Raw genomic sequence first — 56,405 nt, forward strand, 5'->3', positions numbered from 1 at the left:
CGGTACGGCTGTCCCCGCCGGAGTATCCTGCGAGCGTCGGTACTGAGCCGCCTGCGGATGGCGTTGGTCTAGATGGACCGCAGCACGCTAACGACCCGGCCCATTATGGTGGCGTGATCGCCCATGATCGGCTCGTATCGGGTGTTTTGCGGCAGTAGCCAGGTGTGTCCATCGCGCTGGCGGAACGTCTTGATGGTCGCCTCGTCGTCGAGGAGGGCGGCCACGATGTCGCCATTAATTGCATTCGCCTGTTGCCGGACCACCACCCAGTCTCCGTCGCAGATCGCTGCGTCGACCATTGAGTCGCCGCTGACCTTGAGCATGAACAGCTCGCCGTGGCCTACCAGTTGCCGGGGCAGCGGCATGATGTCCTCAACCACCTGGTCAGCCAGGATCGGGCCACCGGCGGCAATCCGGCCAACCAGCGGCACCAGGGCAGTGTCCGAGGAGCTGCTCAGTTCCGCCATGTTGAGGCCGCTGGCACTGCGAAGCTGATCCGGCGCCGGCACTCCTTCGATTTCTACCTTGCCGTTGTCAAGCGTCAAAGGGATCAGGACTTCCATGGCCCGCGGTCGCTTGGCATCCCGGCGAAGATAACCCTGTTTCTCCAGCTGCGCCAGCTGATGAGTGACGCTGGAAAGACTTGCCAGGCCTACGGCGTCGCCGATCTCCCGCATTGAGGGCGGATAGCCCTTGTCGCTGATCGAACGCTGGATGCATTCGAGGATCTTCTTCTGACGCACGGTCAGGCCTTTGAAGCCGGCGCGGCTGGCGCTGTTCCCGCTGTGGAGAATGAATTCCGGAGCTGACATGACGTGCTGTCCCTTTCATGAACGAACTGCGGGCCCAGTGGGCGATTAATGTCAGTGGGCTCTGATGGACTCTTCCTGTGACCGAATCCTGCTACCAATCTAGGGCAGTTTTACCCGTATTTCAAACATATGTTCTAGCGAGTCTTGTCAGGCATCGTCACTTAGTGCTACAACAGATAAATACAGTTTCGAATACGTGTTCTAGACAGCTTCTCCCACCAGAAACAGCCTTCGTGACCGGCACGGTCGGTACATCGAGGCCTGCCCAGGAAAGCGGCATCAGGGGAGTTGCGCCGCACCGGAACTTCGTACCGTGAAAGGTGAAGACCATGAACGCCACACCAGTATTTGATTTCGCAGCAGCCCGGATAGAGCGCACGGGGGCTGCCGCGCACATAGTTCGTTCGGCTCAGGTGTCCCGGACGCCGCAATCGGACCACACCGCCGGTGCCGTCCACAACGCCGGTGCCGTCCGCCCGGCCGGCCGGGCGCCGCTGCGGCTAACCCGGCGGGGGCGCTTCGTGCTCGTGGGCGTGCCGCTGATGCTGGCCGCCATCGTGGTGCTGGTACTGGCAGGGTTTTTCACCGCACCGGCCCAGGCATCGGTCGGTTCCGGTTCGGTGGGTGTCCATGCAGCTACGGTGACCGTTCTCGCGGGCCAGACCCTGTGGAGCATCGCGTCGACGGCTGATTCGAACCGTGATCCCCGGGACGTCGTGGCGGACCTCGTGGAGCTCAATAACCTCTCCAACTCAGTTCTCCAGCCGGGCCAGCAACTCTTCGTTCCGCTGCCGGGCTGAGCGATTGTGACTGCTGTGGTTCGACCCCGAGTGCGGGGACGCTTAAACTAGGGTTGTGAACCAGATTGAACGTCTTGAACGGCTGCCCCTGCGCGATGACCTTCGCGGACAGCATCCTTATGGCGCTCCGCAGCTGGACGTCCCCATTCTGCTCAACGTCAATGAAAACACCTACGGTGTCCCGCAGGATGCCCGCGACGCCATCCTGAAAGCCGTCGATGACGTACTGGCCGGCCTCAACCGCTATCCCGACCGTGAATTTACCGAGCTCCGACGGGCTCTGGCTGCTTACCTGGGGCATGGGCTCGCCGCTGAGAATATCTGGGCCGCCAACGGTTCCAACGAAGTGCTGCAGCAGATTCTGCAGGCGTTCGGCGGTCCCGGGCGCAGGGTTTTGGGTTTTCCTCCCACCTACTCGATGTATCCGCTGCTGGCCAGCGGTACCGGGACGGAATACGTCAGTGGTGCCCGCGCCGCAGATTTTTCCCTGACCGCTGAGTCCGCGGCGAAGCAAGTCCGCGAACTCGCGCCGAATATTGTTTTCCTTTGCTCGCCGAATAATCCAACCGGCACGGCTCTGGGTAATGACGTCGTCGAGGCAGTGTATGAGGCCGGGAGCGCGTCGCGGACGGTAGTGATAGTTGATGAGGCCTATGCCGAGTTTGCCCACGATGGGACAGCCAGCGCCATCGCCCTGTTGCCCGGCCGGGAACGGCTAATCGTTTCCCGCACTATGAGCAAGGCATTCGCGCTGGCAGGGGCCCGGCTGGGATACCTGGCCGCGGCACCGGAAATTTCCGATGCTCTGCGGCTGGTAAGGCTGCCGTACCACCTATCCGCCATCACCCAGGCAACGGCTGTCGCGGCGCTGCGGAACTCGGATTCGCTGCTGGCCAACGTTGAGCAGATCAAAATCCAACGGGACAGGATTGTCGCAGGGCTCGCCGGGATGGGATTGCAGCCAGCGCCGTCGGATTCGAACTTCGTCTTCTTCGGCGGCCTCGAGGACCCGCAGTCGATCTGGGCGGGACTGCTTGCCTCCGGGGTGTTGATCCGGGATGTCGGCATCGCCGGCCATCTGCGGGTCACGGCCGGCACCGAGGCGGAAACGACGGCTTTCCTGACTCAGCTTGCGGTGCTTTTAGGCCACTGAGACGCAGTAATTCCTGAAGATCCCACCGATACTTTCTGTTCGATCCAGCACCTAAGGACCCGCCATGAGCGAGAACCAAACTTCCTCCGGAACTGCCCGCACCGCCCGGTTGTCCCGGACCACCAGCGAGTCGTCAGTGCTGGTTGAGGTGGATCTGGACGGCACCGGCCAGTCCAGCATCGATTCCTCCGTACCGTTCTTTGATCATATGCTCACTGCGCTGTCGAAGCACTCGCTCATCGACCTGACCGTCAAGGCGACGGGGGATACGCACATTGACGCGCACCACACCGTGGAAGATGTTGCCATCACCCTCGGGGAAGCGTTGGGCCAGGCGCTTGGTACGAAGGCAGGCATCAGACGGTTTGGGGAAGCCACCATTCCGTTGGATGAAGCACTGGCGAACGCAGTTGTCGACGTCTCCGGCCGGCCCTATCTGGTCCACAGCGGAGAGCCTGCAGGGCAGGAATATCACTTGATTGGCGGGCACTTCACCGGGTCCCTGACCCGGCACGTCTTCGAATCGATCGCGTTCCATGCCAGAATTTGCCTCCATATGACTGTCCTGGCCGGACGGGACCCACACCACATCGTTGAAGCACAATTCAAGGCGCTTGCGCGTGCCCTGCGCAGTGCGATCGAACCGGATCCGCGTGTCAGTGGTATCCCGTCAACGAAGGGCAGCCTGTGACGGCGGACCAGGATCCAACCGGGCCCGGTGGCGCCGCTAAACCAACGGTGACGGTGCTGGACTATGGCTCGGGCAACGTCCGCTCAGCCGTCCGCGCGCTGGAACGGGCAGGTGCAGCGGTGACCCTCAGCGCGAAGCCCGAAGACGTCCTCACCGCCGACGGACTCGTCGTGCCCGGAGTGGGGGCCTTCGCTACCGTAATGAAGGAACTCAAAGCCGTTGATGGGCTGCGGATGATCGGCCGCCGGGTGGCCGGTAGCCGACCGGTCCTGGCCATCTGCGTGGGGCTGCAGATTCTTTTTGACGGCGGCGTCGAACATGGAAACAGCGAGCCGGGAATGGGCGAATGGCCCGGAACGGTGGAACTGCTCCCAGCCTCCGTGGTGCCCCATATGGGGTGGAACACCGTTCAGGTCCCGCCCGGTTCTACGCTGTTCCGGGGCGTCGAGGCGGAGCGTTTTTACTTCGTGCATTCGTACGGCGTTCAGGAATGGGACTTCGATGTGGTGCAGCCGCGGATGCAGGCGCCCTTGGTTACCTGGTCCGAGCACGGGTCGCGCTTCATCGCCGCCGTCGAAAACGGACCACTGTGTGCTACCCAGTTCCATCCGGAAAAGTCCGGGGATGCCGGTGCCCGCCTGCTGCGCAACTGGGTAGACTCGCTGCGCAAGGCGGTGGCTTGAATGTGGTCCGTCATTCTGATGGGATTGGCCGGGCTCCTGGTCGGGGGCGCCATCGCCTTTCACCAACAGAAAAAGCCGCGCTGGACCGTGCTCTCTTTTGCGGTCCTGGCCGTTATGGCGCTAGTGGCCGCATTTCTGCTCACCCTACCAGGTAAATAACAGCACCTGGAATCAGCTTGCCCCAAACCATGAACCCAGACCAATGAGGACACGATGAACAGTACTGACACCGCCATCCTGGAACTGCTTCCCGCGGTAGACGTCGCCAATGGTCAGGCGGTGCGCCTGGTCCAAGGTGAGGCCGGCAGCGAGACCGGCTACGGCGCGCCGCTGGACGCCGCCTTAGCGTGGCAAAATGACGGGGCGGAGTGGGTCCATTTGGTGGATCTGGACGCTGCGTTCGGCCGTGGCTCCAATCTGGAAGTCATGCGTGAGGTAGTGCGGGCACTGAACGTGAAGGTGGAGCTCTCCGGTGGAATTCGGGACGACGCCTCGCTGGAAGGCGCCCTCGAGCTCGGTGCCGAGCGGATCAATTTGGGGACCGCGGCACTGGAAAACCCGGCCTGGACCGCTCGGGCCATTGATCGCTTTGGCGACAAGATCGCCGTCGGCCTCGATGTACGCGGCACCACCTTGGCCGCTCGCGGCTGGACCAAAGAGGGCGGAGATCTCTGGGAAGTCCTCGCCAGGCTGGAGGACGCCGGCTGCCCACGGTACGTGGTGACAGATGTGACGAAGGACGGAACGTTGCGCGGCCCGAATGTTGAGCTGCTTCGTGAAGTGCTGCAGCGCACGGGCAAGCCCGTTGTCGCCTCGGGCGGCATCTCCAGCCTGGCGGACCTGAGCGAACTGCGTGCTCTTGTTCCACTGGGGCTCGAAGGCGCGATCGTCGGCAAGGCGCTCTATGCAGGCGCCTTCACCCTTCCGCAGGCACTTGAAATTGCGGGGCGGCGTTGGGGGGCGTGACGGAAGGACCAGCACACCGTCCGCTGCCCGGACACATTACTGCTGCGTTGGCGGCGGCGGGCGGTTCCGCAGACTCCGCCGGCCAGCTCTGGCAGGGACGTTCGCTGAACCCGATGCAGACGTACCACAACTTTGACGACGACGACGGCGGCACTGACGCCGGGTACGCGGCGGCGCTGGCGGCACTGGCGGCAGGGACGGGGGATGAGGCGGCGGTAGTCCAGACCCTGGCCACCGCCCGGGTGTTCGTGCCGATCGTGGCGGAAGTGGCGGAAGTGGCGCAATCACAGGTGGGCGGGAACTCGCTGATGTCGGATAAAGAATCGGATATGGCGCTGGTGACCTTGACGGCGCCGGACGGTCGGCGGGCTCTGCCGGTGTTCAGCTGCACTGCAAACCTTGCCCGCTGGCATCCGCAGGCAAGGCCGGTGGCGGTCTACGCCTCCCGGGCAGCCCTTTCGGCGGTGGCCGAAGACGCGCAGTTGCTGGTGGTGGATCCGGGCGCCGGGCAAACCTTCGTCGCCCGCCGGCCAGGGCTGTGGGCGCTGGCCAGGCAGGAGCGCTGGCAGCCCAGTTACGCTGACCCGCAGATAGCGCAAGTGCTGGCCGCGTCGCTGGCGGCCGTGGCCCATCCGGCGCTGTTGGGAATCACCGCGGAGCCCGGGTCTGGAATCGTCTCTGCCGATAGCACCGGACGTGTCTGCGCCGGCGGCGGCGCGGGACCGGAGCTGCGGGTTGACGTGGCTTTGGCCGACGGTCTTGACCGGGGGGAACTGGACGCCCTGATGACGGACTTACAGCGGCTCTGGTCCAGTGACGAATATTTCGCTGTTGCGGTGGATTCTCTGGAGGTCCGCCTGCAGGCGGTGCGCTGAAAGTGGTGCGCTGAAAGTGGTGCGCTGAAAGCACCGACGGCATCGATGGGCACCGTGCTTAGAATGATGCCATGGCTGAGAAAACACCTGCACGGATTGATGCCGCTGCGTTGACTGTCCGCTTTGAAGCGACAGTGAGAACGATCGGTGGCCGCCTCATACTGAGGTTGCCTGACGATGCAAGCGCCAAGCTGCCGTCCCGGGGCCAGGTCGCGGTCAAGGCAGTAATGAACGGCCACGCTTTTCAAACAGTCATCGAACCCGACGGTATGCGCGGTCACTGGCTCGATGTCGACGAGAAGACGTCGCGGGCCCTGTCGGTCAGTGGCGGCGATACCGTAGCGCTTGGGATTGAACCGACCAAAGACTGGCCGGAGCCCGAGATTCCGGAAGATTTCCAAGCCGCGCTGGCCGGCGCGCCCGATATCTGCAAGGTGTGGCAGGGCATCACTGCGATGTCCCGCTGGGAGTGGGTGCGCTGGATAAATGCCACCAGGAACCCGCAAACCCGCAGCCGGCGCGTCGAGGTCGGTATCTCCAAGCTCCGATCCGGCAAGCGACGGCCATGTTGCTTCGATCTCGCCTCATGCACCGACCCGGACCTGTCCAGGAACGGCAAACTCGCAGCAGCAGTGTGACCAATGTGAGGTCGGCCATGCTGTCGTGGGCGGTGCGGCAGCGTCTGGGATCGTGGCAGGGGCTTCCTGCGCCTAATCAAGATAGGATGCGGGAAGCCTCCGCAGCCGGTCAGCTTGGCTGCGGCACGCACACTTTAGGACGGCGTAGCCGGATTTACCACTGATGACTTTACGACGAATGAGAAGGAATACGCAGGGTGAATTTCGCCGGTTACCGGGAACTGCTCTCGATCGCCCCCGTACGAAGGCTGCTCTTGGTGGCGATGCTGGCACGCATCCCGCATGCGGCGGCAGGTGTCCTGGTGACACTGCATGTCGTCGATACGATGGGTCTGGGCTATGGAGCCGCCGGGGGCGTGGCGGCCGCCGTCACCGTCGGTATTGCCCTCGGCGCGCCGTGGCGGGGGAAACGGGTGGATTTGGTGGGTCTGCGCCGTGCCCTGATTCCGTCGGTGATTTCGGAGGTTGCGGTGTGGTCGGTGGCACCGTTCCTGGGCTACCAGCTGTTGCTCGTGGCGGCCGTCATCGGCGGGCTGTTCTCGGTGCCGATCTTTTCCGTGGTCCGGCAGGCTCTGGGAGTGATGGTCCCTCCGGCGAAGCGGCGGACCGCTTATGCGCTCGATGCCGTGGGCGCGGAACTGACCTTCATGGTGGGCCCGGCGGCGGGCGTCTTGCTCGCCACCACCTTGCATTCGGTGGCGGGCCTGATTTTAATCGGTGCCGCATCGGCCGTGGCCGGTCTGCTGCTGATGTGGTTCAACCCGCCGACCCGCTCTGGCCAACCCGACAGCTACCAGCAGGACGTTAACGACGAGGTTGCTTCGATGGAGGAGCTCTCTCCGGCTGAGGCAGCCGATAGTCAGTCGTTCGCCGGGACCAACGCAGTGGGCAGGTTCTGGGGCCGTACCAGAGGGAATCTGGCCTGGCTCAATGTTGGGGTGATCGCTGTTCTCGGAGCCTCCTTGGGCGCCGGGTTGGTGCTGTCCGGGACCGATGTCGGCATTGTCGCTGTGCTGCGCGATTCCGGGCAGATCTCCGAAATGGGCATCGTACTCGTGTTCTGGTGTGCCGCATCGGTGGTCGGCGGTCTCATTTATGGTGCGTTGAGCAGGCCCGTGAACCCATTGTGGATGCTGGCGGCGATGGCAGTGTTGACGATCCCGATGGGTTTCGCCACGGACACCTGGACCTTAGCCCTTTATTCGATCCCGCCCGGACTGTTATGTGCACCGGTCCTGACCTCCAGCGCGGAACGGATCGCCGAGCTGGTAGCGGAAAAACGCCGCGGCGAGGCGATGGGCTGGTATGGCTCATCGCTGACATTGGGGAGCGCAGTCGGGGCACCTTTCGGCGGAATGATGATCGACGCCGTCGGACCGTGGGGAGGTTTCACCATGATCGGGGTCCTGGCCGCGGTGTTGGCGCTGGCGGGCCTGCTGGCGCAGTCCTTGAGACGGCGCTCGCTCAGATACCCGGCCAGCGTCTAAGCCTTCCTGCTCAGTTGACGGCGCCGGTGAACTTCTCGCCCGGCCCCTTCCCCGGTGCATCCGGGAATTCGGACGCCTCGCGGAAGGCCAGCTGCAGGGACCGCAGGCCATCGCGCAACGGACCGGCGTGCTGGCTGCCGATCTCCGGGGCGGCCGCGGTAACAAAACCTGCCAGCGCTGTGATCAGCTTGCGGGCCTCGTCGAGGTCCTTGAGCTCTTGGGCATCGGCGCCATCGGCAAGTCCGCACTTAACTGCTGCTGCGCTCATCAAGTGCACTGCCGCCGTCGTAATAACCTCGACGGCGGGGACCTCAGCAATGTCGCGCATTTGCCCGTGCGCCCGGTCGTCATCGGTGATTGCGCTGGAGGACTGCGGACCCACAGCGGCGCGCTCCGGCTCGGGACTGAAACTGTGACGGGTGTGCTCTGCCGCTGAATTGTTTTCTGAGGTACTCATGCTGGTAAGCTTGTCACAGACCAACTGATTGTCGTTATTTCGCCCGGATCCCAGACTGCCGGCAACAGCAGATGCGGATGGCGCGCAGAGCACATTCAGTTAGCAAGCGGAGTTCTCTCCCACCCGTCGACCCGGAAAGGTCCTCCCCGATTAATCCGGGCAGGCCCCCGGAGTTACCGGGTAAAGGTCGGCCGGGCTTCGACAGGAGCGCCGTGGATACCCTTTCAGGGACATCCGATTGCCGATCTCCGAGGCCTCTGATTGCGCCAGCAGTCGGAGGCCTTCTCCTGTTTCTGGTGTCAGTTACGTTCGTCAAGACCACAGGAGTTACACATTAGCGAGCCACGAATCAACGATCGGATCCGCGTCCCCGAGGTGCGGTTGGTAGGACCAGCAGGTGAGCAGGTCGGTATCGTTCGCATTGAAGACGCACTGCGTCTTGCCGCTGAGTCGGACCTTGATCTTGTTGAGGTAGCGCCGACTGCGAAGCCGCCGGTGTGCAAACTGATGGACTTCGGCAAGTACAAGTACGAGGCTGCTGTCAAAGCCCGTGAGGCGCGTAAAAACCAGACCAACACGGTCCTGAAGGAAATTCGTTTCCGTCTCAAGATCGACAAGCACGACTACGAAACAAAGACCGGTCATGCGCTGCGCTTCCTAGGAGCCGGGGACAAGGTCAAAGCCATGATCCAGTTCCGCGGCCGCGAACAGCAGCGTCCGGAAATGGGTATCCGTCTGCTCCAGCGCTTTGCCACGGATGTGGGTGAGGTTGGAGCAATCGAGTCCAGCCCGCGCATCGACGGCCGGAATATGGTTATGGTGATCGGGCCGTTGAAGAACAAAGCGGAGGCCAAAGCCGAAGCCCGACGCGCCGCGCAGCGTGCGGATTCCAAGGCACACAACGAAGCGGTGGCTTCCGGCCACGAGCGCGTCGATGTGGACCGCGACAGCCAGGCACCGATGACGCAAAGCCTTGCCGAATTGCTGCCTGAGGGATTGCACCTGAACGAAGACCGCACGCCGGCCCCTGCGGCCGTCGCACCGGCCGCTACCGGAACAGTGGAAACTCCGGCAGCTCAGACGCCGGACTCGGAAAGCACTGTTTCGGCTGCAACGGAGGCCGCCAGGACCGCCGACAAACGCCCGGCGTCAGCTCCTGCCGGCGGCGGGTCACCGTCGATGGGACGTCCGGCTACCTCCACACGTCCGGTCGCATCCGCACGGCCGGCTACCTCTGCACGGCCGGCAACGTCCGCACGGCCGGCTACCTCCACAGGGCCGACGACGGCTAAGGCTCCGTCGGCCACCGCTCCGTCGGCCACCGCTCCGGCGGCTGCACGGCCGGCAACGGCCGCGAAGGCCCCTGCTTCGGCAGGTCCCTTGGCCGCACCCAGCGTTGCCGCACGGCCGGTGACGAAACCGGCGGAAGCGGCGAAGCCAGTGACCGCCAAGCCAGTTCCTGCTCCGAAGCCGGTGCCTATGCCGAAGCCGGTCGCAAAGCCCGCTCCGATCAAGCCTGCATCGGTCAAGCCTGCGTCGGTTAAGCCTGCATCGACGAAGGCAACAGAAGCCAGGCCTGCAGCGAAAGCGGCGCCGCGTGCAGCGGACAGCCAGCCTGCTGCTGCCGAGGGCAGCAAGGAAACCCCAGACTCAGCTGAGTAGGGCAGCCGCCCTATCCGGCCGTGAATTACCCCCCCCAGTGACCTAACCGGTTGCTGCAAAGAGAACCACAGGCAGCGCCGGTGGATACGTAAGGAGATCGGTTCCCATGCCGAAAATGAAGACCCACAGCGGTGCCAAGAAGCGCTTTAAGCTCACCGGAAGCGGAAAGCTCAAGCGGCAGCAGGCAAACCGACGCCACTACCTTGAGCACAAGCCGTCCTCGCTGAAGCGTCGCCTGGCCGGCGACAGGATTGTTGCTCCGGCAGATGCACGCAACATCCGCAAGATGCTGGGCATCTGACCCACAGTCAATCGGCTGCTTACCCGAACCGGGTAGCGGCACCGCAATAAGCCTTCTCAGGCACGTTTGGCTTGGGATCACAGAAATCTAAGGAGTACGCACGTGGCACGTGTGAAGCGGGCGGTTAACGCCCATAAGAAGCGTCGGGTTATTCTTGAGCGCGCCAAAGGCTACCGGGGACAGCGTTCACGGCTGTACCGCAAGGCAAAAGAGCAGCTGCTGCACTCGTTTGTGTACAGCTACGGCGATCGCCGTAAGCGCAAGGGTGACTTCCGCCGCCTCTGGATCCAGCGCATCAACGCGGCATCCAGGGCCAACGGGCTCACCTACAACCGGCTGATCCAGGGCCTGAAGGCCGCTGAAATCGAGGTGGACCGCCGCATGCTGGCTGATCTGGCTGTCAACGACGCCAGGGCGTTCGCCGGCTTGGTTCAGCTGGCCAAGGCCGCACTTCCTGCCGACACCTCGGCACCGGTGGCCCGCTAACGTAGAACGCAGCCATCCGGCCCGGCTTTTTAGGCCGCGGCGGAACACTGCTACAGTCCTAGAATGACTGAATCCGGGCGTCCGCCAGCAGATGCAATGACCAATCCCCGAGCAGATCGGGTGCGGGACGTTGCCAAGCTGGCAGGGCGCCCGGTTCGTTTAAGGCGCGGACAGTTCCTGGCGGAAGGACCGCAGGCCGTAGGCGAAGCGCTCAGGGCACACCGCGACGCTCTCACCGCAGGCGGCAGCGAGTTGGTGACCGAGGTGTATGCCAGTCTCGAGTGCCTGAAGAAACATCCCCAGCTGCTCGAACTTGCCGAAGATCCGGTCTGCCGACTGCACATGCGGGTGGCCAGCGAGCTGGTGCTTGAAGCCATGACGGACACCGTCACGCCGCAGGGGATCCTCGCCGTCTGCAATTTTGTGGATGTCCCACTGGACCAGGTGTTGGCCGGGAAGCCAAAGCTCATCGCGGTGCTATGTCAGGTGCGTGATCCCGGCAATGCGGGAACGGTACTGCGTGCCGCGGATGCTGCGGGCGCTGATGCCGTCGTATTTACTGCCTCCAGCGTTGACATTTATAATCCCAAGGCGGTGCGTTCCACCGTCGGCTCGCTGTTTCATTTGCCCGTGGTCACCGGGGTCGAGGTGGGCGACCTGGTCAGGCAGTGCAAGGCAGCGGGCATGATGGTCCTGGCGGCCGACGGCTATGGGCACCTGAACCTCGATGATCTGCAGGACGAAAGTGCAGCCCGCGGCTTCGATCAGGAAGTGCCGGAATCACAGTGTGAGTTGGAGAAGCCCACCGTGTGGTTGTTCGGCAATGAGGCCCGTGGCCTTTCCGAGGAAGAGCTGATGGAAGCGGATCACCGTGTGGCGGTTCCCGTGTATGGATCCGCGGAAAGCCTCAACCTCGCGACCGCCGCCACCGTCTGTCTTTACGCCACTGCCCGGTCCCAGCAGCGCGACGGCAGACAGTAGACCCGACGCACTGAGGAACGTACTAAGCCGGATCGTGGAACGTTAGAAAGGGCCGGCACCAATGGTGCCGGCCCTTTCCGTGTTTGCTGATTTCAGTTCTGGTCCTGATGTCAGGCGTTGCTTTTGTTCCGCCCCGTGATCATGCCGTAAATACCGGCGACCACGAAACCACCAATGATGGCAAAAATCCAGGTTCCAAGATTGAAGAACCCGCTGATCGCGTCCTGGCCAATGACCAAGCCGGAAATCCAGCCACCGACGATGGCACCGACAACGCCGAGAACGAGGCTGGTTATCCAGCCACCTCCGACTCTGCCTGGCATGACGGCCTTAACAATTGCTCCAACGATCAGTCCAAGAATGATCCATCCAATGAAACCCATGACTCCTCCTTCAGGTCAGCTTACGAATAGAACACTAGCATCCTTGAAGACGCGGTAGAAAGCAGGCTGAGTACGTTTACTCTTCGTGTTGGGTATTTTCTCCACGGAAGGTACGATTTAGCCGGGAATTACCGCCGGAGAGCGGAGAATTTATAGGTGATTGTAATCAACAGGGGAGTGTCATTGTGTCCAGCAGCGGGGGAAGTAAGGCCATCGTCGCGGCGCTGGTGGCCAACGTGTCGATTGCGATACTTAAATTTATTGCGTTTCTCCTGACCGCTTCGTCGTCAATGTTGGCTGAATCGATCCATTCACTGGCAGATTCGGGAAACCAACTGCTCCTGCTGGCTGGCAGAAAACGGTCCAAACGGCAGGCCAGTGCCGAACATCCCTTCGGTTATGGTCGGGAACGCTATATTTATGCCTTTATTGTCTCAATAGTGTTATTCAGCGTCGGCGGTCTTTTTGCGCTCTATGAGGCCTATGGGAAATTCCAGGAGCCCCACGGCATCGATGCCAAGTGGGCGTGGGTCCCTCTGCTGGTCCTGATCGGCTCGATTATTCTGGAAGGATATTCGTTCCGGACAGCCATAAAAGAATCCAATCTCACGCGCGGAAGTAAAAGCTGGATCCAGTTCGTCAGAACCGCAAAAGCTCCGGAACTGCCGGTGGTGCTGCTGGAGGACTCTGCGGCGCTGGTTGGTCTGATCTTTGCCCTGTTCGGCGTATCCATGACGCTTGTGACAGGGGATGGCCTATGGGATGCGGCGGGAACCGCGTTGATCGGGCTGCTGCTGGTGACGGTAGCCGTCATACTGGCGATTGAAACGAAATCGCTGCTGCTGGGCGAATCGGCCACGTTGGCAGACGTGCGGGCCATCGAGGCCGCGTTGGTAGGCGGCGGAGTGAGTCACATCATCCACCTCAAGACCATGCATCTGGGCCCGGAGGAGCTGCTGGTGGCCGCGAAAATTGCGGTGCCTGCCACCGATTCGGCCGTGGGCATTGCCGCCGCCATTGATGCCGCGGAGCAACGCATCCGCACGGCAGTCCCGATTGCCACAGTCATCTACCTGGAACCGGACATTTACGCAGAGAAGTCCGGGATCTGAGGTGGCCGCGTGGGCCGCGAGGGGGCCTTCCGGCGATTCGGCCCCATCGCGGGCACCTCAGCTGCGGCCGGAGCGGGCAACTCTGCCGTCCGGCGCCGGGCGGGACGCATTTGAACTGAGCCGGCGGCGATGGTCCACCCGGCCGCTGATCAGCGCGATCGCGAGCCCGATGACGGCCAGGCCCGCCCCGACCACGGCGGGGGCGACATATCCCCAGCCCCAGGCGATGACGAGCCCGCCGAGGAAGGCGCCGAGGGCGTTGGCTACGTTCAGTGCGGCATGGTTCAGCGAGGAGGCCAGCGACGGCGCATCGGGAGAGACATCCAGCAGCCGGGTCTGCAGCGCGGGGACCAGCATGGCACCGGCCGCGCCGACAACAAAAATCATCACCAGGGCGCTCCACTGGACATGGACGGCCAGGCTGTAGAGCAGCAGCATCATGGCGATGAAGGCCATGACGGCATAAATGCTGCCCAACACCGACCTATCCGCAATCTTCCCGCCGATGACATTCCCGGTGACCATACCCAGCCCGTACAGTGCCACGACCACGGGCAGGAAATCTGCAGGGAATCCCGCTACATCCGTCATGGTCGGGGCGATGTACGTATATACGGCAAAGAAACCGCCGAATCCGACGATACCGATTAACAGAGCGAGCCAGACCTGCAGCCGTTTGAGCGCGCGGAGTTCGGTGCGGATGCTGGCGTCTTTGGCGGCCTTCTGCGCGGGGACGAACCGGAGAATACAGGCCAGCGTCAGCAGGCCGATCAGGGCCACCAGCACGAACATTAGCCGCCAACCGAATTGCTGGCCGATCAGTGTTGCCAGCGGGACGCCGACGACGTTGGCGATCGAGAGCCCGAGCATGACCATGGAGATAGCGTGACCGCGCTTGGTCGGTGCGACCAGTGACGCTGCAATCACGGCCGCCACGCCGAAGTACGCCCCGTGCGGCAGGCCGGCCACGAAGCGGCTGACCAACAGTGAGCCGAAGTCGGGCGCAAAAAACGATGACAGGTTGCCCACAGTGAAAAGCACCATCAATCCCAGCACCAGCTTCTTGCGCGGCAACCGGGCGCCGACGGCGGCCAGCACCGGAGCGCCGACCACCACCCCGAGCGCGTAACTGGAAATCAGATGCCCGGCATCGGGAATGCTCACGTGCACGCCGTTCGCGACATTGGGCAGCAGACCCATCATGGCAAATTCCGTGGTTCCGATGCCGAATCCACCGACAGCGAGCGAAAAGATGGCCAGTGTGACCTGGCGGGGGGACAGTGAGGTCGTAGTCATTCGTCTCTCGGTAGCGTTCGGTGGGGAACAGCCGTTCATGGTCACGGACTACGCTGTCCGGTTCCATCCTAAGTGGCCCTAAACTGGGGCCCGTGACAGTACTCAAGCAGATCGTCGGCGGGGCCATCGTGGATTCGCTGCAGAATCCCCGCCGGCTGCTCGCCGGCCGCCGCACAGCACCCGTTGCCTATGCCGGGATGTGGGAATTTCCCGGCGGTAAAGTGGAAGAGGGCGAAGCCCACGAGGCCGCACTGCACCGGGAACTCCATGAAGAGCTCGGCGTTGGTGTGCGGCTGGGACCGGAACTGCCGGGACCGACGCCGGCGGGCTGGCCGCTGAACGATCGGGCCGCAATGCGCGTCTGGCTTGCCGAACTGGTCCGCGGGACACCGGCCCCGCTGCAGGATCATGATGAGCTGCGCTGGGTTGCGCTCCACGGCGGTGCCGGGGAGCTGCTGGCCATGCCGTGGATCCCGGCAGACCTGCCGATCGTGCACGCGCTCCTGGCCGCCGTCGGCCGGAAAACGGTCTGAATCCGGTTCTGACCGTCGTGGCGGAAACTGTGCCAGACTGGAGCTTTACCAAATCCAGGAGGATCAGATGACGACGTCCGATGACCCTACGGGCTCTGACCCGCAGCAGGGGCAGTCAACCGGCGCGAAGACCGGCCCTAGCGAAGACATGAAAAAGAAGTTCCGTGAAGCCCTGGACCGCAAGAACGGGCAGCATCACGCGACGGTTGAGGCGTCCACCGGGGCGAAGATAAACCACGAACATGGATCCGCCTCGCAGAAGCGGGAATTCCGGCGCAAGAGCGGGTAGGTAGCCGGCGAACCTCCGGTGGCCCGCACATGGTTATCGCCTACGCCTCATGGTGCCACAATGGCACCGTGAGGCGTATGAATTTGCGGGACGAACCAGAGGACGTTTATCTCACCCTAGCCGCCGCTGCCGAGGAGAACAGGCAGTCGCTGAGCGCGTTCGTTGTCGACCGGCTTGCAGAGGCGGCCCGTGTAGTCCGCAGCGCCGACTATGTGCGCACGTATCCGGCACCACAGGGAACGGCTGTCAGCGTCGATGATGCCGTGGCAGCAGTCCGGGAGGTTCGGGAGGCGTCGTGAGCCCGGCGGTCATGGATGCCTCCTCTGTCCTGGTGGCTTTTTATGCCGCAGCCGATCCTCGCCACGCAGCGGTTGCCGAGCGCCTGATGGTTGGTGATGCCCTGTTCGCGCCGGCACACCTCGACGTTGAAGTCGTCTCCGCGCTGCGGGGTCTGGTCCGGAGCAATGCGGTGTTGGAGCAAACCATCCCCGGTGCGCTTGCTCACCTTGCGGGGTTTCCGATCCGTCGCATGCCGCTGCCCCACTACTGGAACGGATCTGGGAGCTGCGGCACAACATCACGGCGTATGACGCCGGCTACGTCGCTTTGGCCGAGCGTCTCGAAGCAGTGCTGATCACCTGTGACGCCCAGCTCGCCGCGGCGACCGGATCGCGCTATGGCCGGGGCGGGGTCCAGACCCAGTCCCGGATCTCCGGCAGATCTTCCAGATGCTCGTGTATGTACTCCTCATGCCGGGTCAGCATCCGCTGGCAATGTTCTACGAGGGTCTGGGCCCCGTCGAAATGTCCGTGTACGCGCCGCAGGGCTTCCATGGCCAGGTGGTAGCGGCTCATTTTGTTCAGCACCACCATATCGAACGGCGTCGTGGTGGTGCCCTGCTCGCTGTAGCCGCGGACATGGAAACGCTCCGGAATACTGCGCCCGTGCAGCAGCTGGTGGAACGCGCGGGCATAGCCGTGCCACCCCACCACCACATCCACATCGGCCGTAAAGAGCTTCTCGAATTCGGCGTCCGAGAGTCCATGCGGGTGGGCGTCGCGCGGTGGAAGCACCAGCAGGTCCATGACGTTGACAACGCGAACGGTCAGCTCCGGCACGTAGCGCTGCAGCAGCCAGGAAGCTGCCAGAATTTCCTCCGTCGGGACGTCGCCGATACAGGCCAGCACAATGTCGGGCCTGGTCTCGGGGGCATCCTCAGCCGCGGTGCTGACGACCGGATGAGGCTCCTGGAGTTCGTTGCCGGCCCAGTTCCAGATGGACGCTCCCGCTGCGGCATGCCGCCGGGCCTGCTCCAGCGTCAGATACTGCGGGTGCGCCTGCTTGTCCACGACCAGCAGATTAACGTAGTTGCGGCTGTGCAGTACGTGTTCGGCCGCGGCCAGCAGAGTATTGGAGTCCGGCGGCAGGTACACGCGCACCACGGAACCGGAGAGCGAGAGAACCGTGTCGATCAGACCGGGGCCTTGGTGGCTGAAGCCGTTATGGTCATTGCGCCAGCAGGTGGAGGTGAGCAAAATGTTCAGGCTCGGGACTGGTTTGCGCCATTCCAGCTCCCTCGCGTGCTGGAGCCATTTAACATGCTGAATGGTCATTGAAGCACTCACCATGGCAAAGGCCTCGTAGGTGGCGAACAGCCCGTGCCGCCCGGTGAGCAGGTAGCCCTCCAGCCAGCCTTGGCACAGATGCTCCGACAGTACTTCCATCACCTGGCCGTCGGCGGAGACGTGCTCGCCGCCGTCGTCGGCCTGTTCGAGCAAACAGCGGTCCGTTACCTCAAAGACGGCACCGAGCCGGTTGCTGTTCGTCTCATCGGGACAGAACAGCCGGAAGCGCGGATCCGCTTGCGAATCGGTGTAGATGTCGCGCAGCATTTCACCCAGCGGACGGGTGGTCTCGTGTTTCGTGGAGCCGGGCACCCCGACCGTGAGCTCGTAGTTCTCCAGCGCCCGCAGGGGCAGGGTCTGCGGATCCGCACCGCCATTGGCGAACGGCGTGGCACCCATCCGCAAGTCGCCCGCCGGCGCCAGGGCGGCCAGCTCCGGCAGTAGCCGGCCGGATTCATCAAAAAGTGTTTCCGGCTGGTAGGAGCGCAACCAGTCCTCCAGCTGCCGTAAATGGTCGGGGTTTTCCCGCACGCCGGACAGCGGCACCTGGTGCGAACGGAAGGTTCCCTCCATCTGGACACCGTCCACTACAGCAGGGCCGGTCCAGCCCTTGGGCGTCCGTAGGATAATCGCCGGCCAGCGCGCCGGACCCTTGACGCCGTTCTCCAGCGCGTCCTGCTGGATTTCGACGATCCGCCGATGTGCCTGGTCCACTGCCGCAGCCATGGCCGGATGGACCTTGGCCGGGTCGTCACCGGAAACCACGACAGGATCCCAGCCGTGGGCAGCCAGCAGGGCGCTGACCTGCGCGTCGGACTGGCGGCCCAACACCGTTGGACCGGAGATCTTATTGCCGTTTAGGTGCAGAATCGGCAGCACGGCACCATCCCGGGCGGGATTGAGGAATGCGGGGGCCTTCCACGACGCGGCCAACGGCCCGGTTTCGGCCTCGCCGTCGCCGATCACGCAGGCCACGATCAGTTCCGGGTTGTCCATCGCCGCACCCGTTGCATGCGCCAAAGAGTAACCCAGCTCGCCACCCTCGTGGATGGAACCGGGAGTCGGCGGACCCACATGGCTGGGAATACCGCCGGGCGTGGAGAACTGGCGGATCAGCCGCCGCAGCCCGGCATCGTCCTCGGTGATCTGGGGATATATCTCGGAGTACGTCCCTTCCAGATACACATTGGCCACCACCGCCGGGCCGCCGTGTCCCGGGCCTGACACGAAGAGGACCTTGGCCCCGGTTTGGCCAATGAGCCGGTTCAGATGGACGTAGACCAGGGACTGTCCCGGGCTGGTGCCCCAGTGACCTAAGAGCCGTGGCTTGATGTGTTCCACGCACAGCGGTTCGCGCAGCAGCGCGTTCTCCTGCAGGTAAATCTGCGCCACCGTGAGGTAATTCGCAGCGCTCCAGTACCGGTTCATGAGGGCGAACTCAGTGGAGGAGCTGGTGGATACGGAGTCTGTTGAGCTGGAGTTCAAGGCCGCCTGCTTACTGTTTGGCCGACGATTATGGTTGCTGAATGCGACCAGCCGGTGTCGGATAGTGGCTGCGGTTCCAGCGTGACACAGGTTCACGGGGATTGTTAGACCCCGGCACCGCGACCGCCGGCGACCAGCCGGGATTAGCGACGCAGCGGGGATGTACGGTTCGGCTGGAACTGACGGTTCAGCCGGGACTGACGGTTCAGCCGGGACTGACGACGGCGGCCGTTGCCTCCGCGATGGCGCGCTCCTCATCGGTGGGCACCACCAACACCGCAATCGCGGAATCCGGGGTACTGATAACCCGGGCCTGTTTGCTGTGGGCGCGGTTAGCGGCCTCGTCGAGGCTGATGCCCAGGGCCGTCAACCGGTCCGCCACCAGCGCGCGGAACCGCCAGGAATTTTCCCCGATACCGGCGGTAAAGACGACGGCCCGGGCTCCGCCCACTGCCACATGGTAGCCGCCGATGTATTTGGCGAGCCGGTAGGACGCAATACTCAGCGCCGTCTGCGCAGCTTCAGCGCCGCCGTCGGCCGCCTCGACCACCGAGCGCATGTCATTATCTCCCGCCAGACCGGCGAGACCGGATTTCCTGTTGAGCAACTCATCGAGGCCGTCGGCGTCCAGGCCCTGACGCAGCAGGAAGATCAGGATGGACGGATCGATGTCGCCGCTCCTGGTGCCCATCACCAACCCTTCCAAGGGGGTGAAGCCCATCGAGGTGTCGATGCTCTTCCCGGCATGGACAGCAGTGACGGAAGCGCCGTTGCCCAAATGTGCAATGACGGCGTTGAAATTCTCCGGCTGGATTTTCAACAGCCGTGCCGCCCGGACCGAGACGTAGCCCACCGACGTGCCGTGGAAACCGTACCGGCGGATGCCATAGCGGCTGTAAAGCTCATCCGGGACGGCGTACCGCCAGGCGTGCTCCGGGAGCGTGCGGTGGAAGGCGGTGTCAAAGACGGCGACCTGGGGAAGCGTGGGCCATTTTGCCGCAATCGCGCGGATGCCCAGGACATTAGCCGGATTGTGCAGCGGCGCCAGCGGGTTCAGCCGCTCAATGGCACGGGTGATCTCGTTGTTGATCAGCACCGGTTCGCTAAAGCGCTCTCCACCATGCACCACGCGGTGTCCGACCGCGTCGAGCTCACGGCCGCCGAGGACGGCGGAAACCGCTGCGTCGATCCGGTCCAGTGCCTCCGCGTGGTCTGCCACGGCGTCTGGTCCCGGATCCGAGCCGCCGATCCTGTCGATCAGGCCCTCCGTCAGGATGCCGCCGTCGTCGTTCCTGCCGTCGTCCCCGCTGACGCCGTCGTCGTTCCTGCTGACGCCGTCGTCGTTCCTGCCAGCGATATCACGGACCTGATACTTGATTGAAGAGGAGCCGGAATTGAGTACCAGAATGAGCATGTCAGTGGACCTTCTTGTGGATGGGGGAGACTCCCGTGTGCGCCTGAACGACGGTAATCGCCACTGTATTGACGATGTCCTCCACCGTGCAGCCGCGCGAGAGATCATTGACGGGCTTGCGTAAACCCTGCAGGATCGGGCCGACGGCGACCGCCCCGGAGGACTGCTGCACCGCCTTGTAAGTGTTGTTGCCGGTGTTCAGATCCGGGAAAATGAAGACCGTCGCCTGCCCGGCCACGGAAGAACCCGGCATTTTTGACGCTGCAATGGACACGTTGACGGCGGCGTCATATTGGATGGGTCCTTCGACAGGAAGATCCGGCCGGAGCCCGCGGACCAGGGCCGTGGCGCGGCGGACGCTTTCGACGGCGCCGCCGGAGCCGGATTCACCGGTCGAGTAGGAAAGCATTGCGATTCGCGGCTGCACGCCGAACTGGGCCGCCGTCTCGGCGGACGCAACGGCAATATCGGCCAGCTGCTCCTCATCCGGGTCCGGATTGACTGCGCAGTCGCCATAAACCAGCACCCGGTCAGCAAGCAGCATCAGGAAGACCGAGGAGACTATCCGCACCCCGTCCCGGGTCTTGACGAATTCCAGGGCCGGGCGAATGGTATTAGCTGTAGTGTGGGCGGCACCGGAGACCATCCCGTCTGCCTTGCCGAGCTGGACCATCATGGTGCCAAAGTAAGAGCCGTCAAGCATTACTTCCCTGGCCGAGGCCAATTCGATGTTCTTGTGCGCCCGCAGCCGCGCGTATTCAACCGCGAATTCCTCCCGCAGCGCACTCTCGGCGGGATCCACGATGGTCAGGCCGGCCAAATCGACGCCGGTGGACGCGGCCAGTTCGCGGATCTGTGCCACGGGTCCCAGCAGCGTCAGATCACACACATCGCGTCGGCGCAGAATCTCCGCCGCCTGCAGGACGCGTACGTCGGTTCCTTCGGGCAGCACAATACGCCGCCGCTGCAGGCGCGCCCGTTCGATCAGCTCGTGCATGAAGCGCAGCGGCGTCATCCGCTCGGGCCGCGGCAGGGTGAGCCGCTCCAGCAATTCGGACTCATCCACGGCCTTGGCCCAGGCTCCCAAGGCTGCGGCGGCCTTCCGGCGCTCTCCGGTGGCAATTTCACCCCGGACTTCGCTGACCCGCCTAGCGCTCTGGTAGGTGTCTTCCGGTACTGCGAAAACGGGAAACGGCGCGTGCTCCAGCAGCGGTCTAATGTGTTCGTCGGGGGCGAGGCCGCCGGTGAGCACCAGCGCCGATGGAACGGGCAGCTTTGGAGAAAGCGCCGATGCCAGCGTGGCTACGATCACATCGGCGCGGTCCCCGGGAGTGATGACCAAGTCGCCGTCGAGCAGTACATGCAGGAAGTTGCCCACGCTCATTGCGGCAACCTTGATGCCCGCGACGTCGCGTTCCAGATTCGCAGTACCTGCGATTCTGGTCCCGTTCAAAGCGGCGGCGACGGCGGCCACGGTAGGGCGGGAGAGCTCCTCCAGCTCCGGAATCACATAAACCGGGCGGTGTGATTTTCCGGGACGTACCGCGGCGAGGATATCCGCAACGCCGGAACCATCAGCGCGGTTAACTATCATGGCCAACAGCGAACAACCCGCGGCATCCAACTCGCGGCGCGCCACATCGACGGCGTCCGCTGCCTGCGCGGCCGTCAGCTCGCGGGCGCTAACCACCGCGACGACGAGGGCGCCGAGGTTGTTTGCCAGCCGGGCATTCAAATCAAATTCGACGGCGGCGTTCTGCCCCACCAAGTCCGTGCCCTCGACGATAATCACGTTGCAGTGCCGGGCCAATTCGGCATAAATTCCAACGCAGGCCGCGTCAATATCTTCGCGCCGCCCTGCTGCCATTAGCCCGCGGGCCTGCGCAGCCGTCAGCCCACCCCGGCACCGGGACGCGTCAAGCCTGAAGTTCCGGCGCATCAGCAATACCATCGGATCCAGTTCGGGATCCGCCACCTGCACGATCGGGCGGAAGAATCCGATTCTGTCCGCGTGCCGGTGCAGCGCATCCGCCAATCCCAAAGTGACCAGTGACTTACCTGATCCCGGCGACGTTGCGCTGACGTAGATTCCCCTGGTCATCGGTTCTCCTGAACTGCTCACTTCATTTCAAGGATGGTCTGCCGCCTACCACGCTACCCGTGACCGGCGCCGATGGGTGCCGCCGCACTCCGCCGCACGCGGTGCCCGGTTTGGGGCAAAAAGGTTCCGGTTTTGCGCGTTCCGCCGGCGCCGGGATCGTCAGCCAGGACAACGCCGGCCTGCGCCGGCTAAATCCGTCAGTTCTCAGTTCTCAGTTCTCAGTGCTCCGCGGGACTGCATGGAGCTGTTAGGTTTGCTCCATGGCTGAATTCATTGAAGATTGTGATGTTTATGCGGCGTCGTCTTACCCGGTTGAGATTTCTGCGGGACATCGCATGCTGGGCAAAGTGAAGTTGAAAGCACGTGTGAATACTGAAACCGGCGAGGTCAGTTTTCACGTTCCTGTTGACGAGATAGCAAAGCTCCGCTGACTAAATAATCAGCAAAGCATCTATGTGGGTGCCATGTAGGGGAATACGTACCGGGACAGCGTGCAGTTCTGTTGGCGACGGCGTTCTTCAGCCAGGATCACGGTGTTGCTCGAGACTTCGCCAAGAGAGCCGGCTGCTGCCTCCCGAGAACGACGCGCCTGGAGCACACTTCCGAAAAATACCGAGCGCGACTGCCCTCGGGGAGACCGCTCAGGTCGTCCCGAGGTTCACCACCCTTCCAGTTCCTCAGGAAAAGCCAACATCCAGAAGTGCGGGAGGGCTGCGCGCAGAGTGATCCACTGGACCTCGTCCAAGGCGGCTGGTTGGGGAATAGCCACCAGCACACACGCGCCATCAGCAGCCAGCCGTTCCAGGCAGACCCCGCAGGGACTAAGTACCCGAAAAGCACCCTCTGGGTCCCTATGTAGGCAGACCGGCGCGACTACCGGTTGACCGTTTTGGAAAACCTCGCAGTAAGGGTCCGCCTCATGGCAGACATCGACACTGGGCTTGATCGCATCCGGAGAGGTGCCGGTCAGCACGGGGGTCCTATGAGCCGAACACCACCGAGCCATAGCTATTACAAGCTCGATCTGAATCAAAGCCGCGCATAGCGAATGCCGAAAGGCATGTGGGACGTGAGTTTGTATGCCGAGTTAACGGCAGCTTCCGCGCCGTCCAGCGCCGAATGCCGCCACAGGATGAGAGCGATGGAGGCGCCTTTGAGTATCGGATTAGGCTCGTTATATGGACGAATTCGACATTTCGATTGATTACGAACTATTCCGTATCAGCGAGAGATACCAGCCGGACGGGAGGCTCAGCTACGACTTTGCCTGGCTTAATGGTCCGGCGGATGGGACCTACGGGTTCACGATCGGCCGTAGCGGGGGTGAGGCAGCGCCTGCCGATTCAGACGGTGCTTCGCGCATGTCCCGGGAAGAACTGGTCGAGCAAGCGCGCTCCTTGTTGGATTCGTTCTATGCGGCGGGAGGCGTAGGAGAAGAAGATTTCCCAGATCATGTTCCACCGCAATTTGGTCTCTGAGTCGTAGTGTGCAGAAGCCACCGGGTTTTCCGCGGACCGCAGCCCGCTGGGGAACCTCCACCAGGACGCCTCAATGCTCCGAAGGTGGATCGCTGGTCCGGCCTTTCCGACAGCAGCGGGGTACAGGTTATTCGTTAATGGCGGTTCCGCCCCCCCCCCCCCCCGCTGACAAACCGTCGGATGAGGACACCGAAACGGCGCATTAAGTCATTGCCAGCTTCTCGGGCTGCCGGTGACACAGTGTCCAAAGTAAGGAATCCATGTACGAGCCCGTCGTGTGGAAGGGGGCGCACATCTACGTCTCGACCCTTTAGCTGACGGGCCAGGGCCTCGCCCAGCCCGACTCTTTCAGTGCGACGCTTGGCTGCGACAGGGTCAGGTCCGTGTTTGGACAGACGAGCAATATAGGACGCAAGCGTGCCCCGGTGGACATCACCTGATTTGTGGCCATAACTGCGATCAAGCCGCCTGTGCTGTCACCGGCGATGGCCGGCGGTCCAAGAATCGAACCGGGCGATTCGGGTCGATGGCTGGCCCAGGTCAGTACCGCGACCACGTCGTCGATAGCGGCAGGCGCAGGACGCGCTGGTAGTCAACGGCCAGCACAGCAGTGCCGGCCTCTCGTGCAAGTCGGCGACATGTCCGGTCGTGGGACTCAAGGTGTTCCCGAGCAGCTCGCAGTCTCGAGACGTCCAACGGAACAACTCTTGCTTCACGAACGTCTGACACCCATGACGTCAGCTCGGCGTCGCGGAGTATTTCACCCACGGCATCATTGTCCACGGCCCACCGGCACAATACCTCACGAAGCTCACGCCGGCGGCTAATCCGTCGAGAATGCGCCGATCAGACAGAAGGAAGCTGTCCCATTAGCCGAACCTCCTACGGGAGGTCTAGCCGGGCTCCGAGGACCGCGCGGATTGTGATAGCCCCGCCATGATCGTCCTTAATGTGCCGCATGCCGATCTTTTCTGCGACACGACGAGAGGCTCCGTTGTCTGGATGGATGATGGCGACGAGCAGTGGAACGTTGAGCTCATCGCGGGCGAAGTCCTTGCACGCTGCTGCTGCTTCGGTGGCGTAACCTTGGCTTTGTTCGCCCACGAGCAGGTGATAGCCGACCTCCAGTTCCATGCGGCCGTTGACGTCTTGCCAGGTGAGGCCGCAGTCTTCGGGAAACTGACCGTCGAGGGTTTCCACGATCCACAGGCCGTAGCCGTGTTCGGCGTAGTTCGCTTCGTTCCAGGCGATCCATTGCGCAGCCTGTCTGCTGAAGTCATCTGACGGAATCGAAGCCGAGGCGTCTGTTGGGGGAGCACTCACAAGCTTACGGACGTCCCGTAACCCGAACTTTGAGCGGACGCGTTCATTCCGATTGAGAGAGTACGCGTTCCCAGGCTGTTTGGTTTCGGGCAACGTATTCTGCGGCGGCACGCCAATGCTCCCGTGCCCCTTCACATACATATCTGCCCACGGCTGGAATCCGCTCTCCCTTGACGAACGTAGAAGTTCGAACATTGCAGCGCCTGTTTCGCCATAGTGGCCGGCAACGCCTCGCGCAACGCGAGGTTGGCCTTATACCCTGCTAAAAAGGTGCGCAATCCCGCAGCAGCGCGTACGGCACGCTTAGCTATTCCGAAATCGGATCCATTTGCGGGACAGCTGGTCGGTGGTTAGTGAAGATCGCCGTTGGCGTGCTGTAAACGGGGGCTAGAAATGACTAACCAGTGCGACACCATCCCGTGGTCAGAGCTGGCCATGCTGTTCACGGATGCGTGATCCTTCAACTCTTGGTCTCGTTGGGATGGCTTGTATGGACCTGCTCAAGAAAGACCACTTGATCTACGACGTAGAACCAGATGCGGGTATCACCCTTGAGCGTGGGCTTGTGCTGCCACCGCTCATGGGAGGCCCCGGCACGCTTCACAAGACCGAGCTCACCGCGTAGAGGGTAGTTGAAGGGTGTTATCTGCTCAGGGGTGTGCGTTAAAAAATCCCAGGCATCCACCAGAGGATTCCTGATCGTGGCTTTCAGATCTCTCCAGCCACGCCGCGCCTGGACGGAGGCAAACTGAAGTTCGTACTCGCTCTTCTTCGTCGGCCGCTCAACCTTTTCGCTCTTCTCACTCTTCGCCATGCTCTACGGACGCTCGACGGCTTCCGAGTCGTCGAGCCACTCCATAGGTTCCTTGCCGAGACCGGCTGCGACGGCCGTGGCACTCTCACGCCATGAGGTCAGTTGCGCAATGGCCAGATGCGGCTGATTGGTGGCAAACGACGCCCTTGCTGCTGCCAGGACATCATCGGCACAAGTCTCTTGGTCAGCGGCGCTCAGAGCAAGCATCCACGGGAAGCGGTCGCTCATACGGGCTGCAAGTGTTCCCTCCATGCTTGTTGAGACTGCAACGAGCTGGGCTGCCAGTTCCAACAGTGAAATACGTGCCGCATCTGCGCTCTCGGACATCAGCACGAGGGACTCGCCGTCACGGCGGGTGACTCGAACAGGATGGTCTGCCGCTGCTGCAAAGACATCGGCAGAGGAGCGGCTCAGTTCAGAAGACTGAAACGACGTCCGGGTCCTGAAGGGCTGGGACGTCGTTGGGGCTTTGGAAGACTGGAAGGTCTTTCGTGATCGTGTTGCTGCGCTCATACAGCAACACTAACTCAGAACGTGTTCTGAAGTCTAAGGGCGCTACGCCAGGAACCAGCGGGCTGGCGTAGGGGCTTCGAATCGGTCGCGTTCCACAAGTGGGCCTTCACCGGGACGCCTCACCGTTTCCGACAGCGGAACCCTCATCGAGTGCAGTCACCGGCAGCCAAGATGTCGGGCCCGTGAGCATGTTGGGTGGGATTTGCGCGGGGCGGCCGTACTGTTCGCGAGTCCCGATTCTGAAGCCTCAGGAGCAGGTCTTGAGGAAGGCCGTTGCGCCTGCCTTGGCGTGGAAGGTGACGGTGTGTCCGTTCTCGTCACGGAAAACTGCTTCCGAGCCGGCCACTGTGATCGAGCCCGCCTGGTAGGGGTTTCCCCAGCCCAAGGGCGGATTGCCAAGTCCGTCGTCCCGTGGTTTGTCGGCGACGAAATAAGTGTCCTGGACCCGGACCTCGTAGATGCCACAGTGCGTATAGAGGTTGATCGCCGTGCCCGGGCCGGCCGCAACGACCAGACTTCTCAAAGGGCCAGCCGGTGCAGCCCCGGGCGATGCGCAGCCACACAGCACTGCTAATGCTGCTACCGCAAACGAGAAGACCTTTCCAGAGATTCGCCAGCCGACCAAACCGCCACCTCCCGTCTTAAAGGATCGGAGAATATGCATGGAGACTACTGGTGCGCAACATCGCGCGCAAGGAGTCTCGGTGATGGATCCCCCACAGGGCTGCATTCGTCTAATTTTGGTCGCTTGTTAGACCGCCGGGGTCCGTCCGGTAGGGGAACGATGTGCGGGATGGGTTGGCGATGCAGGCTTCCTGTTCGAAGAAGGGTGGAGTGTTCCCGGTTTAGCGGACACGGGATCTTCGGTTATGCCTTGGGTTTTGTTTTTCCAGGCTCGTTCCGCTCGAGTTTGAGAGGACGAGCCGCGATTCCAGACCTTCTTGGCGGTGGCGCTGTTCCAAAGAGCGGCCCAAAGTAGTTCCGATGAGAATGAGCGCAATCCCGCAATACCCAGCGATCCCTATTTGGTCGTGGGCAATGCTTACTCCGATGATGGCGGCCCATACTGGTTCTGTGCCAAGCAGGAGGCTAACGCGTGATGGAGAAGTTCGTCTGACGGCCCAGATCTGAACGAAGAACGCGAAAACGGTGCAAATGAGCACCAAGTACAGGAGCATTAGTCCCTGCTGGAGGTTCAGGGTGGAGAGGTAATTCGGGACCGATTCTCCGTAAAAAAACGAACCGGCGGTAAAGAAGAGGGCGCAGGTACCCAACTGCACGGTGGTGAGGTGTAATGAATCCATCGTTTTACCGCCGGTGAGCTTATGCATCGAGACAACGTGCGAGGCCCTCAAGCCTGCGGCGCCCAGCACAAGTAGATCTCCGGCACTGGGTGGGTCGAAGGAGCCGTTTCCGGCAAGCAGGACCACTCCGACTACCGCAACGACAGCGGCAACGAAGAACTTGCCCGGCAGACGCCGGCGCGACACGATGGACTCAAGGACCGGAGTGAACACGATCGTAAGGCTGATGATTAGCCCCGCATTAGTTGCGGAGGTATGCGCGATCCCGAAGGTTTCGAATCCAAAGACGCCTGCTAGCAGCACCCCGATCGGGATACCAGCAAGCAGCTCCGCACGCGTCAGGCGCTTGCACCGAACACCCGCGATTGCAGCTATGACACCGGCTGCAATCAGCATCCGTACAGAAAGAAGGGCCAGCACCGTGCCTGAGGACATCAGCTCCTTCGCCACCAAGTAGGTCGATCCCCAGGACGCAGCCACCAGAAGCAGCAGGAGATCGACTCGGAATCGTGCAGGAAAAATACCCATTAATCCATCGTCCCTGCGAGCATGCATTAGTACCAGAGGATGATTTGCGCGTGTATGCATTAGTTTGGACTAATGGAACTTGGGCAGCTTCGCGCTCTGCGGGAACTGGGAGATAGGGGCAGTATTGCCGCTGTCGCTGCAGCCCTCCACGTCACGCCGTCATCAGTTTCCCAGCAGCTCAGCGCGCTGCAGCGCCGCGCAGCCACTGCGCTGACGTTCAAAGACGGACGACGGACCGCGCTAACGGACGCCGGGCGTGCCCTGGCTCTGGCGGCTGTGGATGTGGAGGTGGCGCTTGAAAGGGCGGAGGAAGCGGTCGCGCAGTTCCGGAACGAACCGCAGGGGGTTGTGAAGGTGGCGGCGTTCCACAGTGCCGCGCTGGCACTCTTTGGCCCGTTACTGGCCAGGATGAGTGCCCGGGACCATCCCAGTGTTGCCCTCAGTGACTTCGACGTGGCCCAAGAACACTTTCCTGCCCTCACCCAAGACCACGACCTGGTCATAGCCCACCGGCTAACGGGCAGTCCACCGTGGCCAGGAGCAGTGCGCGTCGAACCGCTCATGCTTGAACCCCTGGACCTCGTCATCCGCAAGGACCACCGGCTGGCGGCCAAGGAATCCGTCATACCTGAAGACCTCCGGGGAGAAACCTGGGTGGCCGTTCACCAGGGATTCCCCTTGCAGCATGCTCTTGAGCAGATCGCCGGCATTGGAGGTGCCGACGTACGCATCGCTCACCAGATCAATGAGTTCTTCGTTGCGGCTGCTGTGGTCGCTGCCAGTGACTGCGTCGCGCTTATGCCTCGCTACACTACCGACATGCGTCATCACCCCAATCTGGTACTCAAACCGATTTCCAGCCTTGGACCCGGCCGGCACATCGATTGCCTCATCCGCCCTGAAACCCTTGAACGAGCAAACGTGAAAACCGTTCTAACCCAACTGCGAGCCGTAACAACTCACCTCACCTCGCAGGCACCTTCCTCCAAAGACCGTCCCGACGTCCGCTGACATTTCACAAGACGACCTACCAGATATCCGTAGTGTTCTGCACAGGACGTTCCTGTCCGTAGTGGAACCTCCTTCGGGACCCTTCCCTTTTTTAGGGATGGTTGTTGCCGGCTGACACCTTTGGCATGACTATTATTCGACCGGCATACGCGTCGTATGTTGCGAAGCGTAGCGGTCCTGTCGGATATCCATGGCGTGTTGCCGGTTCTTAAAGCTGTGCTGGCGGAACCGGCCGCTGTAAGTGCTGACCTTATTGTCGTGGCTCCAATGACCACGCGTCCGGACCTCAGCGGGTACAGGTATTGGATCGGCTTGCCTCCCTGCGAGACAGAGTTTGGTGCGCGGCAACGCCGACCGCGAGCTGGTGGCCCTGGTACGCGGGGAATCCATCGGGATTTTGTATGAGGTAACGCCCTGGACGGCCGCGCAGCTGACCGCTGGACACGTGGACATGCTCGCGGCCTTGCCGCCAACTTTGACGGTCGATGCTGACGGTTTTGGGCCGGTTCTGTTTGCCATGCGACACCGCGTGATGATGAAGAAGTTGTGCTGGTGGACAGCCGGTTGGAGCGGTGGGCTGATGTTTTCGCTGAACTACCCAAGGGGATCCGCACCGTGGTCTACGGGCATACGTAAATGCCGTTTGTGCGACTGGTTGATTGGCGTCTGGTAATGAACGCTGGCAGCATCGGGATGCCCTATAACCGGCCAAGAGGCCAGTGGGCGCTGCTGTAAGGCTGGTCCGTTACGCTTCATCGAACCCAAGTCGACGTTGACGCCGCAGTGGCACGGGTCGTAATGGAATCGGACTATCCTGACGTCCAGGTATGGGCGGACTATTTCCTCCGAGCCGAAGCCAACGACGCCGAGGCAGCGACCGTCTTCGGCCCTCACGACGGCCGTACCTCTTGAGGAACTACCAGATCCAGGGCCAACAAAATGCTGTGCGGTACGGTGATACCCCGCTAGACTCAGCACGTCCCCTCGTGCCAGCGGCGCGGGCGCGCCTTCGAGCACAGAGGCGGCGGACCCGATCCGAAAGGTTCGCGATGAATATTCTCAAGTTGTCTTGGGTAGGAACCCGCACTGACACCCACGACGAGACGGCGGCCTTCTTTCACGATGTGATGGGGCTGACCGTCAAGCACTCCGGGAAAGACTTCACAGTGCTGGCGCTGCAGGATGGAGCGACAGTAGAAGTCTTTGGCCCTACCAGTAGCTTCAACCGCCATCTAACTCATCCGGTGGTCGGCTTCCTGGTTGCCGATCTGGAGCGCTCGCTCAATGAACTGCATGAGGCCGGTGTTGAGATCGTGCTGCCGATTCAACGCTCCAACGAAGGCAAATGGCTGCACTTCCGGGCACCAGACGGCTTCGTATATGAACTTAGTGAGGACGAACCGATTTCTGAGTAGCACCTTCCGCAAGGAGTGTCCCATATAGACGCCCTGGTCCGTCTCGTATGAGGGTCTGCGGACAAGGGCCATGGAAACCAACCCGTTAGCTTTGAAGCCTCGCATCGGTGGCGTTCCACAAAGGAACGGTCGACGGGTCGATCGCGTGCGGTGGACTTGTCGCTGATTGACAAACTCCTTGGAGGAGAGCCGCTTCAGCGGTGGGTCCGGTGACTTGCTTGCGAGCAAAAGCGAGGACATTCAACCTTTCCATACATTCCCATTGTGGGTATATTAGCGTCCATGACGGAGGTTAGCTTTTGGATCCTCACGGCCCTCGCCGGAGGACGGCAGCACGGATATGCCATCCTGCGTGATGTTGAAAAGCTCACGGCGGCTGAGGTCTCGTTGCGAGTGACGACGCTCTACGCCACGCTTGAACGACTCGAACGGGATGGGCGTGTTCGCCGAGCCGGCGAAGAAACCATCGATGGGCGTGCACGCCGCTACTACGAACTAACGGAAGACGGGCATCAAGCTCTCAAATTGGAGACGGCCAGGCTCGCGGCCAGGCTCCGGGCGGCGGAAAGCCGGCTGGGGGCGCCCCGCCCTGCCACCGGAGGTCCCGCAGCGGCGACGATGTCCTGGGAAATGTAGGATGAGCGATTCTCGACGCCACCGGTATGCTCAGCTGTTGCGCTGGTATCCGCAGCCTTGGCGCGAGGAGCACGGCAGCATCATGCTCGATACCCTCGATCAGCACGCCAGCGACCGAGGTATTGCGCGCCCGTCCGTTCCGGAAGCGTGGTCCCTCAGGGCCCACGGATTAGGGGCGCGGGCAACACCCCGATGGGCAGCAGGTACCGCTGCCACGGCACTGATGGCCTTCATAGCTGCCACTTGGCTCATGTTGAGCAACGCCATAATGTTCCCTGGGGCAGACATGGCGCGGCTCTTACTGGCGGTTTTCATCGGACCGCTGACACTGGCCCTCTCCGCCGTCGTCCTTCTGCATCGGACCGGGCAGCTTTGCGCCCCGGCGGCGTTGTTCACAGCAGCGTTCGTCCCACCGGCCTGTGCTTTCGCGGCATTGACGGCAGCGAGCTGGGCGGTTGGTTTTAATGAAGCTGATGCAGGTCTCGGTCTCAGCTGGTTCGGATCATCGACCCTGTTATTCCTCATAGTCGCCTGGATGGCCGGCACGATGTCCCTCCTTGCCCCGGTGGGCTTAGTACTGAGAAAGAAGCGTCCTGCGCCGATCCGCCTGGCGCAAAGGGGTGCCTTGGCAGCAATAGCGTCCCTCGTACTTGGTGCCTTGATGCTAATGGGACAAATAGTCGGCATTCTTGTTGCCGCCGTGCTGCTCGTCCTGGCGCTCCGGCCAGATCGGGCCACGCGGCCGGCAGCGCTCTTCGAAGATGATCGGGCAGCGGCGCGAGGGTTCCGTCAGGGACAGCCGGCAGTTCTGACCCGCTGGCGGGAGACCGCAGCAGGTGCAGCGGCAATGGTGTCATTGATTATGGGAATTGGATGCGCCGTATTTGCGCTCACCGGCGGTAGCTGGGCGCCGTCAGTCACGGATTCCACCCACGCGATGAATCTGGGACTTGCTGCAGGTGCCCTGGCGGCCATCCCTGCAGTTATCGCTGCCGGAATGGTCCTGACCCTGCGTTTTGGCGTCGTCATACGCTGGTCAGCCCTTCTATGTTGCGGAAGTCTCGTCATGGAAACTGCTGCCCAGCTCCTCGGGGCCGGCCATTCATCGCAGTGGCCACTGACCCTTGCTGCAGCAGCCCTGATGGGCTTCGTAATTGCACTGCCGTTCAGTCGCCTCCTACCAGGGCGGAACTCGCTGCGGATTAGCGTGACAACGGTACTCGGCTTGGCCGGTTCGTCCATCGGGCTCCTCCTTGTGACCATGGCGGGCTTCATCGCACCACTTGGAGCCGCGGCGCTGTTTATCTGGTTGGTGACTCGTCCCTCCAAACAGAGCATCAATCACGCCGACAAACGGTCAACTATCAAAGAGGCTGAGGCGCTGTCATAGTCAAGACTGAAGCCCGGAAGGGCGTCATTTTCCGAAGAGTCTGCGAACAGATTCCTTGCCCGTAGAAGGAACACTGAGTGGGCGCCTGACAATTCAAGAAATCCTGAATAACCACGAACTCACGTCGTCCACTGGCCGACGACGGCGATAAAGGAAGGCTGGGCGGGTTACAGTTGCGGGCTCCTGCGGCCGCAGTCGTCCCGCTTGGCCTTTTCCTCATGCCAGAATGGCCTGTCGTTGCGCTGGACGTGGATCAAGTAACCCCGGGTCATTCCCGGTTCAAGCCGTGTTGGTGCGCTACTCCACGCCGCTGGTGATGCGGCGCGACGAACATTAGGCGCACGTTACTGTCGGGCTGAGCCCACGCTTGTACTTGCTCCGCCGTGTAGTCCGCGGCAGCGGTCTCTGTCACCCGGCGCTATGCGGGATGAGGCGTGACGCGGCTGTCGGAAAGGTGCGGGCAGCAGTATGATGCTCCGTCAGAGCCTCGTCTGGTTTTCACACAACGAGACTTTCCCGTGCTTGAAGGTTCCGTCATTGCGTGCCGTAGCTTGAAAATGCTGTCTCGAATCCGGCTTTTTACTGTTGGCAGCGGAACGTTAAGGATGTTCGCCACTTCGGCATACGTCAGGCCGTCAAAGAAGGCAAGATTGATTGCGGCGTGCTGGCGTGCGGATAGCGAGAGTAAATGACGGTTGACGTCCTCAGCCTCAAAGATTGTAGTAACCGCCTCTGCCACCACGTCGTGGTCGGTCGAGTGGCTCGCCGATGCAAAGCGTGTCTGGCGGTTGCGGTGGGACTGTTCGGCTCTCACATGGTCCACAGCGCGGCGCCTGGCGATGGTCATTAGCCACGACATGACGGACCCCCGTGCCGGGTCGAACCGGTCGGCTGTTTCCCATACCTGTATGTATACGTCCTGGGAGGCATCCTCGCTGAGCTCCGTTGACACTAGAATGGCCCGGATCGTCGCGAACACTTTTTTGTTGGTGTGCACGAAAAATTCCTCAAAAGCGTCATTGTCGCCCTCTGCTATGCGGCCCAGCAGTCCGGTCAGAGCCCGCACGCCCACTTGTTGAGGCCGTTCTTCAATTTCGTCCCACGGCGATACTGACGGGTCGGGTGCGGGTGGGGTCGGTGGCACTGACATGGAACGGCCCTTCAAGGTCGGAGTGCAGTATGACACGGGTACGTGCAGGCAACGGGGGCCTTTCGGCATCCAGTCAGGTGGCTCCTTGCCATAGCGGGGTCAGTTGGGCGCTGCCTCCATGATCTGCGATGAGGGAGACGGCCATGCGTTTGGCCCAAATGGCGGCTTCCTTGTCTCCCTCTACGGCGGAGATGATGGAGCCTTTCGTCAGGATGTGGCAGGACCTGGCAAAACGATCTGGTTCCTCGAGGCCTGCTTCCGTGGCGAGAGTGCGCATGAAGTCCCGCACCTGGGCCAGATAGCCGGCTGCGGCCTTCCCCAATGGATGGGTGGCGCCCATTTCCAGCATGGTGCTTATGAAGGAACAGGCCTCGAAGTCGTCGCGGCGGAACGACCCGTCCAGAACATCGAAAATGGCCAGCAACTGGGCTGTAGGATTATCGGCTCTCCTTCTGGATTCGGAGATGATCTGCTCGACAGTCCAGACCTGATGGCAGCGTTCCAAGAAGGCCAGGACCAGATCGTCCTTTGAAGCGAAGTGGCCATAGAAGGTCGCTTTGGCAACCCCGGCCCGCGATATCAGTTCCGCGATGCCGACATCGCGGATGCCACGCTGGGCGAACAACTCATAGGCGGCGCGCATAATTCGCTCCCGCGCGCCAGTAGGAACCGCTGGAGAAGGGATTGACGTGTCGGTCCGGTCCACTAAAAGGCTCTGGAAGTGTTTCATCAGAAGCCGACACTACACGTAAACCAGACAGACCGGTCGGTATGGTCCCCGTGTAGGGAAAAATGACCTAACTCCATCCGGACGCCGGGACCAACCGGCAACAAAAAAACTGCCCGTAAGCCGATCATGTACACGACTGCCGAAACCCACGTGGTGGCGTAGGGGGCTTCGAATCGGTCGCGTTTGACAAGGGAACCTCCTACGGGAGGTCTAGCCGGGCTCCGAGGACCGCCCGGGCTGTGATAGCCCCGCCATGATCGTCCTCTATGTGCCGCATGCCGATCTTTTCTGCGACACGACGAGAGGCTCCGTTGTCTGGATGGATGATGGCGACGAGCAGTGGAACGTTGAGCTCATCGCGGGCGAAGTCCTTGCACGCTGCTGCTGCTTCGGTGGCGTAACCTTGGCTTTGTTCGCCCACGAGCAGGTGATAGCCGACCTCCAGTTCCATGCGGCCGTTGACGTCTTGCCAGGTGAGGCCGCAGTCTTCGGGAAACTGACCGTCGAGGGTTTCCACGATCCACAGGCCGTAGCCGTGTTCGGCGTAGTTCGCTTCGTTCCAGGCGATCCATTGCGCAGCCTGTCTGCTGAAGTCATCTGACGGAATCGAAGCCGAGGCGTTTGTTGGGGGAGCACTCACAAAGCTTACGGACGTCCCTTAACCCGAACGCGCTACGGAACGACCCGTTAACGGACGACGCTAGGGCACTGAAGGAGAATGGGTGCATGTCAAAGAGCTTCAAGTGGGAGCCTGACCTCGCGCGCGGCGAGTAGCTTCGCCTCCCAGAATGTGGCTTCGTCTTCGACGCTGACACGTAGATGATGGCGGCCCGAGGCCCCGCCCACTGCCGCCTCCCACGCCGGGAGCCTAGAGGTGGTGAACCCCAGCGCCTCCGTTGCCTCGGCCGGACTCATTCCATCACAGCGGATTTCCAAATAACTTTCACGCAACCAGCGGTATCCGACCTCTTGGTGGACACCAGCCGCGCGGGCGGAAGGCTTGAGGCCATTCCCATGCTTAATCGAAGCCAAAAACCTGATGCCTGTTGGAGAACCAGAACTCAAATACATATCGAATCACCTTGAAATAGGCGTTGCTTCGATCGATAGAATCCCGCGGAGCTTATCTGACACACCCGTACGCATGTCTGAACTACTGGTCGGCTGGGCTCAAGGTGGTCCACAGACGAGCGGGAACTTACCGTCGGTGTGACTGGCTGCGCTCTCGAGTTGAATCGAAGCGAAATTATGTTGATCACGGATTCACTGGGACCAACATGTATCGGGTCGGGCTGCGTGAAGCACTGGCGTGATGCGGAGCCCGGGGATGCCATTGTTGTTGCCCAGCTTGACCTCATGGCTCGCTCTGTTCGGGATGCTTATGAGATTGTTGACGACGGCGCCGACCGGGGAAAAGCTTAGCGTTGGCGGCCCGCTCCATGGCCCGACGGACCTTCAGGCAAGCTGCTGATCAACGTGCCGGGGATGGTCGCCGAGTTCGAAGCCGGCTGAAGGGCCGCACGCCCATGCTTGGCCATATGAGTGGCGTATTAACAGCCACACGGGAGGCCGTCCGCGCGAGATACCGGAAGCGAACCATCGAAAGCAAGGGCCAGGACCATGGCCGTCACTCGTCCGTTGGGACAACCCGCAGCGTTGTCCCAACTCCTGTTCAGCATCGGGAACAATCCCGACCTCCTCATCCCGACCTCCTCATCCCGACCGCCTCACCCCGGCCCGGGTGGCTCAGGAGATTTAGTCTTGGCCCACCGCTATCTCCCGGACGGACGCAGAAAGAGCCGTGACCAAGATGGCTCGGCCCCCTGCCGCGATCGGCTCGGCGGGCAGCCCCAAATTGGCGGTTGGCAAACTTGGGAGCATCGACAGGTATAGACGCGGTATCAGTAGCAACAAGGAATGCACAACAGGAAATGCAATCCGTCCCCTGAGCCTTTGGAGGCAAACGCAGACGTTGCCGGCCATATCGGGTAGAACGGCCGCTGTTAGAAAAGAGTCGGTGCAAATTCAGCGGCAGAGAGCGATTCGGAGGTGGCTGCCCGAGCAGGACTGTGCCGCCCAGGCCCCGGTTCATCCGGTAGGCTTCCGGCCGGGTAGCGTGCTTCCTCAGCCCGGGCGTCGTGGATGAATCCATCGGTGCCGGCAAAACCGTGCTTTGCCTTGAAGTATGAGATGCGTCCGGCAAGCCACTGCCGGTAGTCTTTCTGCGCGTAGGAGCCGGTTGAATATAGCCGGCGGTACCGACCGACGAGGGAGGGATGTTCCTTGGCCAGCCATTGCATGAACCATTCCCGGGTTCCGGGCCGCAGGTAGAGCGCGCCGGCACTGACCCCGGTGGCGCCCGCCTTGGTCAGTGCGCCGAACAGCGAGTCAAGGGCCTGATCTGAGTCGGTAAGCCACGGAATGATGGGCATCGCCATCACGCCGCAGGGCAAGCCTGCTTCGCGCAGTCTGCTGATCAGGGCCAGCCGTGCCCGCGGCGAAGGGGTGCCGGGCTCAAGCGTGTGTGCCAGTGCCTCATCGGTGAGGGCCAGCGAGATTCCCATTCCAATAGAGACCTGCTGCCCCGCAGCCTTGAGCAATGGAATGTCGCGGCCCAGCAACGTCCCTTTGGTCAGGATGGAAAACGGCGTCCCGGAGTCGGCTAGCGCTTTGATGATATCCGGCATGAGTTGGTACCTGCCCTCGGCGCGCTGATATGGATCCGTGTTGGTGCCCAGCGCTACATGCTGGCGACACCAGGTGGATTTTGCCAGTTCTTTGCGCAGTACTTCGCCGGCATTGATTTTCACGACCACTTGACTGTCAAAATCCATACCCGCATCAAAATCAAGGTAGGTATGGCTTTTGCGGGCAAAACAGTAGACGCAGGCGTGCGAGCAGCCCCGGAATGGGTTCACCGTCCAGCCGAAGGGCATTTTGGAGCCGGCGGCAACTTTGTTGAGCACGGACTTGGACACCACTTCATGGAAGGTAATGCCGGCAAAATCCGGAGTGGATACGGTCCGGACCAGGCCGGTCAACGGCAGCAATGCCGGGGCAGCGACTGCTTTTTCCGGTGCTAATTCCTGAGTTTCCCAACGCATGTCTTTAGTCGAACATAGATTCGATCCGATTGCAAGGTTTGTCCTCCTGCTCCAAACCAGGAGCGTGGCGGCGGTGCAGCGGCCCGGTCGCTGGACAGCTAGGTTAGCGTGAGAACATGCAGCGCCGCAGTTCCTGCCCGGCGCAGCCGTCGCCCCATCGAGCAAAGGAGCCCGAGATGTCCAACCTGTCCACTATTTTGACCAGGTCCGCCCAGTCCAATCCAGCCGGTATCGCTGTCAAGATGGACGACGTCGAGATCAGCTACGCGGCGATGGAAGCCGTGAGCAGAAAGGTAGCGGGCCTGCTTAAGGACCGTGGTCTGCTGCCGGGGGACAGAGTGGCGTTGATCAGTCCGAATCTGCCGCTGATGCCCTCGATCTATTACGGCATTCTGCGGTTCGGTGCCATCGTGGTGCCGCTGAATCCATTGCTGAAGTCCCGGGAAATTCAATACCATCTCACCGATTCGGGAGCTAAGCTCGCTTTCGCATGGGACGGCGTCCTCGGTGAGGTTGGTCCCGGGGCGGAAGCTGTCGGGGCGGACGTCATTTTGATTAATGCCGACCTGATGGGCCTTCTGGGGGCGGTGGAATCCGTGGATGAGACGGCCGAGGCGGCACCTGATGACACCGCGGTCATCCTTTACACCTCCGGCACCACGGGCCGGCCAAAGGGGGCCGAGCTCACGCACGAGAACTTGCGCAGTAATGCCGAATGTTCCACCGCTCTGTTCGGCGCACGGATCGACGACGTGGTTTTCGGCGGCCTGCCGTTCTTCCACGTTTTCGGCCAGACCTGCGCACTGAACTCAGCGGTCATGACCGGCTGTACCGTGACCATTCTGCCAAAATTCGATCCGGTCAAGGCCCTGGAAATCATCGAACGGGACAAGGTCACCATTTTCGAGGGTGTCCCCACCATGTACATCGCCCTGCTGCGCGCCCGCGCCGCCGGGGACAACCGCGACAGGTTCGACGTCTCCAGCCTGCGCGTGGCAGCGTCCGGCGGATCCGCGCTTCCGTTGGAGGTGCTGCGCGAATTCGAGCGGACCTTTGGTGCCACGTTGCTGGAGGGCTACGGTCTCTCGGAGACGTCCCCCGTGGTGTGCTTCAATCAGCTCGACGGCATCCGCAAGCCCGGGTCCATCGGCACGGCGGTCCGCGGCGCGCAGCTGCGGGTACTGGATGAGGACGGGCACGACGTCGAGCCCGGGACCGTGGGCGAACTCGCCGTTGCCGGTGCTTACGTGATGAAGGGCTATTGGAACAATCCGGAGGCCACGGCGGCCGCCATCCCGGATGGTTGGTTCCGCACCGGAGATCTGGCCCGGATGGACGAAGACCAGGTATTTTTCATTGTTGACCGCAAGAAGGACATGATTTTGCGCGGCGGGTACAACGTTTATCCCCGCGAGGTTGAGGAGGTGCTGTACGAGCATCCCGCCGTGGCGGAGGCAGCCGTCGTCGGGCGCCCCGATGACGTACACGGTGAGGAGATTATCGCCGTCGTCGCCCTGAAGGAGAATGCGGAAGGGACCGAGGATCCGGAACGCCTGGCAGCTCAGATCCGGGAATTCGTCAAGGACAGGATCGCGGCCTACAAGTATCCCCGCGAGGTGCTGATTGTTGATGCGCTGCCCAAGGGGCCGACGGGCAAAATCCTCAAGCGCGAAATCAGTACAGCTCCCACGTCACCGTAACCGAGGCGTCGACGCTGGTTTCCCCGGCGGCCAACGGGAGCGCTGTAACGCTTGATGCGCGGGCCATTAGGGGGACGGGCACAGGCCCGACGGCGGCGGACTCGCCTTCGATGACGGCGTGTACCGGGCCGAGGGAACGGCCGGCCAGCGCGGCGAACTGTCCGGCCTTGGCGGCGGCGTCGGCCCACGCAAGTTCACGTGCCCGTGCTGCCGCCCGGGACGGGTCGGCGACGGAGGGTTCCAGACCGTTCAGCCGAACGTCATTGCCGCCGGCCTCCACCGTTGCTGCAATAACGTCCTGCACTTCGCTCCCGTAGTCCAGCTTCACGGCCATGGAACTGCTGACCAGGTATCCGGTGACCACATTCCCCGATCCCTCCTGCCAGCTGGTTTCTGCACGGACATTGAGCGCATTGCTGCTGATGTCCGTCGCCGTAATGCCCAGCGTCTGCAGCCGGGCCAGGATTGCCGTCACCGCGGCTGCTGCTGCGCAATAGGCATCCGGCACCGAACTGTGCCGGGTTTCAATGCCGACGCTGACAGTCAGCCTGTCGGGTGCCTGGCTGCAGGAGCCCCGGCCGGTCACCGTTACCTGCCCGGGCCCCGCCGCGGGCTCCGCACCGGTAACGGGCCCGGTCGGGGGATCGGCTGCAGCGGAGGATGGGAGCTGTTGCTGCCGTGCTGTCATCGGAATACCTCGGTTTCGGTGCGGGTCATTGTGCCCGCCGTTGTGTGCGCGTCTGTGCGGCAAAAACGCCGGACCGTGGGATGGTGCCGGTACCCGCCGTCGTCGAGCCCGGCGAGGCGTTCGAAGAGGTTCCGGCTGCCTGGCTCCCCGGTGCGCCACAGCGAGAACAAAGCGGCGGCGGCGTAAAGGGGCAGAAACGGCAGGCCCAGACACCAGGCGTATTGCGTGCTGTGCCGCGCCTCATGATCCAACAGCGTCGGATTTGCATCAATGAACGTGCGGTCAGCGCGGTAAATCACCACGTTCCCCACGGTGAAGGCCCCGGCGATGGGGAGCCGGGGCCGGTAATCGGTAGCGAGGATCAGTCCCTGCGGCCCGGGCTGTGTTGCGGTGCCGGTCAGCAGCGCCAGCACAAGCCCGGCGGGGGTGGATAGATTCAGCAGGTTCAATACCCTCCGGAGCCGCTGCCAGCCAGTCATGGTTCCATCGTAAGCCTCCCCATTTCCGGCACCTGGCCGATGGCGCACCAGCTCAAGACCGGCGCACCTGCTGCAGCGGCGGCGATTGTCCACAGCGGGTGCGCTCGCCCGACGGCCCCGCGAAACCTCTGGGGACCCGGCCCCCGGCTCCGGTGGGAAGCCGCGACCCGGCGCCGCGCCGCGTTCAACTAGACTGAGCGGGGCGGGACACCGACCCGCAATTTATCCTGACGAACTTAGGTAATAACAGTTGATGTCTGAGAATACAGAGACTCCCGGGAGCCCCGGGATCACCGCGTCGGCGCCGGACCCGACCGATGACGGAGCCATTGGTGCCGCCGTCGAGCATGCCGTCGCGGCCTTTGCCGCCGCGTCGACGCTGGACGGACTCAAGGCCGCCCGACTGGCCCACACCGGAGAGAAATCTCCCTTGAGTCTGGCCAACCGCGGTATCGGTGCGCTCGCAAAGGAGCAGAAAGCGGCGGCCGGAAAGCTGATGGGAGCCTCACGCGGCCGGGTCAATAAGGCGCTCACAGCCCGGACGGCCGAGCTGGAGGCCCAGGACGCAGCCCGGATTCTGCTCGAGGAAACCGTCGATGTCACCGCAGCGCCGCGTCGTCGCCGCGCCGGTGCCCGGCACCCGTTGTCCACCCTGCAGGAACGGGTGAGTGACATCTTCGTGGGCATGGGGTGGGAAATTGCCGAGGGGCCGGAACTGGAGAGCGAATGGTTCAACTTTGATGCGTTGAACTTCAAGCCGGACCACCCGGCGCGCGAAATGCAGGACACATTCTTTGTCGAACCCCCACAGGCGCATCTGGTGCTGCGCACGCACACCTCGCCGGTTCAGGTGCGGTCCATGCTGGAACGGGAGCTGCCCATTTATGTGCTGTGTCCTGGCAAGGTGTTCCGCACCGATGAACTCGACGCCACGCACACCCCGGTTTTCCATCAATTTGAAGGTCTGGCGATCGACCGCAATCTGTCCATGGCGGATCTGCTGGGGACACTGGAGCACTTCACCCGCCAGCTGTTCGGCGATGAGGCCAAGGTCCGGCTGCGGCCCAATTATTTCCCCTTTACCGAACCGTCCGCGGAGCTGGATATCTGGCATCCGGGTGCCAAGGGCGGCGCGCGCTGGATCGAATGGGGAGGCTGCGGGATGGTCAATGCCAATGTGCTTCGGGCCGCCGGCATTGATCCCGAGATCTATTCGGGATTTGCCTTCGGCATGGGCATTGAACGCGCACTGATGTTCCGCAATGAGGTCGGGGACATGCGGGACATGATTGAAGGCGATGTACGTTTCAGCGAGCACTTCGGGATGGAGATCTAAATGCGAATCCCTCTTTCATGGCTGCGCGAGTATGCCCAGGTACCGGCGGAGGCACACGCCGAAGATGTAATGGCCGAGCTGGTCAAGGTGGGGTTGGAGGAAGAAGCCGTCCACCGGCCGATGGACCAGCTGCAGGGTCCTATTGTGGTAGGTCAGGTGCTGTCCTTGGTTAAGGAGCCGCAGACCAATGGCAAGACGATCAACTGGTGCGAAGTCCGGGTGGTCCCCGAGGGCCAGCGGCAGGCGCTGACGGGTGATGGCATCGACCCCTCCGGCGTGCAGGGGATTGTCTGTGGCGCGCACAACTTCGAGGTGGGGGACAAGGTTGTTGTTACCCTTCCCGGTGCCGTCCTGCCGGGGGATTTCCGAATTTCGCCGCGCAAAACCTATGGTCATGTTTCCGCCGGAATGATTGCCTCGGTCCGCGAGCTGGGCATCGGCGAGGATCATGACGGGATCCTGGTGCTCGGGACACTGGGCCTGGATCCGGAGCTGGGCACGGACGCACTGGAGCTGCTGGGCCTCTACGACGAAGCCGCGGAAATCAATGTCACACCGGACCGCGGATACTGCTTCAGCATCCGCGGGGTGGCGCGGGAATACGCGCATGCCACCGGCACGGTCTTCACCGATCCGGCCGACGGCGTTAATGTCACCGCTGCGTCCGGCCCGGGTTACCCCGTGCAGCTGCAGGACGAGGCGCCGATTTACGGCAAACCCGGCTGCGGCAGGTTTGTGGCCCGAACAGTGCGCGGCGTCGATGCCACTGCACCCACTCCCACCTGGATGTCCTCCCGGCTCCGGCTGGCCGGCGTCCGGTCCATCTCACTGGCGGTGGACATCTCCAACTACGTCATGTGGGAGCTGGGCCAGCCGCTGCATTGCTACGATGCGGACAAACTTTCCGGCGACATTGTGGTGCGCCGGGCCCGCAGCGGGGAAAAGCTGGAAACCCTGGACGGCAAGGTGCGCGCACTGGACGCGGAGGACCTGCTGATCAGCGATGATTCCGGCGGCATCGGCATTGCCGGTGTGATGGGCGGGGCCGCGACAGAGGTCTCCGCCGGTACTACCAACGTGCTGATCGAAGCCGCCCATTTTGATGAAGTCAGCATCGGCCGGTCGCGCCGCCGCCACAAACTGCCCTCGGAGGCATCCAAACGTTTTGAACGCGGGGTCGACTGGCAGATTGCCGACGTTGCAGCCCAGCGGGTGGTGGACCTGCTGGTCGAGCTGGCCGGCGGAACCGCTGAGACGACGGTAACCGACGTTGGTACTAAGCCCGCGCCCATTGTCATTGGTCTCTCGGGCGGCTATGCCTCCGCCCGCATCGGCATCGATTTCACCGATCAGCAAATAGCGACGGCGTTAAGCGACATTGGTGCCACACTTACCCCCGGTGCGGTGCAAGGTACTCAGAGCGCCGTCGGCAATTGGTACGACGTGACGGTTCCGAGCTGGCGTCCTGATCTGGAAACCCGTGACGATCTGACGGAGGAAATTGCCCGCTTGGTGGGTTATGACAAGATTCCCGCTACCCTGCCGGTTGCCCCTCCTGGGCGCGGGCTGACCCGGGTCCAGCAGCAGCGCCGCCGCCTGGTGCAGGCACTGGCCGATGCCGGTCTGACCGAGGTTTTGGCGTATCCCTTCGCGGCCAAGTCAGATAACGAGAAATTTGGCACCGCCGATGCCGACGCGCCCCAGCAGATGATCAAACTGGCAAACCCGATCAGCGAAGAACAAGGATACCTTCGGACGTCGATCCTGCCCGGGTTGATCGAAATTGCACGGCGCAACCACTCCCGCGGTTTCCGCGATCTTGCCGTGTTCGAGGCCGGTCTGGTGTTCCTGCCCGACGGCGGCCCGCTGGGTACGGACCATATTCCCCCGCTGGGGATCAGGCCGCCGGAGGCAGTACTCGATACGCTGTACGACGGTTTGCCGGAGCAGCCGCTGCACATCGGGGCCGTATTGACCGGTAAGGATTCGCCGCTGGCCGCCGGCCACAGCGCCCGTGCCTGGGACTACGCCGATGCACTGGATCTGGCCCGGCTGGCCGGAGATGTGCTCGGAGTTGAGATAGTGGTCAGCCAGGGCTCACACCAGGCTTTCCATCCCGGGCGCACGGCCGCGCTCTCGCTGCGCAGTGGAGAGCTCATCGGTTACGCCGGTGAGCTGCACCCGAAGCTGCTCGCGGAGCTGGACATGCCGGCCCGCTCGGTGGCGTTGGAGTTGGACGCCGACAAGCTATTCAACGAGGCGCCGGATGTCATAGTGGCCAAGCACCTTTCCACCTTCCCGATCGCCACCCAAGACGTTGCCCTGGTGGTACCGGCGGAAGTTCCGGCAATACAGGTGCTGGAAGCGTTGCGTTCCGGTGCCGGTGAACTGCTGGAGGATGTTGCGCTGTTCGACGACTACCGCGGGCCCGGTCTGGGTGAGGGAAAAAAATCCCTTGCTTTCGGGCTGCGCTTCCGGGCGCCGGACCGCACGCTCACCGCAGAGGAGGCCTCCGCCGCCAGGGAAGCGGCCGTTGCGGTCGCCGCGGAGCGGTTTGGAGCCGTCCTCCGGGCTTAACCCGGGCCCAACTTCCACTCGGTGCAAAAATGACGCCGTTCCCGCAAAATGATGCCTGTATATACGCGTCATCGGGCGGGATCGGCGTCATTTTCCGCTGGCGCCGTTTTTTGCAGGAGTTTTTTGCAAGGCTAGGGCATGAGCAGGACCTTGCCGGTGGTTTTGCGCCCGGCCAGGTCCGAATGGGCGCGGGCGGCTTCGGCGAGCGGATAGCGCGCGCCGATCCGGACCTTCAGCGTCCCGTCTGCGGCGGCACCGAAAACCTCGCTGGCGCGCCACCGGCGTTCCTGCGGATTCCGCAGGAAATCCCCGAGCGTGGGTCGGGTGACGCTGAGGGACCCACCGGCATTGAGCCGCTGCAGGTCAAACGGCGGCACCGGGCCTGACGCCCCGCCGAAGAGGACCAACATGCCACGGACCCGCAGCGCCGAAAGCGAGCCGTCGAACGTATCTTTGCCGACGCCGTCGAACACTACATCCACCCCGGCACCGTCCGTCAATTCACGCACGCGGTCGGAAAAACCCTCGTAACGCAGCACTTCGTCCGCGCCGGCTTCCCGGGCCAGCTGTTCCTTCGCGTCGGTGGAGACCGTGGTGATCACCCGGGCGCCGCGGGCCTTGAGCAGCTGGGTCAGCAACAGCCCCACCCCACCTGCCCCGGCGTGGGTGAGCACCGTCTGTCCCGGCTCCACCCTGAAGGAGGAATTCATCAGGTAGTGCGCCGTCATGCCCTGCAGCGGCAGGGCTGCGGCAATATCATCCGGAACGCCGTCGGGAACCGGCAGGGCCTTCGCTGCATCGACCACGACAAATTCCGCGTACGTGCCACTGGCCTCACAGGTGGACACGCGCTGCCCGACCGCAAAGTCCGTGACGCCGTCGCCCACAGAGGCGACGGTGCCCGCCGCCTCTGAGCCAGGGGTCAGTGGGAACGGGACTTTGTACAGACCGCTGCGCTGATAGGTATCGATGAAGTTCACGCCTACGGCTGCTACCTTAATCAGCAGCTGCCCGGGCCCCGGGGTAGGTTGCTCCACCTCTGCGAGTCCAAGCACCTCCGGGCCGCCGGATTCCTGCGCAACTATTGCCTTGCTCATGGGTGTACCTTTCCGTTGGGGCTGCTCGCGCCCGTAGGTGCCGCTCGTGGACGCCCGCAGGCTATGGTCACGGCAGCCGAGCCGTCTGATTCCATGCTACGGCCGAGACAGCGCCGCTGTGCAGGGACACAATGGGAAGGACAGCCGCGCTAAGGCGGAACAGGGACGAATTGGATGCGCCGTACGCGGCAGCAACTTACATTGCGAGGGCAGTCAGATGAACCGTTGGATCGGGACCATAGCAAAGGATCTCACGCAGGGGGCGGCGGCCGGCATTGCGGCGACCGTGCCGATGAGTCTGGCCATGAAAGCCGCCCAGCGGGCGGGTCTGGTGGGGAAGCAGCCTCCCCGATCCATCACCGAAAACGCCCTGCACGCAGCAGGCGTGCCTGCATCCTCCCCGACGGTGAAAACGATTTCCACGGCGAATCACTTCCTGATCGGAGCAAGCCTGGGCGGCGTGTTCGCCGTGCTGTCCCGCGCGATGCCGCCTCTGCGCACCGGCATCGGCGGTGCGGCCTTTGGATTGTCGGTCTGGGGCGTGTCCTACGAGAAGCTGATTCCCTCCTTGGGCCTGCTGCCGCCCGCTTCCCGCGACCAACCGGGCCGTCCATTGGCCGTGGCAGCAGCCCATGTGGTCTTTGGCGCGGCTTTGGCAGGGTGTTTGCGGGCGTTGCGCCGCTGACGCCGGCCCTGCTGACGCGGGCGGTGCTGTCACCAGTCAGCGCCGAAAGATCCGGGCACGCGCCGGCACTCCCACAGATTATGCATATTTATTCGTAGCAGCGCATAAACGTACGGTAGGATCGGGGTATGACGATTTCTGTAGCGGTATCCGGAGCGAGCGGTTACGCCGGGGGAGAGCTGCTGCGCCTGCTGGCCAGCCATCCGGACGTGACGATCGGCGCCATCACGGCGCACAGCAACGCCGGCACCAGGCTGGGCGAACTCCAGCCGCATCTGCACTCGCTGGCGGACCGGCTGCTGGAGGAAACCACGGTGCAGAACCTCTCCGGCCACGACGTGGTGTTCCTGGCACTCCCGCACGGAGCGTCCGCTGAAATTGCCCGCCAACTGCCGGCCGAAACGCTCGTGATCGATGCGGGGGCGGACCATCGACTGGAGGATCCGGCGGCTTGGGAAAAGTTCTACGGCACCGCGCATGCCGGCACCTGGCCCTACGGGCTTCCGGAACTGCCCGGACGCCGGGAAAGGCTGCGCGGCGCGCGCCGCATCGCCGTCCCTGGGTGCTACCCGACGTCCGCCTTGCTGGCACTGGCCCCGGGGTTTGCCGCCGGCGCTTTGCTGCCCGACGACGTCGTGATCGTGTCCGCATCCGGAACCTCGGGTGCCGGTAAGGCTGCGAAGGTGAATCTCCTCGGCTCCGAGGTGATGGCCTCGATGAGCCCCTACGGTGTGGGCGGCGGTCACCGGCACACGCCGGAGATTGAACAGGGCCTCTCCGCCGCGGCGGGAACAGCGGTCACGGTGTCCTTCACGCCGACGCTTGCGCCGATGAGCCGCGGCATCCTCGCCACGGCGACCGCTAAGGTGGCACCCGAACTGCTCAAGGAACTGGTCAACACCGACGCGGCGACGATCGGCACGGAGGCCGGAGAGGCCTCCATCGCGGCGCAACTGCGCCGGATTTGGCTGGATGCCTACGAGGACGAACCGTTCGTTCATGTCCTGCCGGAGGGCCAATGGCCCGCCACGAAATCGGTGCAGGGGTCCAATCATGTGGCGATCCAGATTGCCTTTGATGCCCATGCCGGCCGGGTCATTGTGTGCTGCGCCATCGATAATCTGACCAAGGGCACCGCCGGCGGCGCAGTGCAGTCCATGAATATTGCGCTCGGCCTTGACGAGACGAGCGGCCTGAGTTTCCAAGGAGTAGCACCATGAGCGTAACCACAGCGAAGGGATTCCGGGCTGCCGGCGTCACCGCCGGGTTGAAGGCCTCCGGCACATCCGATCTTGCCCTGGTTCTCAATGACGGTCCGTTAAAGCATGCGGCGGCGGTTTTCACCTCCAACCGGGTCGCTGCGGCTCCCGTGTATTGGTCCCGACAGGTTCTCAACGACGGCCGGGTGGACGCGGTCCTGCTCAACTCCGGCGGCGCCAATGCCTGCACCGGACCGGAGGGGTTCCAAAACACGCACGCTTCGGCGGAGAAGGTGGCCGGATTGTTGGGCCTGTCCGCCACGGACGTTGCGGTCTGCTCCACCGGCCTGATCGGCGAGCAACTGCCGATGGAAAAGCTGCTGCCCGGCATCGAGGCCGCTGCTGCGGCCCTGACGGACGACGGCGGTCCGGCGGCGGCTGCGGCGATCATGACAACGGACACGGTTGCTAAGGAAGCGGTATTTGCCGGTGCCGGATATTCAATCGGCGGCATGGCCAAGGGTGCCGGCATGCTGGCCCCCGGGCTGGCGACGATGCTCGTGGTGATCAGCACCGACGCCGTCGTCGAACCGGAAGGATTGGATACGGCGCTGCGCGACGCGGTCCGGGTCAGTTTCAACCGCGCCGATTCGGACGGGTGTATGTCCACCAACGATACGGTGCTCCTGCTGGCCTCCGGAGCCTCCGGAAGCTATCCGGACTTGGCCGAATTCACCGCGGGGCTGGCCGCGCTGTGCCAGGAGCTGGCGCGGGCATTGATTGGCGACGCCGAAGGCGCCAGCCATGACATTGCCATCACTGCGGTAAATGCTGCCAGCGAGCACGATGCCGAGTTGGCGGCCCGGGCGGTGGCGCGCTCCAATCTGTTCAAGACCGCAATCTTTGGCAATGACGCGAACTGGGGACGGGTGCTCTCCGCCGTTGGCACTACCGAGGCGATCTTCGAGTCCGATCAGTTGAATGTGACCATTAACGGAGTCCAGGTCTGCCGCAATGGGATGATCGGGGATTCGCGGGATCTGGTCGATCTGACGCCTCGGCAGGTGAACGTGGAGATCGATCTACGGGCCGGGGATGCGAGAGCCACTATTTTGACCAACGATCTGACGCATGAGTATGTGGAAGAAAACAGCGCCTACTCGTCCTAGGGGAGATTCGTCCTGAGGAACACCACAACCAGTCTAGGAACCGCATGAATTCCGTAGCAGCAGCGCAGGACAAGGCAGCCACCCTGATCGAAGCGCTGCCCTGGATTCAGCGTTTCGCCGGGACCGTCGTCGTCGTTAAATACGGCGGAAACGCGATGATCAATGACGAGCTGCGCCGGGCCTTCGCCGAGGATATCGTCTTTCTGCACCACGTCGGGATCAAGCCGGTGGTGGTGCACGGCGGCGGTCCGCAGATCAATGCCATGTTGAACCGGTTGGGCATCGAATCGGAGTTCAAGGGTGGTTTGCGCATCACCACACCGGAGGCCATGGACGTCGTCCGGATGGTGCTGACCGGGCAGGTGGGCCGCGAACTGGTGGGACTGATTAACGCCCATGGGCCATATGCAGTGGGATTGTCCGGCGAGGACGGGGCACTGCTGCAGGCCGAGCGGACCGGGACCATGATTGACGGCGAACTGGTGGATCTGGGCCAAGTGGGCGAGGTGGTCGGGGTGAATCCCGGTTCCATCCTTGATCTGCTCGACGCAGGCCGGATTCCGGTGATTTCCACCGTTGCCCCGGAACTCTCAAATGCTCAATCGGTGCTGAACGTCAACGCTGACACGGCCGCGGCGGCACTGGCCGTGGCGCTGCAGGCTTCCCGTCTGGTCATTCTGACCGACGTGGAGGGCCTATACGGAAACTGGCCGGACAAATCATCGCTGATCTCCGCGATTGGCGCCACCGAGTTGCGCAATCTGCTGCCCGGCCTGGAATCCGGGATGATTCCTAAAATGGGTGCCTGTCTGAAAGCGGTCGACGGCGGCGTGCCGCGTGCGGCCGTAGTCGATGGCAGGAGCGCCCACTCGATGCTGCTGGAGCTCATCACGACCGCCGGCAACGGCACCCAGGTTTTTCCGGATGAAGAGGAACAGTCATGACCGACGACGTCAGTAAGCCGCAGCCCGACGCACTGGTCCAGCTCCTGGCGGCCAGTTCCGCCCTAGAGCCGGTTCAGACCACGGGGCCGGTTCAGACCACGGGGCCGGTTCAGACCACGGGGCCGGTTCAGCCGGAAGGGGCGTCGACCAACGCAGCCGCCAACCCGACCGCCGGGAACGCGTGGCTGGGCCGGTATTCACATTCTCTGATGGGCGTCTTTGGCACGCCGCAGCGGGTGTTGGTGCGTGGCAACGGGGCGCTCGTGTGGGACGCTGACGGCAAGGAGTATCTGGACCTGCTAGGCGGCATTGCCGTCAACGCGCTCGGTCATGCCCACCCGTTCGTGACGTCGGTGGTGGCGAGTCAGCTAGCCACGCTGGGGCACGTCTCCAATTTTTTTACCAGTCCCACGCAGATCGCCCTGGCGGAAAGATTGCTTGCACTGTGCGCGGCACCAAAGGGCTCCAAGGTCTTCTTCGCCAACTCGGGCGCGGAAGCCAACGAAGCCGCCTTTAAGTTGGCACGCGCCCACGGCAAGAAGCACAGCCCGGAAGGTGGCCCCGCACGGAACACGATCATTGCGTTGGAAGGGGCGTTTCACGGCAGGACCATGGGAGCCCTGGCCATGACGGCCAAGCAGGCCTACCGTGAACCCTTTGAACCGATGCCGCCCGGAGTGCTGCACATTGCCTTCAATGACATCGCCGCGCTGCAAAGCGCCGTCGATGAAACCGTCGCCGCCGTTATCCTCGAACCCATCCAGGGCGAGGCGGGCGTTCGCCCGTTATCCGCGGAATATCTGCAGGCTGCCCGGGACATCACCCGACGAGCGGGAGCGTTGCTGATCCTTGACGAGGTTCAGACGGGCATCGGCCGGACCGGCGAATGGTTCGCGGGTATCCCGAAAACCGGTGCCAATGCCGGTCCTAACGCCAGTGACGCCAGTGACAGCCGGGCGGCCATCGGGTCGGTCGACGTGCCGGACGCTGTGACCCTGGCGAAGGGCTTGGGTGGGGGATTCCCCATTGGCGCACTGGTTACGTTTGGGGCGGGCCCGTCGGAGTTGCTCTCCGCCGGCCAGCACGGCACCACCTTCGGCGGCAACCCGGTCGCCACGGCCGCCGCGCTGGCGACGCTGCACGTGATCGAGTCAACCGACGTGCTGGAAAACGTCCGCCGCGTCGGCGCTGTTTTGAGGCAAGGGCTGGCCGCCACCAAGGGCGTGATGGAGGTCCGGGCGTTCGGGTTGCTGATTGGCTTCGATCTTGACCATCCTATTGCGGCCGAGGTAGTCCGGATGGCCCTGGATGCCGGTTTCATTATCAATTCCCCGGGTCCCTCGACCATCCGCCTCGCCCCGCCGCTCATTCTGACCGAAGCCCAGGCCAACCAGTTTCTGGCGGCATTGCCCGGAATACTCGCCCAGGCAGCCCAGGCAGCCCAGGCAGCCCAGGGAGCCACCAGCACCAAGGGAGAATCATCATGACCCGCCACTTTCTTCTCGATACGGATCTCTCACCGGCGGAGCAAGCCGAGGTCCTGGCCCTGGCCTCCGAGCTGAAAAAGGAACCCTATTCCCGCAGCACCTTTGCCGGCTCGGGAGCCGGGCGCCAGACCGTCGCCGTGATTTTCGATAAGACGTCCACCCGCACCCGGGTCTCCTTCGCCACCGGGATTGCCGACTTGGGCGGCGCACCACTGATCTTTGGTGCGGGGGATTCCCAGCTGGGGCATAAGGAGTCCATCGCCGATACCGCGAAGGTGCTCGAGCGGATGGTGGCCGGGATCGTCTGGCGTACCTACGCGCAGGCCGGTCTGGAGGAAATGGCCGCGAATTCCTCGGTTCCGGTGATCAACGCGCTCTCCGATGACTACCACCCCTGCCAGCTGCTGGCCGATCTCCTTACGATTCAGGAGCACAAGGGCACCCTCGCGGGGTTGACCATGACGTATCTGGGTGACGCGGCGAACAACATGGCTAATTCGTACCTTTTGGCCGGCGTCACCGCAGGAATGCACGTGCGCGTTGCCGGCCCGGAGGGTTACCTGCCGGACGCCGCCGTGATCGCCGCCGCCAACACCCGGGCAGCGGAAACCGGCGGTTCGGTCCTGATCACCACGGATGCGGCGGCGGCCTGCGCCGGGGCCGACGTGCTCGCCACCGATACCTGGGTATCAATGGGGCAGGAAGACGAGAAGGCTGCGCGGCTGGAGCTGTTCAAGGACTACGCGCTCGACGACGACGCCCTCAAGCAGGCGGCGCCGGACGCCATCGTCCTGCATTGCCTGCCGGCATATCGCGGCTACGAAATTTCCGCCAGTGCCATTGACGGGCCGCAGTCGGTGGTCTGGGACGAGGCGGAGAACCGGCTGCACGCGCAGAAGGCGTTGCTGGTCTGGCTGGTGGAACAGTCGGCGAAAGAAGCAGCCCCGGTTGCTCAAGCACCGGCAGCAGCGCAAGCAGCAGCGCCGGGAGCGGAGACGTCCGTACCGGCGGTGCGGGCACCGGTGCAATGACAGCGGCGGCTGCGGTTCCTGGCGGGGGGATGCCTGCGACGAAAACGGCACGACAGGGGCGTCTGGTGGCCCTGTTGACCAGTCGGCCGGTGCGCTCGCAGGCAGAGCTTGCGGTGCTGCTGGCCGATGACGGTTTGGTTGTTGGACAGGCAACCCTGTCGCGGGACCTGGTGGAGCTCGGCGCCGTCCGGGTCCGCGGTGCGGGCGGAACCCTGGTGTACGCGCTGCCGCAGGAAGGCGGCGACCGTAGCCCGCAATCGGCCCTTTCGCAGGAATTGCTCGATGCCCGCCTGACCCGGTTGTGCGCCGAGCTGCTGGTCACGGCGGAAGCTTCGGCGAATATTGTGGTGCTGCGGACGCCTCCGGGGGCTGCGAATTTTCTGGCCCTGGCCATTGACCACTCGGTCATGCCCACCGTGCTGGGCAGTATCGCCGGGGACGATACGGTCATGCTGATCACCCGTGACCCGCAGGGCGGAGCCGACGTTGCCGGGCGTTTCCTGCAGTTTGCGGCCGAACCGGCGGCGGGCTGGTAATGCAACGGCGCCGGAACCCCTAACGTAAGTCAAGATCAATGAACCCTAATTCAAGGAGTATGAAGTGACTGATCGCATTGTTTTGGCCTATTCAGGTGGCCTGGATACTTCCGTTGCCATCGGCTGGATCGGGGAAGCCACCGGCGCCGAGGTAATCGCCGTCGCCGTCGACGTCGGACAAGGCGGCGAGTCGCTGGAAACCATCCGCCAGCGTGCCCTGGGCTGCGGCGCCGTCGAGGCGTATGTTGCCGATGCGCGCGAGGAATTTGCCGATGAGTACTGCGTCCCCACCTTGAAGGCCAATGGTCTCTATCAGGGCCATTACCCACTGGTTTCCGCCATTTCCCGGCCCGTCATCGTCAAGCACCTGGTCAAGGCGGCCCGCGAATTCGGCGCCACTACCGTCGCACACGGCTGCACGGGCAAGGGCAATGACCAGGTCCGCTTCGAGGTCGGGATCCAGACCCTCGGGCCGGATTTGAAGTGCATCGCACCGGTCCGCGACCTGGCACTGACCCGGGACAAGGCCATCGCTTTTGCCGAGGAAAAAGGTCTGCCGATCGAGACAACGGCCAAGAACCCCTACTCGATCGACCAGAACGTCTGGGGACGCGCCGTGGAGACGGGCTACCTGGAAGACATCTGGAACGGCCCCACCAAGGATATCTACGACTACACCGCCACGCCGGAATTCCCGCCGGCGGCTGACGAGGTCATCATTTCCTTCGAACGCGGGGTGCCCGTGGCGGTCGACGGCGTCAAGCTCTCAGCACTGGCGGTCATCCAGGAACTGAACCGCCGCGCCGGTGCGCAGGGCGTGGGCCGGATCGACGTCGTCGAAGACCGGCTGGTGGGCATTAAGAGCCGCGAAATCTACGAGGCTCCCGGTGCCATGGCGCTGATCACCGCGCACAAGCACCTGGAAGACATCACCATTGAGCGCGAGCAGGCCCGGTTCAAGGCCACGGTGGGCCAGCGCTGGAGCGAGCTGGTCTACGACGGCCAGTGGTTCTCCCCGCTAAAGCGTTCACTGGACACCTTCATCGAGGACACCCAGCAATACGTCACCGGCGACATTCGGATGACCCTGCACGGCGGCGCGGCCGTGGTGACCGGACGCCGCTCCGGGACTTCCCTGTACGATTTCAACCTCGCAACCTACGACACCGGAGACACCTTCGATCAGTCCCAGGCCAAGGGCTTCATTGAGCTCTGGGGAATGTCCTCCAAGGTCGCCTCGTCCCGTGACCAGCGCGTGGCCGGGCAGTAGCGGTGGTTGATTTGAACCCGTCGGCCGGACAGAGCGGTGGCGGCGGGAGCTCGGGAACGAACACCGGCGCGCTCTGGGGAGCCCGGTTTGCCGGCGCTCCGGCGGACGCGCTCGCCGCGCTGAGCAAGTCCACGCATTTTGACTGGCGGCTGGCGCTGTATGACATTGCCGGCTCCAAAGCGCACGCCCGCGTGCTGCACCAGGCCGGACTGCTCGATGACGGCGAGCTGGCCGGGATGCTGGACGCCCTGTCCCAGCTGGCTGCCGACGTTGAATCCGGTGCCTATACCGCTGCGCAGACCGACGAGGATGTGCACGGCTCGCTGGAGCGGGGGCTGATTGAACGCGCCGGAGCGCAGCTGGGCGGCAAACTCCGGGCGGGCCGCTCGCGCAATGACCAGATTGCCACGCTGGGGCGCATGTACCTGCGCGACCATGCCCGCATCGTCGCCGCAGGCGTTCTGTCCGTCATCGACGCGCTGGTGGGCCAGGCGAAGGCGCATCACGGCGTGGCCATGCCCGGCCGCACACATTTGCAGCACGCCCAGCCGGTGCTGCTCAGCCACCACCTGCTGGCCCATGCCTGGGCGCTATTGCGCGATGTGCAGCGGCTGCAGGACTGGGACAGGCGCGCAGCCGTGTCACCGTATGGCTCCGGCGCGCTGGCGGGCTCTTCACTGGGCCTGGACCCCAACGCGGTTGCCACTGATTTGGGATTTGACTCGGCGACCTGGAATTCGATCGACGGCACTGCCTCCCGCGACGTTTTCGCCGAGTTCGCCTGGATCGCCGCCATGATCGGCGTGGATCTGTCCCGGATCAGTGAGGAAGTCATTCTCTGGGCCACCAAGGAATTCTCCTTCGTCACCCTCGATGACTCTTACTCCACCGGCTCGTCGATCATGCCGCAGAAGAAGAACCCGGATGTCGCAGAGCTGGCCCGAGGCAAGGCCGGGCGCCTGATCGGGGACCTGACAGGACTGCTGGCGACGCTGAAGGGTCTGCCGTTGGCCTACAACCGGGACCTGCAGGAAGACAAGGAACCGGTCTTTGACGCCGCGGACACCCTGGAACTGCTGCTCCCGGCCGTCTCCGGCATGATTGCCACCTTGGTCTTCAACACCGGGCGGATGCAGGCCTTGGCGCCGCAGGGCTTTGCGCTGGCCACGGACATTGCCGAATGGCTGGTCCGGCAGGGCGTCCCGTTCCGCGACGCCCACGAGCTTTCGGGCGCAGCCGTGAAAATAGCGGAGACCCGCGGCGTGGAGCTGTGGGACCTGACCGATGAGGAGTATGCCGGAATTTCCGCCCATCTCACCCCGGAGGTCCGCAGCGTGCTGAGCACGGAAGGCTCGTTGAACAGCCGCAGTGCCCAAGGTGGCACCGCGCCGTCCGCCGTACTCGAACAGCTGGCCGCCCTGCAACGGCAGCTGGGTGAGGTCCGTGCCTTCGTGGCCTGACCGTCGTCGTGCTGAGTATGAAGCCGGCCTGAATCTGAAGCCGACCTGAGTATGGAAATGCCCGCATCCGCCCTTGTGGATGCGGGCATTTTTGTGCGGCAGAGTCGCGGTGGCGCTGCCAGTGGTGGGAATATGTTGCCATGAGCGAATCATTTCGGCGCAGACTGCGGGCGCTTCCCGATTTTCCCGATTCAATGCCGGATTTTGATCCGGAAAAGGCCCCGGCGGACCCTGCGGTACTTTTCCGCGTATGGCTGGAGGACGCAGTCGTGGCCGGCGTTCCGCAGCCGCACGCCTGCAGTCTGGCTACGGCGGACGCCGGCGGCAACCTGTCCTCCCGTATGCTGATCCTGAAGAACCTGGACGGCGACGGCTGGCACTTTGCCACTGCCCGCACCTCCCGTAAGGGCCGGGAACTTGCAGCAAATCCCCGGGCGGCGATGAACTTCTACTGGCCGCAGCTGGGGCGGCAGATCCGGTTGACGGGCACCGTCGTAGAACTGTCGGCTCAGGCTTCCGCTGCGGACTGGGCGGACAGACCCGCGGCCGACGGCGGGACGAATCCGCAGTGGCAGCTCTATGCGCTCCGGCCGTCGGAGCTTGAGTTCTGGCAGGCCCGGGCCGATCGCCGGCACATCCGGCACCGCTACGTCCTTTGAACGAGGTCATCCCGATTGGGGGGATAGGCTGGGGCGATGACCGAGTCTTCACCCGCAGCATTTAAGGCGACGCAGCCTTCCGCAACGCAGCTACTGGCCAACCTGGACAGCGCAGCAGGCGTCGTGCTGCACAAGGCCGCCACCCTTTCCGACGACGATCTTCGCAGCGCGTCCGCGCTCCCCAGCTGGACCCGAGGCCACGTAGTGGCGCATCTGTGCGGGGTTGCGAACGCTTTGGCGCGGCAGTGTGAATACGCGGTGCGGGGCGAAAAGATCGACTTTTACGACGGCGGCTATGAGGGACGGACGCAGGCCATCGAGGTTGCTGCGGGCCACGGTGCGGCGGAGCACCTGCGTGACTTGACGGGCGCTCTGGACCGCGTATTGACAGATATGCGCGGCCTGGCTGACGACGGCTGGCAGCTGCCGATATCATACCGGGACGGCGTCATCTATGACGGC

General features: G+C 63.0%; 58 protein-coding genes and 1 pseudogene (1 of these 59 only partly in view). 39 read left to right on the forward strand and 20 right to left on the reverse strand.

The window, feature by feature from the left end; genetic code table 11:
- Positions 1-68 precede the first annotated feature (68 nt).
- Entirely contained in the window at positions 69-812 is a 744-nt protein-coding gene (gene lexA, locus IV500_RS07940) for a transcriptional repressor LexA (protein WP_196396258.1), read from the reverse strand.
- Between the two features lie 329 nt (positions 813-1,141).
- On the opposite strand from lexA, the gene IV500_RS07945 reads away from it, so the two are divergent.
- From IV500_RS07945 to IV500_RS07985, 9 genes are all read left to right on the forward strand, one after another.
- A complete protein-coding gene (locus IV500_RS07945) occupies positions 1,142-1,612 on the forward strand; it encodes a LysM peptidoglycan-binding domain-containing protein (protein WP_196396259.1) in 471 nt (156 codons plus the stop codon).
- Between the two features lie 55 nt (positions 1,613-1,667).
- Positions 1,668-2,765, forward strand: coding sequence for a histidinol-phosphate transaminase (locus tag IV500_RS07950; protein WP_196396260.1), 1,098 nt, complete (start codon positions 1,668-1,670; stop codon positions 2,763-2,765).
- 64 nt (positions 2,766-2,829) lie between these two features.
- Entirely contained in the window at positions 2,830-3,456 is a 627-nt protein-coding gene (gene hisB, locus IV500_RS07955) for an imidazoleglycerol-phosphate dehydratase HisB (protein ID WP_196396261.1), read from the forward strand.
- The gene (hisH, locus tag IV500_RS07960) at positions 3,453-4,139 is read left to right on the forward strand and encodes an imidazole glycerol phosphate synthase subunit HisH (RefSeq protein ID WP_196396262.1); all 687 of its coding nucleotides are present in this window, start codon (positions 3,453-3,455) and stop codon (positions 4,137-4,139) included. Before hisB ends, hisH begins: the two co-directional genes overlap by 4 nt.
- Positions 4,140-4,298, forward strand: coding sequence for a CG2302 family histidine operon protein (locus IV500_RS07965; RefSeq protein WP_196396263.1), 159 nt, complete (start codon positions 4,140-4,142; stop codon positions 4,296-4,298).
- A 54-nt stretch (positions 4,299-4,352) separates the two neighbouring features.
- Entirely contained in the window at positions 4,353-5,105 is a 753-nt protein-coding gene (gene priA / locus IV500_RS07970) for a bifunctional 1-(5-phosphoribosyl)-5-((5-phosphoribosylamino)methylideneamino)imidazole-4-carboxamide isomerase/phosphoribosylanthranilate isomerase PriA (RefSeq protein ID WP_196396264.1), read from the forward strand.
- A complete protein-coding gene (locus tag IV500_RS07975; RefSeq protein WP_312875865.1) occupies positions 5,102-5,980 on the forward strand; it encodes an SseB family protein in 879 nt (292 codons plus the stop codon). Before priA ends, IV500_RS07975 begins: the two co-directional genes overlap by 4 nt.
- Before the next feature lie 71 nt (positions 5,981-6,051).
- Positions 6,052-6,618, forward strand: a complete 567-nt coding sequence (locus IV500_RS07980) for a YdeI/OmpD-associated family protein (protein WP_196396266.1) — start codon at positions 6,052-6,054, stop codon at positions 6,616-6,618.
- A 197-nt stretch (positions 6,619-6,815) separates the two neighbouring features.
- Positions 6,816-8,105 carry an MFS transporter gene (locus IV500_RS07985; protein ID WP_196396267.1) on the forward strand — a complete coding sequence of 430 codons (1,290 nt, stop codon included), beginning with the start codon at positions 6,816-6,818 and terminating at the stop codon, positions 8,103-8,105.
- A 10-nt stretch (positions 8,106-8,115) separates the two neighbouring features.
- Here the strand turns inward: IV500_RS07985 and IV500_RS07990 are convergent, their stop codons facing one another.
- Positions 8,116-8,433, reverse strand: a complete 318-nt coding sequence (locus IV500_RS07990; protein ID WP_230854697.1) for a DUF1844 domain-containing protein — start codon at positions 8,431-8,433, stop codon at positions 8,116-8,118.
- A 504-nt stretch (positions 8,434-8,937) separates the two neighbouring features.
- Between IV500_RS07990 and infC the strand changes: the two genes are divergently transcribed.
- The 4 genes from infC to IV500_RS08010 all read left to right on the forward strand — a co-directional run bounded on the left by infC (position 8,938) and on the right by IV500_RS08010 (position 11,992).
- Positions 8,938-10,224: a translation initiation factor IF-3 gene (gene infC / locus IV500_RS07995; protein ID WP_376770194.1), complete on the forward strand. Its 1,287-nt coding sequence runs from the start codon at positions 8,938-8,940 to the stop codon at positions 10,222-10,224.
- Between the two features lie 106 nt (positions 10,225-10,330).
- On the forward strand, positions 10,331-10,525 hold the full coding sequence (gene rpmI / locus IV500_RS08000; RefSeq protein WP_196396269.1) for a 50S ribosomal protein L35: 195 nt from the start codon (positions 10,331-10,333) through the stop codon (positions 10,523-10,525).
- 102 nt (positions 10,526-10,627) lie between these two features.
- A complete protein-coding gene (rplT, locus tag IV500_RS08005) occupies positions 10,628-11,011 on the forward strand; it encodes a 50S ribosomal protein L20 (protein ID WP_196396270.1) in 384 nt (127 codons plus the stop codon).
- Positions 11,012-11,074: 63 nt separating this feature from the next.
- Positions 11,075-11,992, forward strand: coding sequence for a TrmH family RNA methyltransferase (locus IV500_RS08010; RefSeq protein WP_196396271.1), 918 nt, complete (start codon positions 11,075-11,077; stop codon positions 11,990-11,992).
- 110 nt (positions 11,993-12,102) lie between these two features.
- Here IV500_RS08010 and IV500_RS08015 read toward each other — a convergent pair whose 3' ends face one another.
- Positions 12,103-12,375, reverse strand: coding sequence for a GlsB/YeaQ/YmgE family stress response membrane protein (locus IV500_RS08015; RefSeq protein WP_196396272.1), 273 nt, complete (start codon positions 12,373-12,375; stop codon positions 12,103-12,105).
- Between the two features lie 185 nt (positions 12,376-12,560).
- On the opposite strand from IV500_RS08015, the gene IV500_RS08020 reads away from it, so the two are divergent.
- Positions 12,561-13,487, forward strand: a complete 927-nt coding sequence (locus tag IV500_RS08020; RefSeq protein WP_196396273.1) for a cation diffusion facilitator family transporter — start codon at positions 12,561-12,563, stop codon at positions 13,485-13,487.
- A gap of 57 nt (positions 13,488-13,544) precedes the next feature.
- Here the strand turns inward: IV500_RS08020 and IV500_RS08025 are convergent, their stop codons facing one another.
- Positions 13,545-14,783 carry an MFS transporter gene (locus IV500_RS08025; RefSeq protein ID WP_196396274.1) on the reverse strand — a complete coding sequence of 413 codons (1,239 nt, stop codon included), beginning with the start codon at positions 14,781-14,783 and terminating at the stop codon, positions 13,545-13,547.
- Positions 14,784-14,875: 92 nt separating this feature from the next.
- Here IV500_RS08025 and IV500_RS08030 point away from each other — a divergent pair, with 92 nt between their 5' ends.
- The 4 genes from IV500_RS08030 (at position 14,876) to IV500_RS08045 (ending at position 16,239) form a co-directional block, all read left to right on the forward strand.
- Positions 14,876-15,316, forward strand: coding sequence for a (deoxy)nucleoside triphosphate pyrophosphohydrolase (locus IV500_RS08030; RefSeq protein WP_196396275.1), 441 nt, complete (start codon positions 14,876-14,878; stop codon positions 15,314-15,316).
- A 67-nt stretch (positions 15,317-15,383) separates the two neighbouring features.
- Entirely contained in the window at positions 15,384-15,605 is a 222-nt protein-coding gene (locus tag IV500_RS08035; protein WP_196396276.1) for a DUF5302 domain-containing protein, read from the forward strand.
- 68 nt (positions 15,606-15,673) lie between these two features.
- On the forward strand, positions 15,674-15,904 hold the full coding sequence (locus tag IV500_RS08040; RefSeq protein WP_196396277.1) for a hypothetical protein: 231 nt from the start codon (positions 15,674-15,676) through the stop codon (positions 15,902-15,904).
- Entirely contained in the window at positions 15,901-16,239 is a 339-nt protein-coding gene (locus IV500_RS08045; protein ID WP_196396278.1) for a type II toxin-antitoxin system VapC family toxin, read from the forward strand. Before IV500_RS08040 ends, IV500_RS08045 begins: the two co-directional genes overlap by 4 nt.
- A gap of 40 nt (positions 16,240-16,279) precedes the next feature.
- On the opposite strand, the gene IV500_RS08050 is transcribed toward IV500_RS08045, so the two are convergent.
- The 3 genes from IV500_RS08050 to pta all read right to left on the reverse strand — a co-directional run bounded on the left by IV500_RS08050 (position 16,280) and on the right by pta (position 22,230).
- Positions 16,280-18,715 carry a phosphoketolase family protein gene (locus IV500_RS08050; protein WP_281064011.1) on the reverse strand — a complete coding sequence of 812 codons (2,436 nt, stop codon included), beginning with the start codon at positions 18,713-18,715 and terminating at the stop codon, positions 16,280-16,282.
- Positions 18,716-18,920: 205 nt separating this feature from the next.
- Positions 18,921-20,129: an acetate/propionate family kinase gene (locus tag IV500_RS08055; RefSeq protein WP_196396280.1), complete on the reverse strand. Its 1,209-nt coding sequence runs from the start codon at positions 20,127-20,129 to the stop codon at positions 18,921-18,923.
- Between the two features lies 1 nt (position 20,130).
- Positions 20,131-22,230: a phosphate acetyltransferase gene (pta, locus tag IV500_RS08060; RefSeq protein WP_196396281.1), complete on the reverse strand. Its 2,100-nt coding sequence runs from the start codon at positions 22,228-22,230 to the stop codon at positions 20,131-20,133.
- Positions 22,231-22,490: 260 nt separating this feature from the next.
- Between pta and IV500_RS08065 the strand changes: the two genes are divergently transcribed.
- Positions 22,491-22,661, forward strand: a complete 171-nt coding sequence (locus IV500_RS08065) for a hypothetical protein (RefSeq protein WP_196396282.1) — start codon at positions 22,491-22,493, stop codon at positions 22,659-22,661.
- Positions 22,662-23,408: 747 nt separating this feature from the next.
- Positions 23,409-23,708 carry a hypothetical protein gene (locus IV500_RS08070; protein ID WP_196396283.1) on the forward strand — a complete coding sequence of 100 codons (300 nt, stop codon included), beginning with the start codon at positions 23,409-23,411 and terminating at the stop codon, positions 23,706-23,708.
- 310 nt (positions 23,709-24,018) lie between these two features.
- Here IV500_RS08070 and IV500_RS22260 read toward each other — a convergent pair.
- From IV500_RS22260 to IV500_RS08100, 6 genes and pseudogenes are all read right to left on the reverse strand, one after another.
- Positions 24,019-24,285: pseudogene (locus IV500_RS22260) on the reverse strand (alpha/beta hydrolase fold domain-containing protein); the annotation flags it as partial.
- Positions 24,286-24,590: 305 nt separating this feature from the next.
- Positions 24,591-25,031, reverse strand: a complete 441-nt coding sequence (locus IV500_RS08080; RefSeq protein ID WP_312875866.1) for a GNAT family N-acetyltransferase — start codon at positions 25,029-25,031, stop codon at positions 24,591-24,593.
- 460 nt (positions 25,032-25,491) lie between these two features.
- Positions 25,492-25,845: a hypothetical protein gene (locus IV500_RS08085; protein ID WP_196396285.1), complete on the reverse strand. Its 354-nt coding sequence runs from the start codon at positions 25,843-25,845 to the stop codon at positions 25,492-25,494.
- Positions 25,846-25,848: 3 nt separating this feature from the next.
- Positions 25,849-26,358: a prevent-host-death protein gene (locus tag IV500_RS08090; RefSeq protein WP_230854657.1), complete on the reverse strand. Its 510-nt coding sequence runs from the start codon at positions 26,356-26,358 to the stop codon at positions 25,849-25,851.
- A gap of 247 nt (positions 26,359-26,605) precedes the next feature.
- Positions 26,606-26,881: a hypothetical protein gene (locus IV500_RS08095; protein WP_230854658.1), complete on the reverse strand. Its 276-nt coding sequence runs from the start codon at positions 26,879-26,881 to the stop codon at positions 26,606-26,608.
- Between the two features lie 322 nt (positions 26,882-27,203).
- A complete protein-coding gene (locus IV500_RS08100) occupies positions 27,204-28,190 on the reverse strand; it encodes a DMT family transporter (protein ID WP_196396286.1) in 987 nt (328 codons plus the stop codon).
- 72 nt (positions 28,191-28,262) lie between these two features.
- Between IV500_RS08100 and IV500_RS08105 the strand changes: the two genes are divergently transcribed.
- The 5 genes from IV500_RS08105 (at position 28,263) to IV500_RS08125 (ending at position 32,642) form a co-directional block, all read left to right on the forward strand.
- Positions 28,263-29,201: a LysR family transcriptional regulator gene (locus IV500_RS08105; protein WP_196396287.1), complete on the forward strand. Its 939-nt coding sequence runs from the start codon at positions 28,263-28,265 to the stop codon at positions 29,199-29,201.
- A gap of 334 nt (positions 29,202-29,535) precedes the next feature.
- Entirely contained in the window at positions 29,536-29,874 is a 339-nt protein-coding gene (locus IV500_RS21405) for a hypothetical protein (protein ID WP_230854659.1), read from the forward strand.
- Positions 29,875-30,250: 376 nt separating this feature from the next.
- Complete coding sequence (locus IV500_RS08115) at positions 30,251-30,616, forward strand: VOC family protein (protein WP_196396288.1); 366 nt, start codon at positions 30,251-30,253, stop codon at positions 30,614-30,616.
- Positions 30,617-30,898: 282 nt separating this feature from the next.
- Positions 30,899-31,252 (forward strand): PadR family transcriptional regulator, encoded by a 354-nt coding sequence (locus IV500_RS08120; RefSeq protein ID WP_196396289.1) that lies wholly within the window; start codon positions 30,899-30,901, stop codon positions 31,250-31,252.
- Position 31,253: 1 nt separating this feature from the next.
- A complete protein-coding gene (locus IV500_RS08125) occupies positions 31,254-32,642 on the forward strand; it encodes a hypothetical protein (protein ID WP_196396290.1) in 1,389 nt (462 codons plus the stop codon).
- A 418-nt stretch (positions 32,643-33,060) separates the two neighbouring features.
- Here IV500_RS08125 and IV500_RS08130 read toward each other — a convergent pair whose 3' ends face one another.
- From IV500_RS08130 to IV500_RS08145, 4 genes are all read right to left on the reverse strand, one after another.
- Entirely contained in the window at positions 33,061-33,792 is a 732-nt protein-coding gene (locus tag IV500_RS08130) for a sigma-70 family RNA polymerase sigma factor (protein WP_196396291.1), read from the reverse strand.
- Between the two features lie 73 nt (positions 33,793-33,865).
- Positions 33,866-34,435, reverse strand: a complete 570-nt coding sequence (locus IV500_RS08135) for a TetR/AcrR family transcriptional regulator (RefSeq protein WP_230854660.1) — start codon at positions 34,433-34,435, stop codon at positions 33,866-33,868.
- A gap of 286 nt (positions 34,436-34,721) precedes the next feature.
- Positions 34,722-35,162, reverse strand: a complete 441-nt coding sequence (locus IV500_RS08140; protein ID WP_196396293.1) for a GNAT family N-acetyltransferase — start codon at positions 35,160-35,162, stop codon at positions 34,722-34,724.
- A gap of 1,363 nt (positions 35,163-36,525) precedes the next feature.
- Positions 36,526-37,626 carry an Rv2578c family radical SAM protein gene (locus IV500_RS08145; RefSeq protein WP_196396294.1) on the reverse strand — a complete coding sequence of 367 codons (1,101 nt, stop codon included), beginning with the start codon at positions 37,624-37,626 and terminating at the stop codon, positions 36,526-36,528.
- A 176-nt stretch (positions 37,627-37,802) separates the two neighbouring features.
- On the opposite strand from IV500_RS08145, the gene IV500_RS08150 reads away from it, so the two are divergent.
- The gene (locus IV500_RS08150) at positions 37,803-39,326 is read left to right on the forward strand and encodes a long-chain-fatty-acid--CoA ligase (protein ID WP_196396295.1); all 1,524 of its coding nucleotides are present in this window, start codon (positions 37,803-37,805) and stop codon (positions 39,324-39,326) included.
- Here the strand turns inward: IV500_RS08150 and IV500_RS08155 are convergent.
- Together IV500_RS08155 and IV500_RS08160 are read right to left on the reverse strand one after the other, a co-directional pair.
- Positions 39,301-40,014, reverse strand: coding sequence for an SIMPL domain-containing protein (locus IV500_RS08155; RefSeq protein WP_196396296.1), 714 nt, complete (start codon positions 40,012-40,014; stop codon positions 39,301-39,303). The genes IV500_RS08150 and IV500_RS08155 overlap by 26 nt on opposite strands.
- Positions 40,011-40,493, reverse strand: a complete 483-nt coding sequence (locus IV500_RS08160) for a hypothetical protein (protein WP_230854661.1) — start codon at positions 40,491-40,493, stop codon at positions 40,011-40,013. Before IV500_RS08160 ends, IV500_RS08155 begins: the two co-directional genes overlap by 4 nt.
- 253 nt (positions 40,494-40,746) lie before the next feature.
- Between IV500_RS08160 and pheS the strand changes: the two genes are divergently transcribed.
- A complete protein-coding gene (pheS, locus tag IV500_RS08165; RefSeq protein WP_196396297.1) occupies positions 40,747-41,829 on the forward strand; it encodes a phenylalanine--tRNA ligase subunit alpha in 1,083 nt (360 codons plus the stop codon).
- Complete coding sequence (pheT, locus tag IV500_RS08170; protein ID WP_196396298.1) at positions 41,830-44,406, forward strand: phenylalanine--tRNA ligase subunit beta; 2,577 nt, start codon at positions 41,830-41,832, stop codon at positions 44,404-44,406. It begins immediately after the preceding gene.
- Positions 44,407-44,537: 131 nt separating this feature from the next.
- Here the strand turns inward: pheT and IV500_RS08175 are convergent, their stop codons facing one another.
- Complete coding sequence (locus IV500_RS08175; RefSeq protein ID WP_196396299.1) at positions 44,538-45,503, reverse strand: quinone oxidoreductase family protein; 966 nt, start codon at positions 45,501-45,503, stop codon at positions 44,538-44,540.
- Between the two features lie 217 nt (positions 45,504-45,720).
- Between IV500_RS08175 and IV500_RS08180 the strand changes: the two genes are divergently transcribed.
- From IV500_RS08180 to IV500_RS08230, 11 genes are all read left to right on the forward strand, one after another.
- The gene (locus IV500_RS08180; protein ID WP_196396300.1) at positions 45,721-46,188 is read left to right on the forward strand and encodes a DUF6789 family protein; all 468 of its coding nucleotides are present in this window, start codon (positions 45,721-45,723) and stop codon (positions 46,186-46,188) included.
- A gap of 128 nt (positions 46,189-46,316) precedes the next feature.
- A complete protein-coding gene (gene argC / locus IV500_RS08185) occupies positions 46,317-47,408 on the forward strand; it encodes an N-acetyl-gamma-glutamyl-phosphate reductase (RefSeq protein ID WP_196396301.1) in 1,092 nt (363 codons plus the stop codon).
- Positions 47,405-48,556 (forward strand): bifunctional glutamate N-acetyltransferase/amino-acid acetyltransferase ArgJ, encoded by a 1,152-nt coding sequence (argJ, locus tag IV500_RS08190; RefSeq protein ID WP_196396302.1) that lies wholly within the window; start codon positions 47,405-47,407, stop codon positions 48,554-48,556. The genes argC and argJ overlap by 4 nt, the downstream gene beginning before the upstream one ends.
- Positions 48,557-48,600: 44 nt before the next feature.
- On the forward strand, positions 48,601-49,500 hold the full coding sequence (argB, locus tag IV500_RS08195; protein ID WP_196396303.1) for an acetylglutamate kinase: 900 nt from the start codon (positions 48,601-48,603) through the stop codon (positions 49,498-49,500).
- The gene (locus IV500_RS08200; protein ID WP_196396304.1) at positions 49,497-50,987 is read left to right on the forward strand and encodes an acetylornithine transaminase; all 1,491 of its coding nucleotides are present in this window, start codon (positions 49,497-49,499) and stop codon (positions 50,985-50,987) included. The genes argB and IV500_RS08200 overlap by 4 nt, the downstream gene beginning before the upstream one ends.
- Complete coding sequence (argF, locus tag IV500_RS08205) at positions 50,984-52,018, forward strand: ornithine carbamoyltransferase (protein ID WP_196396305.1); 1,035 nt, start codon at positions 50,984-50,986, stop codon at positions 52,016-52,018. Before IV500_RS08200 ends, argF begins: the two co-directional genes overlap by 4 nt.
- A complete protein-coding gene (locus tag IV500_RS08210; RefSeq protein WP_196396306.1) occupies positions 52,015-52,554 on the forward strand; it encodes an arginine repressor in 540 nt (179 codons plus the stop codon). The genes argF and IV500_RS08210 overlap by 4 nt, the downstream gene beginning before the upstream one ends.
- A 64-nt stretch (positions 52,555-52,618) precedes the next feature.
- Positions 52,619-53,824, forward strand: coding sequence for an argininosuccinate synthase (locus IV500_RS08215; protein WP_196396307.1), 1,206 nt, complete (start codon positions 52,619-52,621; stop codon positions 53,822-53,824).
- A gap of 2 nt (positions 53,825-53,826) precedes the next feature.
- Positions 53,827-55,284 carry an argininosuccinate lyase gene (gene argH, locus IV500_RS08220; RefSeq protein ID WP_312875867.1) on the forward strand — a complete coding sequence of 486 codons (1,458 nt, stop codon included), beginning with the start codon at positions 53,827-53,829 and terminating at the stop codon, positions 55,282-55,284.
- A 140-nt stretch (positions 55,285-55,424) separates the two neighbouring features.
- A complete protein-coding gene (locus tag IV500_RS08225) occupies positions 55,425-55,943 on the forward strand; it encodes a pyridoxine/pyridoxamine 5'-phosphate oxidase (RefSeq protein WP_196396308.1) in 519 nt (172 codons plus the stop codon).
- 36 nt (positions 55,944-55,979) lie between these two features.
- Positions 55,980-56,405: the 5' portion of a maleylpyruvate isomerase family mycothiol-dependent enzyme gene (locus tag IV500_RS08230; RefSeq protein ID WP_196396309.1), read on the forward strand. Its footprint extends 348 nt past the window's final position; 426 of the gene's 774 nt are visible here — the first part of the coding sequence; its start codon is at positions 55,980-55,982; its stop codon lies off the right edge, out of view.

Source organism: Arthrobacter terrae, from assembly GCF_015708085.1.
Classification (GTDB): domain Bacteria; phylum Actinomycetota; class Actinomycetes; order Actinomycetales; family Micrococcaceae; genus Arthrobacter_M; species Arthrobacter_M terrae.

Bases quoted from the DNA above. Each gene is read 5' to 3' on its own strand.
- lexA (WP_196396258.1), bottom strand. From the start codon at position 812: ATGTCAGCTCCGGAATTCATTCTCCACAGCGGGAACAGCGCCAGCCGC.
- argB (WP_196396303.1), top strand. From the start codon at position 48,601: ATGAATTCCGTAGCAGCAGCGCAGGACAAGGCAGCCACCCTGATCGAA.
- IV500_RS08135 (WP_230854660.1), bottom strand. From the start codon at position 34,435: ATGCGCGCCGCCTATGAGTTGTTCGCCCAGCGTGGCATCCGCGATGTC.
- IV500_RS08180 (WP_196396300.1), top strand. From the start codon at position 45,721: ATGAACCGTTGGATCGGGACCATAGCAAAGGATCTCACGCAGGGGGCG.
- IV500_RS08130 (WP_196396291.1), bottom strand. From the start codon at position 33,792: ATGTCAGTGCCACCGACCCCACCCGCACCCGACCCGTCAGTATCGCCG.
- argC (WP_196396301.1), top strand. From the start codon at position 46,317: ATGACGATTTCTGTAGCGGTATCCGGAGCGAGCGGTTACGCCGGGGGA.
- pheS (WP_196396297.1), top strand. From the start codon at position 40,747: ATGTCTGAGAATACAGAGACTCCCGGGAGCCCCGGGATCACCGCGTCG.
- IV500_RS08090 (WP_230854657.1), bottom strand. From the start codon at position 26,358: ATGAGCGCAGCAACACGATCACGAAAGACCTTCCAGTCTTCCAAAGCC.
- IV500_RS08155 (WP_196396296.1), bottom strand. From the start codon at position 40,014: ATGACAGCACGGCAGCAACAGCTCCCATCCTCCGCTGCAGCCGATCCC.
- pheT (WP_196396298.1), top strand. From the start codon at position 41,830: ATGCGAATCCCTCTTTCATGGCTGCGCGAGTATGCCCAGGTACCGGCG.
- rpmI (WP_196396269.1), top strand. From the start codon at position 10,331: ATGCCGAAAATGAAGACCCACAGCGGTGCCAAGAAGCGCTTTAAGCTC.
- argJ (WP_196396302.1), top strand. From the start codon at position 47,405: ATGAGCGTAACCACAGCGAAGGGATTCCGGGCTGCCGGCGTCACCGCC.
- IV500_RS08015 (WP_196396272.1), bottom strand. From the start codon at position 12,375: ATGGGTTTCATTGGATGGATCATTCTTGGACTGATCGTTGGAGCAATT.
- IV500_RS08115 (WP_196396288.1), top strand. From the start codon at position 30,251: ATGAATATTCTCAAGTTGTCTTGGGTAGGAACCCGCACTGACACCCAC.
- priA (WP_196396264.1), top strand. From the start codon at position 4,353: ATGAACAGTACTGACACCGCCATCCTGGAACTGCTTCCCGCGGTAGAC.
- IV500_RS08025 (WP_196396274.1), bottom strand. From the start codon at position 14,783: ATGACTACGACCTCACTGTCCCCCCGCCAGGTCACACTGGCCATCTTT.
- pta (WP_196396281.1), bottom strand. From the start codon at position 22,230: ATGACCAGGGGAATCTACGTCAGCGCAACGTCGCCGGGATCAGGTAAG.
- IV500_RS08055 (WP_196396280.1), bottom strand. From the start codon at position 20,129: ATGCTCATTCTGGTACTCAATTCCGGCTCCTCTTCAATCAAGTATCAG.
- IV500_RS08065 (WP_196396282.1), top strand. From the start codon at position 22,491: ATGGCTGAATTCATTGAAGATTGTGATGTTTATGCGGCGTCGTCTTAC.
- IV500_RS08035 (WP_196396276.1), top strand. From the start codon at position 15,384: ATGACGACGTCCGATGACCCTACGGGCTCTGACCCGCAGCAGGGGCAG.
- IV500_RS08210 (WP_196396306.1), top strand. From the start codon at position 52,015: ATGACAGCGGCGGCTGCGGTTCCTGGCGGGGGGATGCCTGCGACGAAA.
- IV500_RS08145 (WP_196396294.1), bottom strand. From the start codon at position 37,626: ATGCGTTGGGAAACTCAGGAATTAGCACCGGAAAAAGCAGTCGCTGCC.
- IV500_RS08085 (WP_196396285.1), bottom strand. From the start codon at position 25,845: ATGGCGAAGAGTGAGAAGAGCGAAAAGGTTGAGCGGCCGACGAAGAAG.
- IV500_RS08100 (WP_196396286.1), bottom strand. From the start codon at position 28,190: ATGGGTATTTTTCCTGCACGATTCCGAGTCGATCTCCTGCTGCTTCTG.
- IV500_RS08070 (WP_196396283.1), top strand. From the start codon at position 23,409: ATGGACGAATTCGACATTTCGATTGATTACGAACTATTCCGTATCAGC.
- IV500_RS07945 (WP_196396259.1), top strand. From the start codon at position 1,142: ATGAACGCCACACCAGTATTTGATTTCGCAGCAGCCCGGATAGAGCGC.
- IV500_RS08150 (WP_196396295.1), top strand. From the start codon at position 37,803: ATGTCCAACCTGTCCACTATTTTGACCAGGTCCGCCCAGTCCAATCCA.
- IV500_RS08200 (WP_196396304.1), top strand. From the start codon at position 49,497: ATGACCGACGACGTCAGTAAGCCGCAGCCCGACGCACTGGTCCAGCTC.
- IV500_RS07990 (WP_230854697.1), bottom strand. From the start codon at position 8,433: ATGCGCGACATTGCTGAGGTCCCCGCCGTCGAGGTTATTACGACGGCG.
- IV500_RS08225 (WP_196396308.1), top strand. From the start codon at position 55,425: ATGAGCGAATCATTTCGGCGCAGACTGCGGGCGCTTCCCGATTTTCCC.
- IV500_RS07965 (WP_196396263.1), top strand. From the start codon at position 4,140: ATGTGGTCCGTCATTCTGATGGGATTGGCCGGGCTCCTGGTCGGGGGC.
- argF (WP_196396305.1), top strand. From the start codon at position 50,984: ATGACCCGCCACTTTCTTCTCGATACGGATCTCTCACCGGCGGAGCAA.
- IV500_RS08175 (WP_196396299.1), bottom strand. From the start codon at position 45,503: ATGAGCAAGGCAATAGTTGCGCAGGAATCCGGCGGCCCGGAGGTGCTT.
- IV500_RS08105 (WP_196396287.1), top strand. From the start codon at position 28,263: ATGGAACTTGGGCAGCTTCGCGCTCTGCGGGAACTGGGAGATAGGGGC.
- hisB (WP_196396261.1), top strand. From the start codon at position 2,830: ATGAGCGAGAACCAAACTTCCTCCGGAACTGCCCGCACCGCCCGGTTG.
- IV500_RS08120 (WP_196396289.1), top strand. From the start codon at position 30,899: ATGACGGAGGTTAGCTTTTGGATCCTCACGGCCCTCGCCGGAGGACGG.
- IV500_RS08010 (WP_196396271.1), top strand. From the start codon at position 11,075: ATGACTGAATCCGGGCGTCCGCCAGCAGATGCAATGACCAATCCCCGA.
- IV500_RS08160 (WP_230854661.1), bottom strand. From the start codon at position 40,493: ATGACTGGCTGGCAGCGGCTCCGGAGGGTATTGAACCTGCTGAATCTA.
- IV500_RS07980 (WP_196396266.1), top strand. From the start codon at position 6,052: ATGGCTGAGAAAACACCTGCACGGATTGATGCCGCTGCGTTGACTGTC.
- IV500_RS08125 (WP_196396290.1), top strand. From the start codon at position 31,254: ATGAGCGATTCTCGACGCCACCGGTATGCTCAGCTGTTGCGCTGGTAT.